Here is a 55,531-nt window from a genome sequence, read left to right on the forward strand (position 1 = left end):
GTTTCCGAACGTTATCCCCCACTACCAGGCAGATTCCTAGGCATTACTCACCCGTCCGCCGCTCTCAAGAGAAGCAAGCTTCTCTCTACCGCTCGACTTGCATGTGTTAGGCCTGCCGCCAGCGTTCAATCTGAGCCATGATCAAACTCTTCAGTTCAAACATCTTTGGGTTTTTAAGAAACCCTAAACTTGGCTCAGCAATCGTTGGTTACATCTTTGATTTCTCGCGGAGTAACTTGTGATGCTGATAATCTTGTTGACTATCAGTCTGACTCCACAAGCACCCACACGAATTGCTTGATTCAATTGTTAAAGAGCGGCTGGTTAAGATCTTTCGTCTCAACCGAGGCGTGCACTCTACAGCACATCTCTCAAGAAAAACACCCCTAAGGCTTATGATTTTACTAATAAAATCAACTACCTGAGCCAGATTCAGTATCGAACTGCTCGTTAGCGGGAGGCGAATAGTACAGTATTAAAATACGGGGTCAACCCCTGTATCGAAATTCTTTTTCCTTACCGAAGCCCCCCCCTCCGAGCGGCATCACTGAGATTGCCGAGCGTTCTGGGCAGCCAGCGTTGTGTCCAGCCGTGGTGGACCGAATACAGGCTGTCCACGCTTAAAGCGTACGGCGACGCGCTCGGGAAGTAGAGGCGTCCTAAGCCCTGCGCATAAGAATTGCCCCCAATAGCCCTACTCCAACGCGCAAAAACAACCACACAGCAGCAGATGACGTGTCGCACCAGGTCTTTTTTTTCCGCCAAAGAACAGGGATCATCGCCCTCCCCCCACCACCCCCAAAGACCCCGAGGAACCGAGAGCATGGAATTGACGCTAGAAGCGGTGGCGCTTTTTGCACTGAAGCTGGTGCACGAGACTGACGGCGGCAGCCCGGTTCTACGGGATGATCCGGTGATGGAGAGGTATGACCGCGAGGTGTTTGGGTTGTTGGTGCGGCAGGGGGACCTGATGGGGATTCAGTCGAAGCTCGATGAATGCCTGACGCTGGCGCTCGACGCCCTGGGCGGCGCCGGCACTGTAATGGGGCGCGAGCTGCATCGGCTTGCGGTGGACGCGCACCAAGCGTCGACACTGGATGAACTCAATGCCCCGCTCGGCGCCCTCAAGGACTATCTGAAAGCCATCCTATAAGGTACGACTTAGCGCCGCCCATCCACCGCCATCCGCACCGCCAACCCCATCAGTACCGACCCCATCAACCAACGCTGCACCACCTGCCATCCCGGCCGGGTAACGAAAAACACCGCGATGGAACCCGCCATCGTGGCAATCACTGCGTTAACGCTCACGCTGATCAAAATCTGCGTGAAGCCCAGCACCAGCGATTGCGCCAACACACTGCCGTGGCCATTCGGGTCGATGAACTGCGGCAACAACGACAAATACATCACCGCCACCTTGGGGTTCAGCAAATTGGTCACCAAGCCCATGGTGAACAGCTTGCGCGGGGTGTCCTTGGGCAGGTCCCGCACCTGGAACGGTGAACGCCCACCCGGCCGAATTGCCTGCCAAGCCATGTACGCCAGGTACAACGCCCCGCCGAAGCGCAGCGCGTCATAGGCAAACGGCACCGCCATCACCAAAGCGGTGATTCCCAACGCCGCGCAGAGCATATAAACCAGAAACCCCAACGCTACACCGCCCAGGGACACATACCCGGCAGTGCGGCCCTGGCAGATCGAGCGGGAAATGAGGTAAATCATGTTTGGGCCGGGCGTCAGCACCATGCCGAGGGAGATCAGCGCATAAGCCAGCCAGTTGGACAGTTCAGGCATGGTCGGGCTCCGTTTTTTGAAACATCTGGCCAAGGTTGTAAGGTTGGCCGCCATGGTAGGGCGTTCAAAATGCCCGCGTTAGATACAGATCCGCGAGCAAAACGGCATACACCCAGGAGGCAGGCCCATGATCGACTTCAGCAACAAAGGCTTTTTCAAACTCAAGCAGAACAACGAATACGCCGAACGCGTCGCCGACCTGCTGCTGGACGGTGAAGAAGTGGTGGATGCGTACAAGGCCATGCGTGATGGGGTGGTGTTTACCACCAAGCGGATTATTGCGGTGAATGTGCAGGGGATAACGGGTAGCAAGAAGGATTTCACATCGCTGCCGTACAAGAACATCGTGGCGTATTCAGTGGAGACGTCCGGGACGTTTGATCTGGATTCCGAGTTGGAAATCTACTTTTCGTCGTTGGGGAAGGTGAGGTTTGAATTCACCGGCAAGACCTCGATCGTCGAAATCTCCCGGCTCATTTCCCGGCATCTTCTGACCTGATCAACAGGCAAAAAAAGACCTTGGCGTCCCAGGGTCTTTTTACTGCCTACGCGGCTCAACAGGTGCAAAGCGAAACACACCAGAATCACCGACCGAAGCCTGGCTTGTGAATGGGGGTTGGTCATTCCGCCAGACTTCCACGACGCTGGCTTTCACTTCACTCACGAGAACGAAGAAGGAATCGTCTTCGAGTCAGGGCATTGGTACTTCGGCGAAGTCAGCGCGAACGATGAAGACCCTGGCGGAGAGCGCTGGAAATATCACGCTCTCAGGTCCTTCCCGGCGCAACAGTCACTTGGGCTGAAAGGTCTCAAGGTACGCCAGAATGTTGTCTATCTTCTCTTGATCGCTGATGCCCCAGAAGATCATCCGCGTGCCACTCACTACCTTCTTCGGTGCTTCGATGTAAGCGGCGAGCTTGTCCCGGGTCCAGACCACACCGGAGTTTTTCATCGCATCGGAATACTGATAGTCCGCGGTGGTCCCAGCAGGCCTGCCGATGATGCCATTGAGCTGCGGCCCGAACCCACCACGCGCACCTTCGCCGATGCTGTGGCAGCCGCCGCAGGTCTTAGTGAATAGCTTGCCGCCCGCCTCGGCGTCGCCGGCCGCGAAGGCAGGGCCCGCGGTGAATACCAGGGCGAGGGTGATCAAAGTACGGTACTTCACGGAGACTCCATTTCAAGCGTTGCTGCGACGAAAGCCGGAGCAATTATGCCGGTATAAACGACCTTTCCCCCAACCGTTCAACCAAGCGCACCAGGTAACCGTCCGGGTCTTGCACGATGAACTGCCGCTGCCCCGCCTCTACGTCGCCGGCACGATACCAGGCATCTTCAACCCCCTTGAACAGCGGCCAGCCAATAGAGGCCAAGCGTTGCAGGATGGGGGTAACGCCGGGTACGTCGATTTGCAGATTGATACCGCGCCCGAAGGGTTGGTCCAATGGTGCGGTCAGCCATTGCCCCGCGTCGGGATCGTATTGCTCCAGCATGATTTGCGCGCCCTCCAGATCGAGGTAAGCGAAACCGTCTTCGACGCGCTGGTAAGCGAGGGAAAAACCCAGCTGTTCAACCCAAAAATCCAGACTGTTGCCGAGGTTGGTCACTATGAGTTCTGGAACCAAGGGGTTACGGGCAAACATACAATTCCTTTTGCGGTAGCGTTAAGAGCGCATGCCCATCCAGATCATGGTTTTTTTGGTCCACGCAGAATACCGCGCGATGTCGTTGAGGTGGCGCAGTATCCTGCAACGACATTGTTATGACCACCCATCGCCTCGAACACATCCAATCGAACCTATCCAGACGAGTTCTACTCCACCTGTATGAACCCTGATGGTGGAGTAAGAATCATGGCTCAGCCATCGATTTTGGTGTTGGAAGACGACGAAATCATTCGGGCGTTGATGGTGGATGTGCTGGAAGAATTCGGCGCAGTGGTGACATCGTTTCCTTCTGCAGATGAAGGAATGATTTACCTGGAACAGGGCGATGAGCCCGTGGACTTGATTGTCAGCGATATTCAGATGCCAGGTCTGCTTAACGGCTATGACTTGAGCAAGGTGGTCGCGCATCGCTGGCCCACGGTGCCGGTGGTGTTGACGTCCGGCAATAGCAAGCTGGCCTCGCAATTGGGGGCGTCGGTGCGGTTCCTGCCCAAGCCGTGGAGTACCGGTCATTTGATTGAGTGTGTGCAGACGGCGCTGAATCAACAGGGTCTTTCCCTGCATTGATAGCGTCGCGATATCACTGAAGCCGAACTTCGCGCAATGCTCTGTGGTCATTAATGATGCAAGGAGCGACTTTTCTGATCCGTCGGTCAGCCTTCTCGCCTTGTGCGTATAGAATAAGGCTTTGAGATGTGTAGAATCGCCGCCCATTTCCACGCGTCATTCATGGCCGAGAGGCCCACAGTTCGAGCTTACTGAATGCATTCACAGGCCCATGACGTTGGTGCGCCCTCTTTGCTGGAAGCGTTGCGCACAGGCACGGCCCTGTTGCACGTGGCATTGGAAAAGCGCCTGCCGTTTTTCTCCGAGGGCCTGGATGCCGATTGGTATCAGCGCTTGCTCCAGGCGTATTACGGTTTTTATCGGCCGTTGGAATCAGCACTGTACGAAAGTGGCTTGATTCCTGATGGATACGACGCAGTCTTGCGCGTGAAAACACCGACGCTCGTCTGCGACCTCGCTGCCTTGGGTTTGGATGACCAGGCTGTCAGCACCCTGCCGCGCTGTCTCGAACTCCCAATCCTTGATACCCCCGCCGCTTGCCTTGGCGCCCTTTATGTCTTGGAAGGCGCGACGCTGGGCGGCCAAGTGCTGCGTCGGGAAATGACCCAGCGCCTGAACGTGAATGCCCACAACGGCGGTGCGTTCCTCAATATCTACGGCGTCGAAACCGGTCGGCGCTGGAAAGACTTTCTCGACTACCTCGGCGACCAGCCACTGGACGCGCCGGCCAGACAGAGCGCGGTGAACGCTGCCCGTTCAACATTCAGCTGCTTTGAGCAATGGCTCGACAGCCAGGAGGTACTGCTGTGAAACCCGAAGACTTTGAAGAGCTGCTTGCCAACTGTGCCGACGAGCCCATCCGCTTTCCCGGAGCGATCCAACCCCACGGTGTGCTGCTGACGTTGTCGGAGCCGGACCTGAACATCATCCAGGTCAGTGCCAACGTCGGCAGCCTGTTCGGCCATGCTCCCGAGGCGCTGCTGGGCCAGCCGCTGCACACGCTGGTAGGCGCCGAACACGCCAAGGCGGTTGCCGTCATGGCCGATCACAATACGTTCTTCGATGCGCCACCTTTGCACGTCACGTTTAACGGCGCGGAATTCGAAGGCCTGCTGCATCGCCATCAGAATGTGCTGGTGCTCGAATTCGAACCGCTGCTCAAAGATTTCCGTCCCCGGGCGCTGAAGGGGCGCACCAGTGACTTGGGCAAAATGCTGCAGCGTTTGCAGTCGGCGAAAACCCTGCAAGCGCTGTACGAAATCAGCGTGAACGAAATCCAAGCCATGACCGGTTACGACCGTGTGCTCATCTACCGCTTCGAAGACGAAGGTCACGGCCAGGTGATTGCCGAAGCGTCGGCACCGTCCATGGAGCTGTTCAACGGGCTGTTCTTCCCCGCATCCGACATCCCCGAGCAAGCGCGCGAGCTGTATCGCACCAATTGGCTACGCATCATCCCAAATGCGGCCTACGAGCCCGTGCCACTGCTGCCCAAGCTGCGCCCAGACACCGGCCAGCCACTGGATTTGAGCTTCGCTACCCTGCGCAGCGTGTCGCCGATTCATTGCCAGTACATGCAGAACATGGGTGTGTTGTCGTCCATGAGCATCTCGCTGATGAAGGGCGACACGCTGTGGGGCCTGATCAGTTGCGGCAACCGGGAACCGTTGCTGGTGCCCAACGACCTGCGTACGGCCTGCCAGACCATCGGCCAGGTGCTGTCGTTGCAGATCAGCGCCATGGAAGCCTTGGACCTGAGCCGCCAGCGTGAAGAGAAAGTCGAGGCCCTGGCTTTGCTGGATCAAGCGATGAAGCGCTCGGAAGAGAACGTGTTCGACGGCCTGGCACAGCAGGGTCAGCTGCTGATGGACCTGACGCTGTCCGGCGGCGTGGCGATCATCGAAGACAAGCAACTGCACCGTTACGGCAACTGCCCGGAGCCGGCGCAGATCCGTGCCTTGCACAAGTGGTTGCAAGAGGGCGGCGAGCCGGTGTTCTCCAGCCATAAACTGTCGTCGGTGTACCCGCCGGCGGCCGAGTTCCAGCAGGTGGCCAGTGGTGTGCTGGCAATGAGTCTGCCCAAGCCTGTGGATAACGGCGTGCTGTGGTTCCGCCCGGAAGTCAAAGAGAACATCAACTGGAGCGGCGACCCGAGAAAACCGCTGGATCTGGAAAACTCCGACTCAGGCTTGCGACTTCGCCCACGCACTTCGTTTGAAATCTGGAAGGTGGAAATGGCTGGCATCTCCACCAAGTGGAGCCATGGCGACCGCTTTGCTGCCAACGATCTGCGCCGCTCGGCCCTCGAAAACGACCTGGCCCGCCAGGTGCTGCGCGAACAACAAGCCGTGCGCGCCCGCGATGAGCTGGTGGCGGTGGTGTCCCACGACCTGCGCAACCCGATGACAGTGATCTCCATGCTGTGCGGCATGATGCAGCAAGCCTTCAGCTCCGATGGCCCCCACACTTCGCGGCGGATTTCCTCGGCCATCGACACCATGCAACAGGCCGCCGGACGCATGAATGTGCTGCTGGAGGACTTGCTCGACACCTCAAAAATCGAGGCTGGGCGTTACGTGGTGCGACCGGTGAGCCTGGATGTGAGCCAGATGTTCGATGAGGCCTACTCGTTGCTGGCCCCCCTGGCAATGGAGAAAGGCATCGACCTGTCGTTCAACGCCGAGCCGGGCCTGCAGATCAACGCCGACCCGGAGCGTCTGTTCCAGGTGTTGTCGAACTTGATTGGCAACGCCATCAAATTCACCCCGCGCCAAGGCAACATCGGTATCAGCGCCATGAGCAGTGGCGAAGAAATCGTGTTCTCGGTGCGCGATTCCGGCGAAGGTATTGCACCGGAACAACTGCCACACGTGTTCGATCGCTACTGGACCCAAACAGAAAACAACCCGACCGGCAGCGGGCTGGGGCTGTACATTACGCAAGGTATTGTCCAAGCCCATGGCGGCAAGATCGTTGCAGAGAGTGAAGTGGGTCGGGGCAGTGAATTCCGGTTCACGGTGCCGAAGGTGATTGACGATTCGCACACCTGAGTGCCCCTTGCTTGCCACGTTTTAAACAGGCAATCCCCCCCCGCCTCCAACCCTCGTGGTGGCGGGAAATCCCGTGGCGTTTGTGCGAAAACGCAAGCAAGGCGCTACATCTCCGGGGCTAGACAATTGCACGAACAGCCCCTCAGATGACGTCTGAAAGCGCCAGCCCCCTTGGTCATATCTTGCAGCAGCGCGTTTATAGCTGACCCGTTTCGTCCCCTATAAGGTTGGCCTCACTTCGCCCCAACAGGCGAAGTAAGCCACTACTCAATAGAAGGAAACATCCATGCTTAGCGCTATCAATCACACACTGGGCAGCGTTCAATTCCCCCCCCTGCAGCAGGATGATGCAGAGCCCCAGCGCAGGAAGCGCAGCACTGATGCAACAGACCTGAACGCCGCCGACCCTGATCGTACGACGAACAACGGTCGCCGCAGAAGCGGCAGTGGACTGGACAGCCTCGGCCAAGGCCGATTGCTCTAACCGCTGCATACGAAGGGCAGTGCACGGCCCTTCGTACTCTTCCTTAACAAAACCATGACATTCACTGGATTAACCTTGCCGGTTCAAACCAGCCTGGAAACCTCATCTGCATGCCGAACACCGACACACTGCCCGCCGTACTGGCTGGCCCACTGCTGCGACGCCTCGAACCACGGCGCCTGGTGTTGTGGTTGGTGGGGAGTCGCGCACTGGAATTGACGCTGACGTTGCCTGCACAAACACGGGTTATCTCGCCAGACCAATGCCAGGTCGTACGCGTGGGGCGCAATGCCTTTATCCACCTGATCGATGTGACGCTGGACGACGCGCTGCCCCTGGACGTGGCGATCAGCTACGACCTGTCGTTCGACAACACCGGCATCGCCGACTGGGCACCGCACCTGCTGTACGCCAACGCCTGCCTCCCAAGTTTCGTTTTGCACAGCCGCATCCATCAGTTGGTACACGGCTCATGCCGCAAACCCCATCACAGCGCCGACGAGGGTCTGCTGTGTGTCGACCGCCTGCTGGCCGATGCCCAAAGCCCGGCCGACCGCCCGGCGCTGCTGATGATGAGCGGCGACCAAGTCTACGCCGACGATGTAGCTGGGCCGATGCTACGGGCGATACATGCCTTGATTGCACGTCTGGGTTTGTTCGATGAATACCTGGAGGGCGCGGTGGTAGATGACAGCGCCAGCCTCTATGGACACAGCGCCAGCTATTACCATCGCGCCGACTTGCTGCCGGCGCTGGACAGCAACGAAACCCTGCGCGAACGCTTCTTCGGGGGCGTGAAAAAGCCGATCTTTACCAGCAGCACTGCCGACAATCACCTGGTGACCTTCGCCGAAGTCATCGCGATGTATTTGCTGGTGTGGTCGCCGACGCCCTGGACGCTGATCGCGCCTCAACCTCCGCAGCTCAATGCAGAACGACAGCAGCGTTACGCCCGTGAACAGGTCCAGATAGAACGATTCCGCGATGGCCTGCCAGGCGTCGCGCGGGTCTTCGCTCACCTGTCCACCCTGATGATCTTTGATGATCACGACATCACCGATGACTGGAACCTCAGCGCCCAATGGGAAGAGACTGCGTACGGCCACCCCTTTTCCAAGCGCATCATCGGCAACGCGCTGTTGGCCTACCTGCTGTGCCAAGGTTGGGGCAACCAACCGGATGTATTTGGCGAACTGATCAACCAGACCCAAGCGCTCACTGCTCAGCCGCACGCCAACCATCTGGACGCCACTGCACAGGATGAACTGCTCGAGGCACTGCTGAAATTTCAACGCTGGCACTACGTACTGCCCACCACCCCTGCCCTGGTGGTGCTCGATACTCGCACGCGCCGCTGGCGCAGCGAGTTCACCCTCAAGCAACCCTCCGGCTTGCTGGACTGGGAAGCCTTGAGCGAACTGCAACAGGAACTGCTGGACCACCCCTCGGCCATCATCGTCTCGCCCGCGCCAATCTTTGGCGTCAAGCTGATCGAGACCGTACAGAAAGTCTTCAGCTGGTGCGGCTACCCCTTGCTCGTCGATGCGGAAAACTGGATGGCCCATCGCGGCGCTGCCCAGGTGATCCTCAATATCTTCCGCCACTCGCGCACGCCGGGTAACTACGTGATCCTCTCCGGTGACGTGCACTACTCGTTTGTTTACGAAGTACTGATTCGTTATCGCAATGCTGGTCCCAGGATCTGGCAGATCACCAGCAGCGGTATCAAGAACGAATTCCCACCACGCTTACTGGAGTGGTTCGATCGCCTCAACCGTTGGCTCTACTCGCCGCGTTCGCCCCTCAATTGGTTCACGCGCCGACGCACCATGCAGGTGGTGCCGCATATTCCGGAGCATGCCGAAGCCGGCGAGCGGCTGTGGAATTCGGCGGGGATTGGCCAGGTGTTTTTCAATGAGCTGGGCCGGCCTGAGGCGATTTACCAGCACAACGCGGATGGGCGGGCGCAGACAAGGATGGTGGCGCCGAATAAATAGCCAATAGCCATCAATCGTAAGCCGCACATCTGCCCTATTCAAAGGCCTCCAGTCCCGTTGTACAGTAGCGCCAGCCACGGAGTATCGGCGTAAACATCGGCAGGCCTTATGCGCCTGCCCAGGCAAGGAATGCGCAGATGACCGATATCTCCGGCAATAATCCGTTAGAGCAAGATTTCTCTCACTTCAACGCCGACATGCTGCACACCGTTCTGGAACTGGTCAGCGACGGGATCTGGGATTGGAACGCCAACACCGGGTTCGTCTATCGCAACCCAGGCTGGTACGAAATGCTGGGCTATCACCGCCACGCACTGGAGAACAACGTGTTCACGTGGGAAAACGTGATACACCCAGACGACTACTCCCAGGTGATGAAGCTGTTTGACGACTACATCCACCGCCGCGCGCCCCACTACCAAGCCGAATACCGTTGCCGCAAAAAAGATGGCAGCTACCTGTGGATTGAAGACCGCGGCTACGTGATTGCGCGCAATGCTGACGGCTCGGTGGCGCGTATGGTGGGTGCCCACCGCGATATAGACCTGCGCAAAAGCTCAGTCGAACAGCTGGAACGGCGCAACCAATCCCTTGAAGCACTGGTGGCCGAACGCACCCGCGAGCTGTCACGGGTCAATCAACAGTTGCAACTGCAGTTGGATGAAAATCGCTTCCTGGCCGAACGGGACGCCCTGACCCTCGTCGCCAATCGCTACCGTCTGGAAAAAGTGTTGCTGCAAGAGTGCGACCGCGCCCAGCGCTTTCGCCTGCCACTGGCACTGATTGCGATGGATATCGACGACTTCAAGTCGATCAATGACCGATGCGGTCACGGTGTGGGCGATCAGACGCTGGTGCAGGTGGCTGAATGCCTGCAACGCTGTATCCGCCCTGATGACCTGTTAGCCCGATGGGGTGGCGATGAGTTTGTGCTGATCCTGCCCAAAACCTCGTTGGAGATCGCAAAAACAATGGCGGCGAATATCCGTCTGAAGTTGAAGAACAGCCCGCACAGGGACGACTTCAAGGTCACCCTGAGCCTGGGTGTGGCCGAGCGTCAAACGGATGAGCCCCCCGCCGCCCTGATGGTGCGCGCCGACCAGGCGTTGTATCGCGCCAAGGCAGCGGGGAAGGATGGGGTGTCCGAATAACACCCCGGCGTGTCAGCGAACCGGCGGCGCGTACTGGATACCGCCGTTGTTCCACAGCGCATTAAGCCCGCGCTTGATCTTCAGCACGCTGCCCTGGCCGATGTTACGCTCGAACACTTCGCCGTAGTTGCCCACCTGCTTGACGATCTGCACCACCCAATCCTTGCGCAGCTTCAGGTCCTTGCCGTATTCGCCGTCCGCCCCCAGTAATCGCGCGACATCCGGGTTCTTGGTGGTCTTGGCCTGCTCTTCGACGTTCTGCGAGGTGATGCCCATTTCCTCGGCATTGAGCATCGCGAACAAGGTCCATTTAACGATGCTGAACCATTCGTCATCACCCTTGCGCACCAACGGCCCCAGCGGTTCCTTGGAGATCACTTCCGGCAACACCACGAACTCGTCTGGCTGGGCCATCTTGATGCGCTGGGCGTACAGGCCCGACTGATCGGTGGTCAGCACGTCGCAACGCCCGGCTTCCAGCCCCTTGGCGCTTTCGTCGGCCGTGTCGAAGGTGATCGGCGTGTACTTCATGCCGTGGGTGCGGAAGTAGTCCGAGACGTTCAACTCAGTCGTGGTGCCGGCTTGGATGCACACGGTGGCGCCGTCCAGTTGCTTGGCAGCGGTGACGCCCAGCTTGTTGTTCACCAGGAAGCCGATACCGTCGTAATAAGTCACGCCGGTGAAGACCAAGCCCATGCCCGAATCACGGGAGCTGGTCCAGGTGGTGTTGCGCGAAATCAGGTCGATTTCACCGGACTGCAACGCAGTGAAACGTTCCTTGGCGGTCAACTGGGTGAACTTCACTTTCGACGCATCGCCGAAAACTGCCGCCGCCACCGCGTGGCACACGTCCACATCGATACCGGTCATCTTGCCCTTGCTGTCCGGTACGCCAAAGCCCGGCAGCCCGTCACTGACGCCGCATTGGATAAAGCCTTTTTTCTGGATGGCGTCCAGTGTCGTGCCTGCCTGGGCGGTGCTCGCCAGGCCCAGCACGGCGGTTGCCCCGATAGCGGCCAAGGTGGTTTTGAATGGGTTCATGCAAGGCTCTCCCTGTCATTCCTTATTATTCGGCGCCCCACAGCCCGCGCCGGTTTATAGTGCTGCCGGGCAGTATCAACGGCTTTGCGCTACTGCCACAAACGACCTTTAGGCAAAGGCTCCTTCCGATTTGGAATGAAGTGCATGATTTCTAAACGTTTGACCCCTTCGATGACAGCCCTGCAATGCTTCGAAGCTGCCGCTCGCCATTTGAGTTTCACTCGCGCTGCCGAAGAGCTGCACCTGACCCAAAGTGCGGTGAGCAAACAGGTGGCGCAGCTGGAAGAGATGCTTTGCCACAACTTGTTCGAACGGGTGCGCCAGCGTTTGTACCTGTCGCCGGCCGGGTCGTTGTACCTGGCCGAAGTGCATAAGATCCTCACCCAGGTGGACATCTCCAGCCGCTATATCCTCACCTACGGCGGCGAGACCGAAGTGCTGCGCATCGCCACCCAGCCAACCTTCGGCGACCGCTGGCTGGTGCCCAAGCTCAAGGACTTTGCAGCGCTACATCCAAACATCCACCTGGATGTGCGCAACGAGCTGGAGCCTTTCGACGTGTTGCAAGCCAAGGCCGATATCGCGTTTTTCTTCGGCCAGGGCTCGTGGCCGGGGGCGACCTGCATTGAGCTTTTCCGTGAGGCAGTGGTGCCGGTGTGCGCACCAGGTTTCGTCGCCGAAGGCAGCCATGCATCGTCGCGCCACACGTTGCTGCAATGCACCTCGCGCCCGGAAGCCTGGCATGAATGGTTCCTGGAACAGGGCCTGCACTCGCAGAACAGCTACCACGGCCCGCGCTTCGACACGTTCTACATGTGCATCCGCGCGGCACAATCGGGCTATGGCGTGGCGTTGGTGCCGCAGTATCTGGTGGCTGATGAACTCGCACAGGGCAGCCTGATGATTCCCTGGGACTATGCGATGCCCAGCAGCGGCGCGCACTTCATCGCCCACGCCGAACATGCCGGCGAGATTCCCAAGGTGAAAGCCTTCCTCAACTGGATGGTGGACTATGTCGGCGCACATCCCGACTTTCAGTCATGACCCGGCGACTTTATTTCGTTTGCGACAAGGGCGGGCGCCCGGCTTAGATAAAAACACGCCCGCCACTGCCGAGTCCCCGATTCATGAGCCACGAAACCATTAGCCAGTCGATTTCCATCGTTCACCCCATCAGCCTCAGCCACGGTAAAAACGCTGAGGTCTGGGACACCTCGGGCAAACGCTATATCGATTTTGTCGGCGGCATTGGTGTGCTCAACCTCGGCCACTGCCATCCCGGTGTGGTCGAGGCGATTCGCGACCAGGCGACCAGGCTGACCCACTATGCGTTTAATGCCGCACCTCACGCGCCCTACGTCGAGCTGATGGATCGTCTTACCGCATTTATCCCTGTGGACTACCCGATCAGCGGCATGCTCACCAACAGCGGCGCGGAAGCGGCGGAAAATGCGCTGAAGATCGTGCGCGGCGCCACCGGCCGCACGGCAGTGATCGCGTTTGACGGCGCCTTCCACGGCCGTACCCTGGCCACGCTCAACCTCAACGGTAAGGTGGCGCCCTATAAGCAGAAGGTCGGTGTACTACCGGGGCCTGTGTATCACCTGCCCTACCCTAGCGCCGATAATGGCGTGACTTGCGCCGAGGCGCTGAAAGCCATGGACCGCCTGTTCAGCGTGGAAATCGACGTCAGCGATGTGGCCTGTTTCATCATCGAGCCGGTGCAAGGCGAAGGCGGGTTTCTCGCGCTGGATATCGAATTCGCCCAGGCGCTGCGACGCTTTTGCAACGAGAACAACATTCTGCTGATTGCCGATGAAATCCAATCGGGCTTTGGCCGTACCGGCGAGCGTTTTGCTTTCTCGCGCCTGGGGATCGAGCCGGACTTGATCCTGCTGGGTAAAAGCATCGCTGGCGGTGTGCCGCTGGGCGCAGTCGTAGGGCGCAAGGCGCTGATGGACAACCTGCCCAAAGGTGGCCTGGGCGGCACCTATTCCGGCAACCCCATTGCGTGCGCAGCAGCATTGGCCACCCTCGACGCCATGACCGATGAACACCTGAGCGCCTGGGGCTCACAACAGGAAGAAGCCATCGTCAGCCGTTATCAAACCTGGCGCGCACACGGCCTGACACCTTACCTCGGCCGCCTGACCGGCGTGGGCTCCATGCGCGGCATCGAACTGGCCAACGCTGACGGCACACCCGCGCCGAAACAGCTCACCCAGTTGCTCGGCCTGGCGCGGGACGCCGGTTTGTTGCTGATGCCCAGCGGCAAGTCGCGGCATATCATCCGCCTGCTGGCACCGCTGACCATCGAGCCCGCGGTGCTGGAGGAAGGCCTGACTATGCTCGAAGCCTGCCTCAAGCAGTTGGATTAATAACGCGCATCGACCGGTTTCCACCGTGCCGGCGTTGAGATGGCAGTCGCTGCAGAACTGCATGTAACCCAGGCCACCACGACGGGTGAACAGGTCGGCGGGCGGCGCGGCGGGGGCTCTGGACACAGCCGGCATGGTCAGGTCTGCAGTTGTTTTTATGCGTCATCAAGCGAATCGCTGGGGCGGGCTAAGCCCCAGCGTTGTTGTAGCGAGTGTCCCCAAGGCGCCTGTTGATATGGATCAGCAGAACCTGAGGGCATTGTGCTGCCTTGACCTGACCTCCCTCCCCCCTGAAAATGCCCGACGCTTTTTTGTCCTCGTTTACTGAAGTAGTGAAATTTCAATGTCCGATTCTTACACCGAAAAATCCGCCCCCGAAGAATCCGTAGTCGCCTTGCCTTCCAAAGCCGAATACGAAAACGCCATCAATCTTTCACAGCATCTGCCAGCGGCCAAGATCATCAGCGAGATGGTGCTGGACGCTTTTCACACGTCCAAGGAAAGCGATCAGATCCGCGAACTGCGCGTGGCCATCCGTCAAGCCCACGATGCTTTTGACGACGACAAGGCCTACGACCTGATGGGCCAGCTCAAGCAACTCAAGGACGCCGAAGCCGCCGATAACGCTGCGCTGGAAAACTTGAGCAGCCAGTTTTCGATCAGCCGCATTCTGTCCTGCTTCAAGGACGACCCCGAGTTCCAGGAGTTGGTCTACGGCCTGGCATTGAAAGTGCTGAACCAGAGCCACCAGGCCATCAGCAACCCGAGCGCCGGCAAGAGCAAGGCATCACGGCCGAAGAAAGAAGCCGAAGTGTTTGTGATCAGCAAAGATGGCATCAGCGTCACGCTGCCGCTGCGCACGCCGCGTTCGAAGCTGAACGTGGACCGCGAGGCGTTCGAATTCCTGGGTTTCAGCTTTGTGGGTGAAGGCGATGAAGCGGAGCTGGAGGTGGAGAGCTTTGTGGATAACGCAGGCGCTGAACAGCCGCTGAGCCGCAAGAGCGTGATCACTGCATTGCAGCAGCAGACGGCGTTTGAGGGTTACAGCATCGCGCAGCAGTAACCCGAAGCAAGCTGCACCGCAGAATCAAATGTGGGAGCTGGCTTGCCTGTGATACAGCCCCTCGGTCAATCAGCGAAACCGAGGTGATGCGATCGCAGGCAAGCCAGCTCCTACATTTGTTTTGCAGGGGGTTAACCCGCGCGTTCGACCTGCGCTGCAAACACCTCGCGAAACCGAGCCATCTCCCGCTTATCGCCCACCGTCACCCGCACCCACTGCGGCCAGCTTTCAAACACCCGGCCGATCATCACGCCCTGCGTCGCCAGCTTCTCGATCACCTGCTCCGCCGGTTGTTTCACATCGATCATGAAACAGTTCGCCTGTGACGCCGTGCAAGTGAAACCACGCCCCTTCAACCACGCCACGGTCTCATCACGCAGTTGATTATTGAGGGCCTTGCGTTGCGGCAACAGCTTCACGTCTTCCAGGCTGGCAAGGCCGCCGAGCAAGCTGGTGCCCGCCGGCACGTTGTCGCCGCCAAACACGGCCAGCCGCTCCAGCAGCGCCGGGTGGCCGATCGCCAAACCCAGGCGGGCACCGGCCATGCCGTAGATTTTCGAGAACGTGCGCAGTACCAGCAGGTCGTCGTGGTCCTTCACCCAACTGACCACGCTGGGCACGTCGGCGAAGTCGATGTAAGCCTCGTCCACCACCAGCACGCTGCCTTTGGGCTTGTTCGCCAACGCGTGGCGGATGGCCTCGGTCGGAGTGATGGTGCCAGTAGGATTGTTGGGGTTGCACACGTAGAGCATGCCGGCCTGTGGATCGGCGGCAAGCATGGCCGGGATGTCGTGGGCGTGGTCGGCACCCAGGTTGACTTCCTTCACAGGTGCCTTGTTCGACTGCGCCGCTTGGCGCGGCACCTCGTAGGACGGCATGGCCATCACCAGGCCGCGGCTCTCAGTGGTGAACGCCAGCACCGCATAGCGCAAGGCCGCCATCGAACCCGCAAAGACCGCCACCTGCTCTTCGGCAATCCCCTGCTGCTGGGCGAACAGTCCTGCCAACGCATACATAGAGTCGTAAGGATAAAACCCAGCGGTAGCGATACCCCGCTGCATCGCCTCACGCGCAGCGCCTGAGGGGCCGTAAGGGCTTTCGTTGTAATTGAGCCGCACCTTGTCAGGCTTTTCCGGCGGCGGCGCTGCAACCGCCCAATCGAGGCGCCCCAGCAATGGCAGGGCTGCACCCAGGGCGAGAAGGGACCGACGACTGACGCTGACCATAGGGCTAATCCTGGTAGATGGGTGATGGATTCGCACAACTCGTACAGAGGGGTATGACGAGAAAACCCTGCGCAGATTTAAAACCACACCCAAGAAAAAGCCCCGCGCGTCTCTCGACGGCGGGGCTTTTTCACTGCGGGACCACTCAGTGAGCGTAGGTCAGCAACAGCTCTTTCGGCACTTGGAAATCCAGGGACATCATCACGCTGAGCGCGGTGATGGTGAAGATCGAGAACACGAACAGCTTGCGTGCCCAGACGGTGTCATCCACCGCCTTGTAGCCGGTCCAGGCCATGTACAACCAGTACATGCCCATGGCGGCGGCGACGGCAAGGTAGCTCATGCCGGCGTAGCCACTGAAGGTCAACATCAAGGTCGCCACAAGGAAGGCCAGGATGTACAGCAGGATGTGTTTCTTGGCGACCTGGATGCCGCGTTTTACCGGCAAGACCGGAATCGAAGCAGCCAGGTAGTCATTGAAGCGGAAAATCGCGATGGCGTACGAATGCGGCATCTGCCACAGGCTGAACATCACCAGTAGCGTCAGTGCGGCCATGTCGAAGCTATTGGTCACAGCCACATAACCAATCACCGGCGGCATCGCCCCCGACAGACTGCCCACCAGCGTGCCGTGAACCGACTTGCGCTTGAGGTACAGGCTGTAGAGGCCGACGTAGATGACAAAGCCGATCACGGCAAACAGCGCCGCCAGCGGATTGGCCACCTTGTACAACAACGCCACACCGGCAACACCGAGGACGGTCGCGTAGATCAGTGCCAGCTTCAGGGAGATGAGGCCCTGGACCAGCACGCGATTCTTGGTGCGCTCCATCTTGATATCGATGTCACGGTCGATGCAGTTGTTGAACACACATCCGGAAGCTACCACCAGGGAAGTGCCGATCATTGCAGCCAGGAAGATGGCCAGATCGACATGTCCCTTGGAGGCCAGGAAGAAACCGCCCGCCACAGAAAGCACGTTACCGAAAATGATCCCCGGTTTGGTGATTTGGATAAAGTGCTTAAGCGACATCGGGTCTTACCTCACTTCGCCATCATGAACGTATGGATGCTGAACATGATCCATATCGACAGGCCAACCAGCAGCAGGATTACCAACCCTGCAAACACGAACGCAATCACGTTGTCGCGCTGCTCTTTGGAACGGTCCAGGTGCAGGAAGTACACCAGGTGAACCAGAACCTGAATCACCGCGAACGCCAGTACGATCATCAAAGTGATCGACTTCGGCAGAGTCGGGTACATCACCAGACCGAACGGGATGAGCGTCAGGATTACCGACAGGATGAAGCCGATGGCGTACGACTTAACGCTGCCGTGGCTCGCATCATGGCTGTCATGGTCATGGGAGTGTGCATTAGCCATTACAGAGTCCCCATCAGGTAAACAACGGTGAAGACGCAGATCCAGACCACGTCCAGGAAGTGCCAGAACAGGCTCAGGCAGCTCAGGCGAGTCTTGTTGGTGTTGGTCAGGCCGTGTTTATTGACCTGATACATCATCACCGCCATCCACAGCAGGCCGGCCGTTACGTGCAGACCGTGGGTGCCTACCAGCGTGAAGAACGCGGACAGGAAGCCGGAACGGTGCGGGCCGTAGCCTTCGGAGATCAGCAGGTGGAACTCGTTGATCTCCATGCCGATGAAGCCCAGACCGAACAGGAAGGTCAGGGCCAACCAGCTCAGTACGCCTTTCTTGTTGCCCTTGTAGAAGGCCAACATGGCGAAGCCGTAGGTGATCGAACTGAACAACAGCAAGGCGGTTTCGCCGAGCACGTAAGGCAGTTCGAAGATGTCGTGGCCCGACGGGCCACCCGCTACGTTGTTTACCAGTACCGCGTACACCGCGAAGATCGACGCAAACAAAATGCAGTCGGTCATCAGGTAGAGCCAGAAACCGAAAACGGTCATCGGCCCCGAGTCGTGGTGATGGTCATCGTGCCCATGGTCATCGACATGGGCGTGTCCAGCATTGGTCACTAAGTTCGACATGGTTTAAGCCTGTTCCAACGAGGTTTCTACACGGTTGGCCGGAATCTTCTTCTCGGCTACCAGGCGAGCGTGCTGCTCGGCTTCGATGCGTTCGATCGTTTCGACCGGCACCATGTAGCCTTGATCATCACGGGCAGCGTGAATGATGAAGTAACCGATAGTGCCCACCAGGCTCGCGATTGCCAGCCACCAGATGTGCCAGATCATCGCGAAACCAAACACGGTCAACAGCGCACCCATCACCACGCCAGTGGCGGTGTTGCTTGGCATGTGGATAGGTTCGTAGTGCTTAGGACGCTGGTACGCAGTACCGTCTTCCTTGGCTTCGGTGAACGCATCAATGGTGTTCGCAGTCGGGATCACGGCGAAGTTGTAGAACGGCGGTGGCGACGAAGTCGACCATTCCAGGGTGTGGCCATTCCATGGGTCACCCGATTCGCAAGCGTTCTGCTTACGGTCACGGACACTCACGTACAGCTGGATCAGCTGGCAAGCGATACCCACAGCGATCATCACCGCACCGAACATGGCGACGTACAGGTACGGCACCCACTCAGGGTTGGTAGTAGCGTTCAGACGACGGGTCATGCCCATGAAGCCCAGAGCATAGAGCGGCATGAACGCGACGAAGAAGCCCGAGATCCAGAACCAGAATGCAGCCTTGCCCCAACCTTCGTGCAGCTTGAAGCCGAACGCTTTCGGGAAGTAGAAGCTGAAGCCAGCGATGTAACCGAATACCGCACCACCGATGATCACGTTGTGGAAGTGAGCGATCACGAACAGGCTGTTGTGCAGGACGAAGTCAGCACCCGGGATGGCCAGCAGTACACCGGTCATGCCGCCGATGGCGAAGGTCACCATGAAGCCCAGGGTCCACAGGACCTGGCTGGTCATGCGCAGACGACCGTGGTAGATGGTGAACAGCCAGTTGAATAGCTTCACCCCCGTCGGGATGGAAATCAGCATCGTCGCCAGGCCGAAGAAGGCGTTGACGCTGGCGCCCGAACCCATGGTGAAGAAGTGGTGCAGCCAAACCATGAAGCCCAGTACGGAGATTGCGCCCGATGCATAGACCATCGAGTGGTGACCGAACAGGCGCTTGCCGGTAAAGGTCGAGATCACTTCGGAGAAGATACCGAACGCTGGCAGGATCAGGATGTACACCTCAGGGTGACCCCATGCCCAGAACAGGTTCACGTACATCATTGGATTGCCACCAAGTTCGTTGGTGAAAATGTGGAAATCCAGGTAACGGTCAAGCGACAGCAGCGCCATGGTAGCGGCCAGGATCGGGAACGAAGCCACGATCAGGACGTTGGCCCAGGTGCAGGTCCAGGTGAAGATCGGCATGTCCATCAGTTTCATGCCAGGGGCGCGCATTTTCAGGACGGTGGCCAGGAAGTTGACCCCCGTCAATGTCGTCCCGAGTCCTGATAACTGTAGCGCCCAGATGTAGTAGTCCACACCCACGCCAGGGCTGTATTGCAGGCCCGACAATGGCGGATACGCAACCCAACCGGTCTTGGCGAACTCGCCGACGCCCAGGGACACGTTGATCAGCACCACGCCGGAAACCAGCAGCCAGAAGCTCAGGGAGTTCAGGAACGGGTAGGCAACGTCACGGGCACCAATCTGCAGCGGCAAGGCAAGGTTCATCAGGCCGGTGAAGAATGGCATCGCCATGAAGATGATCATGATCACACCGTGAGCGGTGAAGATCTGGTCATAGTGTTCAGGTGGCAGGTAGCCAGGCGAACCCTCGGTGGCCATGGCCAACTGGGTACGCATCATGATGGCGTCGGCAAAACCACGCAGCAACATGACCATGGCAACGATGACGTACATGACGCCGATTTTCTTGTGGTCGACCGACGTCAACCACTCGGTCCACAGGTAGGTCCACTTCTTGAAGTACGTGATACCTGCAAACAGTGCCAGACCACCCAGCGCGATCATGGCGATGGTCACCATTACGATCGGCTCGTGGAACGGGACCGCATCCCAACTTAATTTACCAAACATCGTTTACTCCTCTGCCCCAGCAGTTGAATGCGAGCCCGTGTCAGAACCTTCAACCGCGGCCACTTCTTTCTTCTCGTGCTTGACCGGCTTGCCTGGCTTCATACCTTCGTACTTGTCGACGATTTTCTGAAACAGGTTCGGCTCATACGCGGAGTACAGAGCGACTGGGTTGTTCTGGCTCGGTTTGGTCAGGGCATCGTATTCAGCTTGATCAAGCTGTTTAGGTGCGGCCTTGACTTCGGCTACCCAGGCGTTGAAACCTTCCTGGCTCGTCGAGATCGCTTTGAATTTCATGCCGGTGAAGCCAGCGCCGCTGTAGTTTGCGGAGATGCCTTCCATTTCAGCTTTTTCGTTGGCGATCAGGTGCAGTCGGGTCTGCATGCCTGCCATCGCGTAGATCTGACCGCCCAGGGCTGGGATGAAGAACGAGTTCATCACGGCGTCGGAGGTGATCCGGAAATTAAGCGGAGTGTTCTCCGGGAACTGGATCTCGTTGACCGTGGCGATACCCAGGTCCGGGTAGATGAACAGCCACTTCCAGTCCAGCGCGACCACTTCGATATTGATCGGCTTGACGTCGGACTCCAGCGGACGGTACGGGTCCAGCTCATGGGTCGACTTATAGGTGATGTAACCCAGGGCGATGATGATGAGGATCGGTACCAGCCACACCGCGATTTCGATCTTGGTGGAGTGCGACCACTTCGGCGCGTAGGTCGCGTTGGTGTTCGACGCGCGGTATTTCCAGGCGAAGGCGAAGGTCATGATGATCACAGGCACCACGACCAACAGCATCAGCAGGGTGGCGGTGATGATCAGGTTTCGTTGATCCAGACCGATCTGTCCTTTTGGGTCCATCAAGGTCCACTTGCAGCCTCCCAGCATTAACATCATGCCAAGCAGCGGCAAAAAGCCTAGTAATCGGGGGTACCTGTTTTTACTCATCTCACGACCTCTAAAGCAGCTTGCGCAATGCAGTTGGGTTTTGATCGCCAACACTTCACCCTGCCAAGGGTTGGCATTTCTCTTCGATTGAATAAGAGCCTGCCCGGTACGCCATAAGGGGGCGTTTCACGGACCTGCGGTGAGTTCTTATTCGATTTCGTGGTTAAAGGCCTTGTTACAGACCAATTCCATTTGGTGCGGATAGTTGAAAGGCTGCCGGAACCTTGGGGTCGCACAGAGCCATCCATCTGCCCCTCGACCGCTCCTGTGCTCAAATATTGAACAGCGCAGGACATTCAGTGCGGGCGATTGTAGTTAGCTAGCGATGTATAAACCATGTCTTATAAAGAAATAATTTTTATCGATTACAGCAATAATCCTTCACCAATATTGCAAAGGTTCGCGATCTTATCGCGTTAGATTCTCAACAAAAACCACAAAAATTGCCGTGTTATAGGCCCATCCGCCGCAGCCCTTACGGGCTGTAAGGGCAAGCCAAACCGATGCAAGCCCCCATAAAACAAGGCATTCGGACATCACGCAATTGCTGGCGCGGCGTGAGGTTCGCGGCCCTGTCGCCACCACGAACTGACAGCACATCTTGGCGGTTTTATGCAAATTTTGGCGGCGGTTCGGCGGGTCAGAAACGTCCTGCGGACGCTTCCGTGTGACAACATGTCGCACACTGCGCGCACCCAAAATTGTCCGGTGTCACGTTCTGTTCACAAATCCCTACAAGCAAAAACGCCCCGGTCTTCCCTCAAGAAGGACCGGGGCGTTTCAGGGCGGGCTCAGGCTTTGCGCTGGCGATTCCGGTAAATGCCCAACGGCACCAGGATCACGGTCAGCACGAACGCGAGCAGCGCCCACTGCGCCAGGGACAGACCCAGCACCGGCGGATACGGGGTGCTGCAGAAGCCATCGACCTGGAAGCCCAGGGGGAACACCTTGGCGAGCGGCAGGTCGTCGACGATCGGTTGCAGCACATCAATGCCGCAGCTGACCTGCGGGAAGAACTGGGTGTACACGTGGTGACCGGCTGCGGCCACACCGCCGAGGGCGCTGAGTATCACCAGCCCTTCGAAAAACGTGAGAGCCCCTTTGGTGCGCATGGCCGCGCCAATGAACGCAAAAATCGCGATCAGCAATAAGGCGTAGCGCTGCAGGATGCACAGCGGGCATGGCGCCTCGCCCAACACCACCTGCATATAAAGCGCACCGCCAATCAGCGCCAGGCAGATGATGCCCAGCAACACCAGAAAGCGCCGCTCCCTGCCTAAACGCAATTCGTCACTCATATCCGCTTCCCTTTGTTTGGTTGTGCCAATGGCCGCAAGTTTACACACAGGGAGTGGTTTAAACAGAGAGGGGTTAACGGGGGATTAATCTGGAGAAATGTTGTGGCAGTACGGACGCCATCGCGGGCAAGCCCAGCGCCCACAGGGGGGTCGCATTTCCCCGTGGGAGCCGGGCTTGCCCGCGATGATGCCGACTCGGTTTAACGCCGAACCTTATTCCAGTGCCGCAGCCGGGCCGAAGAACTCGTAGCGGCTTTGTTTCTCGGGTACACCCAGGGCCTGGAGGTGGCGTTTGATCGCGGCCATGAAGCCTTTGGGGCCCAGGAAATAAGCGTCAATGTCACGCTGCTCTGGCAACCAGGCGGCCAGTTGGTCCTGGCTTAGCAGGCCGACCTTGTCCGCCGCGGGGCTTACACCGTCATCTTCGGCGTAGCAGTAGTAGCGCTTGAGCTGCGGGTGTTTGGCCGCCAGGGCATCCACCCAGTCACGGAACGCATGCACCCCGCCGTTACGTGCGCAGTGGATAAAGTGCACCGGACGCTCGGAGGCCAGGGCCGCTTCGAGCATCGGCAAGGTCGGCGTGATGCCCACCCCACCGCTGATCAACACCAGCGGTTTGTCGCTGGCCGCCAAGGTGAACTCACCCGAAGGCGGGAACAGGTCAATGGTCGCCCCCACCTGCATCTGGTCATGCAGGTAGTTGGACACCCGCCCGCCGGCTTCGCGCTTGACGCTGATGCGGTACACGCCGGCGTCGGTCAGGGCCGACAGGGAATAGTTGCGGCGCACTTCCTCACCATCGAGCACCAGTTTCATGCCGATGTATTGGCCTGGCGCGGCAGCGAGGATCGGGCCGTTGTCAGCCGGGGCAAAGTAGAAGGAGATGATCTCGTCACTCTCCTCCACACGCTTGACCAACAGGAACGGCCGCGCCCCTCGCCAGCCACCGGGCGCCTGGGCTTTCTCTTCATAGATCGCCGCCTCGGCGCCGATCAGGATATCCGCCAGCTGGCCATAGGCCGCGCCCCAGGCACTCATGACCTCGGGGGTCGCAATCTCGCTGCCCAATACTTCGGAAATCGCGCGCAGCAGACAGGCACCGACGATCGGGTAATGCTCCGGCAGGATCTGCAAGGCCACGTGCTTGTTGATGATCTTGGCCACCAGGTCGCCCAGTTGGTCGAGCTGGTCGATGTGCCGCGCGTACATCAACACGCCGTTGGCCAGGGCACGGGGCTGGTCGCCGCTGGCCTGGTGGGCCTGGTTGAACAGCGGGCGAACTTGCGGGTACTCAGACAGCATCATGCGGTAGAAATGGGTGATCAGCGCTTCGCCGCCGCTTTCCAGCAGGGGCACGGTGGATTTGACGATGGCACGGTCTTGGGCACTAAGCATGAGAGCCTCCTGGGCTTTTTTACTGATTGCCATTACCTACTCAGTATTCGTGCCAACTAATAAATCTATTATTTTCAATGAGTTAATTATAATGTAGTCAGTATGACCTCCTACACCTTATAGTCATAAGGACTACAAGGAGTCATTATGACTGCGCAATCGCTGCTCACCACCCTGCTGCCCCTGGTCGCCGACCTGTCCCGTGAACTGCCCGAAGGCGAGCGTTATCGCCGTCTATTACAGGCCATGCGCGCCCTGCTCCCCTGTGACGCCGCCGCGCTGTTGCGCCTGGACGGCGAATGGCTGGTGCCGCTGGCGGTGGACGGTTTAAGCGCCGACACCCTGGGCAGACGCTTCAAGGTCAGCGAACACCCGCGTTTTGCCGTGTTACTGAGCAGCCCAGGACCCACGCGGTTCGACAGTGACAGCGAATTGCCCGACCCCTACGACGGCTTGGTCGATGGATTGCACGGACACCTGGAAGTCCACGATTGCATGGGTTGCCCACTGTTCGTCGACGATCAGCCCTGGGGTCTGCTGACATTGGACGCCCTCGACACCGAGCGCTTTGAACGCGTGGAACTGGATGCCCTGCAAGCCTTCGCCAGCCTCGCCGCCGCCACCGTCAACGTCGCCGAACGTATCGAGCGCCTGACCCTGCGCGCCGAAATTTACCGCGAGGCGAGCGGCCAGCAGCACAAGGAAATGATCGGCCAAAGCAAACCCCACAAGCGCCTGGTGGAGGAGATCAAGCTGGTGGGTGGCAGTGACCTCACCGTGCTGATCACCGGCGAAACCGGGGTGGGCAAAGAACTGGTGGCTCAGGCCATCCACGCGGCCTCGACGCGCGCCGATAAACCGCTGATCAGCCTGAACTGCGCCGCCCTGCCGGAAACCCTGGTGGAGAGCGAGCTGTTCGGCCATGTGCGCGGCGCCTTTACCGGCGCGTTGAACGAACGCCGCGGCAAGTTCGAACTGGCCAATGGCGGCACGCTGTTCCTCGATGAGGTGGGCGAGCTGTCACTCACCGTGCAAGCCAAGCTGCTGCGAGTGCTGCAAAGCGGCCAATTGCAACGCCTGGGCTCGGACAAGGAGCACCAGGTGGATGTGCGCCTGATCGCCGCCACCAACCGCGACCTCGCCGATGAAGTGCGCAATGGCCGCTACCGCGCCGACTTCTATCACCGCCTCAGCGTGTACCCGCTGCAAGTACCGGCGCTGCGTGAACGCGGGCGCGATGTGTTGCTGCTGGCCGGTTTCTTCCTCGAACAGAACCGCTCACGCATGGGCCTGGGCAGCCTGCGCCTGACCAGCGACGCCCAGGCGGCACTGCTGGCCTATAACTGGCCGGGCAACGTGAGGGAACTGGAGCATTTGATCGGACGTAGCGCGCTGAAAGCCCTGGGCAACTGTCGCGAGCGTCCGAAGATTCTCAGCTTGAATGCCCAGGACCTGGACCTGCCCGATGTCAGCGCACCGTTGATCGAAGAGCAAACCGGCAGCGCACCCGTCGTGACCGGCGACCTGCGCCAGGCCACCGAGCAGTATCAGCGCCTGGTGATCAGCGCCTGCCTGGAACGCCACCAGCACAACTGGGCCAGCGCCGCCCGCGAACTCGGCCTGGACCGCGCCAACCTCGGCCGCATGGCCAAACGCCTAGGCCTCAAATAACCCAAACAACCCTGGTCAAATGCAGGAGACAACACTATTCGAATGTGGGCACTGGCTTGCCTGCTCCCACATTAAATTTGTTTTGCCTGGAGGACCGGATTCACAGCCTGAACCACCCTCACCCGCCGAAACACCAACACATTCCCCACCATCACCAACACCAACCCCGCCAATGCCGGCGCCGTCCACTGATACCCCTCGGCATACGCCGACACATTCAGCGCCACCACCGGGAACAGCACGGTGCAATAAGCGGCGCGCTCCGGTCCCATGCGCCCGACCAGGGTCAGGTACGCGGTAAAGCCGATGACCGAACCTGGGATCACCAGGTACCACAGCGCGCCGATGTAGCGTGCACTCCAGTCCATTTCGAAGGGAATCCCGCGTACCACACAATAGGTCGCAAGCATCGCCGCGCCATACGCCATACCCCAGGCATTGGTGGTCAGCGGCCTGAGCCCGGCCTTCTGTTGCAGGCTCGACAACAGGTTGCCCGCCGAGAAACACAGGGTCCCGAGCAACGCCAACCCCAAACCGAGCAAGGTCTGCGGGCTGGCGGCATGCCCCACCAGTTCCGGCCAGAACAGCAGGCCCAAGCCCATCAAGCCGAGCCCGCCGCCCATCAACACATTACGCGCCACCCGCTGGCCGAAAAACACCCGGGCATTCAGCGCGTTCCACAGCGTGGCCGTGGAAAACACCACCGCCACTAACCCACTGGGAATCCACTGGCTGGCCGTCAGAAAACATATGAAGTTGACGCAGAACAGGCACAGCCCCTGGGCCAGGCAGATCAAGTGCCCACGCCGGTTCATCACCTGCAACTTACGGCTGAGCAACAACAGCGCAAACAACACCAGCGCCGCCAAGCCAAAGCGATAAACGATGGACACGGGGATTGCCACCACGCCCAGTTGCCACTTGAGGGCAATCCAGGTGGTGCCCCAGATCAACACGGTGAGTAAATACAGGGAAAGGTTCATAGCGGGCTCCATCGATTGAGCCACAGTGTGGCCTGCGACCCATCGCGCGCTCTTGCACAATCTTGCGCTTTTGTCGGGCGGTGGGCGCACAGCGTCCGTCGCGCGGAGTAGGATGCAAGGCGTCGGAGAGTACGAACCATGCCTGATCTGGAATCCCTGCAAGTCTTTCAAGCCCTTAACCGCTCGCCCAATGCACGCCTTGAAGCCTGCGCTGAGCTCGGTGACGGCTTGTCTGCGGCCTTGTGGAGCAACCATCACGATGCCCAGGATTACCAGGCGCCCAGTCATCACACCTTGTCGTGCTACATCGGCGGCGGCACCGGCACGTTTCGGCGCGACCAGCCAGGCACCAAGGGCGGGCCGGACAAGTTGTGCATCCTGCCCGCCGAGCATCAGTCAGCCTGGGTGATCAACGGCGAAATCCGCCTGGCCCATGTGTACTTCAGCCCGGAGCAATTCGCCCTGGGCTGCGTCACCTTGCTCGACCGCGAACCGCGCACCCTGCAACTGCGCGAAAGCACCTTTCTGGAAGATGCCAGCCAGGCCCGGCGCTTTCACCAGTTGATCGCACTGAACTGGCACGAGCCCGCCGAGCGCCTGCTGACCAGCAGCCTGGCCCATGAAATGCTCAGCCACACCCTGCTCAGCCAGGTCGGCGCCCGCGAAGGGCTGAGGTTGAAAGGCGGGCTGGCGGCACATCAGCGACGGCGGTTGGCGGAGTACATTGACCAGCATCTGGAAGACCCGATCAGCCTGGGTCAATTGGCCGGGATGTGCGCGCTGTCGGAATACCATTTCGCACGGATGTTCCGCCAAAGCTTCGGCCTGCCGCCCCATCAATACCTGTTGGCGCGCCGCCTCACCCGCGCCCAGGCACTGCTGCGCAGTGGCGCCCTGCCCTTGGGTGAAATCGCCTTGATGTGCGGGTTCTCCAGCGCCAGCCACTTTACCCATCGCTTTCGCCAGGCCATGGGTGCCACCCCCGGCGAATACCGCCAGGCGTTCTGCGCCTAGGCCATCAACCCCAGGGTCTTGGCCTTGGCCACTGCTTGCGTGCGTCGCTCCACACCGAGCTTGCTGTGGATACGCCGCGCGTGGGTCTTGACCGTATGCAGGGAGATAAACAGGCGGTCGGCGATTTCCAGGTTGGAGTTGCCCAGCGCGATCAACTGCAGCACCTCCAGCTCGCGCTGACTGAGTGGACTCTCTACCGCACCCGAGACAGGCGCTTGCGGCTCCATGCCCAGTTCACTCAACAACCCCGGCGATCGCAACCGCAGTTCGCGAATCGCCTGTTGCACCTGGCAACGCGCGGCCAACTCCAGCCCGGTTTGCAGCGAGCGGCGCGCCAGCGCACAGTCGCCGACTTGCCAGGCCACTTCGCCCAGCACCAGGCGCAGTTCGGTTTCCAGGCAGAGCATGCCGCGCTGATGGGCGGTTTCCAGCAAGGCCGTGAGCCGTGCCACGGGTTGATCGGCCGCCCCCAGTTTCACTTCAGCCAGCACCAGCAGATACTCCAGGCGCGGCACCAATTCCAGGGTGGCGGGCGGGGCCTGTTTGGCCTGGGGCCCACGAAAGTGGCGAAGCACGCGGCGCACCGCTTCCACCGTCAGTTCGGCACGGCCCTGCTGCAACCAGAAATGCCCACTGACCAGCAGCAACACCGCGCGATACACCGTGTCCGGCACCTGACGTTGTTGCATCAACCGTTCGGCGTCGCGCAGCTGCACAAAGGCCTGGGCGTAGTCACCGCGGTTGGCGGCCAGCAATGCCAGGCCGAGAAACCCATAGAGCACGCGCTTGTCCTGGCTGTGCAGGCACATCTTCAAGCCCGCCTCGAAACACTCGGCGGCCAGGCTGTCCTGCCCCTGGCGCAACGCCAGATGCCCCCGCCTCAAGGCGATGCGCCCGACCAAGGGCCCGGCCTTGAGGCGCTGCTTGAGCAACATCGCCTGCACATTTTCCAACAGGCTCTGGGCCCGGTAGGGGGCACCACGCTGTTCCAGCAGTTGCGCGTGGTCCAGCTCCAACAAGGCTTCGAGCAGCAACGAGCCATGGGCGCGGGCCAGGCACAAGGCTTCGCGGCTCAGGCCTTGGGCCACGTCCAGCTCACCGCGCAGCAAGGCTTGCTGGGTCAGGCCCGAGAGGCACATCAGTCGCGACGTCCAGGCGCTGTCGGGCAAGGCGTGTAGCGCTTCGAGGAAATGCTCCCGCGAGCGCTCGGCATCACCGCCCAGATGCAGCAACCAGCCCCACTGCGCCTGCCAGCGGGCCAGCAGATAACGCTGTTTCGCCGCCGTCGGCTGCGGCGCGAACCGCGCCAGTTGGTGGATGCATTGCGCGGCTTGCTCGAAGCGCCCGGCGAACAGCAACGCCGCCGTCAGCAACCCGACCAACTGCGCCGAGCCGAGCATCAGTTCATCGCCATGCTGTTCATGCAGGCGCAACAGCAGCATCGCGTTCTGCTGGCGGAACAGGTCCTCGAAACTGAAGTGCTGCAACAGGCTCACCGCCACTTCATATTCTTCGGCGAGCAGTGCGTGTTCAAACGCAGCCTGCCAGTCCTGTTCGGCGGTGAACCATTGGCAGGCGCGACGGTGCCATGAACGTTTGGCCGGCCAAGGCTCATCACGCAGCAAATCGGCGAGTGGTGGAAAGACCTGCAGCCACTCGGTGTCTTCCCAGGGCTGGATAAACGCGCCGAGGGCCTGCAGATCGTGCAGATATTGATTACCGTCGCCAAAGCCGAACAGGTGCTCGCACAATCCCGCATTGAAGCGCGGCAGATGGGCCAGTACGCGCCAGGCTTCGGCCAGTTCGGGTGGCAAGGTACTGAACAGTTCGTGTTGCAAGTAATCGAGCAAGGTCTTTTCCGGGTGGCCGTCACCCAGCAAGGCAATGCGTGCACCGGCACACCAGCCGGCGCTGAACTGCAGCACCTGGTCGACGGACTGCCCTGGCGCATGAGTGAGCAGCTGCTGGATCTCGACCGGGCTGAACGCCAGGTCTGCGCCGCACTCCAGCAATTCATCGTCAAGCAGCAGCCGTGGCCAGTTGCACAGCGGGCGCCGCCGCGTGCCCAGCCACCAAGTCAGCGCCGGGCTGCTGGCGGTGAACAGGCGATCGAGCAAGGCGTCGGTGTCCGGCGCGGGCAAACGGCAGAAGTCATCAAGGAACACCCACGCCGGGGCCTGCCAACGCGCAAGGTCCGACAGCAGTGTCGCTTCATCGATGAACGGCAGGTCGAGGTTCTGCGCCAGGCGCTGGCAAAGATCGAGGGGGCTCAGGGCAATACCGTTGAGCGGCAACCAGTGCACCGGGCAATCCTTGGGTGCCTGTAGCGCGCATTCGGCGAACAACGCACTTTTGCCACTGCCAGCGGGCGCGCACAACAACTTGACCCTCACCTGCGCCGCCAGCAAAGGCTCGGCCAAGCGTGGGCGCAACAGATGGTGGGCGGACAGCCGAGGCATGAATCCAGGACGGTCCAGGCAGCGGGTCATGGCGGTCATTGCTGCATCCTGCTTTTTATTGTTATGCAACCTGGCGCCTACCCTAGTCCTGTGGTCGGCGGTTGTTGAAGAAGTATTCAGCAGGGTGATTGGCGGGCATAAAATTCAAGGCATACACCCCCACTGTGCGAACACGCTCGCACAGTGGGGGGCATTTCACATCGGGATCAGCGCACGCCTTCAGCCCTCAATGCCGCTGGCGTGTAGTCCGCCGCCTTGGCATTGAAACCGAACACAAAACTGCTCTTCTCCTCGTTCTTCATGCCCAGCGCGATATAGCGCCCGGCGATAATGTCGTACAGCGTTTCCACGGTATACGCCGGGGTCTGGTGGTTGTAGTAGAACTGCGCATGCCCCTCGGCGACACGCCACAGTTGGCCACGGCCGTCGTAGTGATCCACCAGCGCCACCTGCCAGCTGTCTTCATCGATGTACATGTGGCGCTTGGCGTAGATATGCCGCTCACTCGGCTTGACCGTGCCCACCACTTCCCACACGCGGTGCAGCTCATAGCGAGTCAGGTCCTGATTGATGTGGCCGGCCTTGATGATGTCGTCGTACTTGAGTGTCGGCTGGTCGAGCTTGTAGCTGTTGTAGGGAATGTACATCTCCTTCTTGCCGACCAGCTTCCAGTCGTAGCGGTCCGGGGCACCGGAAAACATGTCGAAGTTGTCCGAGGTGCGCAGACCGTCGGAGGCCGTGCCCGGACCGTCATACGCCACTTGCGGTGCGCGGCGTACGCGACGCTGGCCGGCGTTGTAGATCCACGCCAGGCGCGGCTCCTTTACCTGGTCGAGGGTTTCATGCACCAGCAGCACGTTGCCCGCCAGGCGCGCCGGGGCCGTCACCGACTGCTTGAAGAAGGTCAGCACGTTGGCCGCCTTGGCCGGGTCCATGTCCGGGATCAACTGCGGCACCGCCACTTCCTCTTCGAAGCGGATCGGCGTGTAGCTGCCGTTGGTCTGCGGCGTGGCCTGGGTAATGATGCGCCGCAAGTTGCCGCCGTGGTAACGGGTGATGTGGTTCCACAGCACTTCCACGCCATTCTTGGGAATCGGGAAGGCGTAGTAGCGATTGCCGGTGAAGTTTTCCAGGCCGTTGCCATCGTTGATCGGCTTGACGTTCAGCGCACTGCGCTTGATCGACTCGTAAATCTCCGGCGGCAGGTTGACCGTGCGGTGACTTGGGTACACCGGGATCTTATAGGTCTCGGGATAGCGCTTGAACATCGCCACCTGGCCGTCGGAGAGTTTGTCCTTGTACTTGTCGACGGTGGCTGCGGTGATCACAAACAGCGGTTTTTCACTGGCGAACGGGTCGGCCAGGAAGCCCTTGCTGTCCACCGCACCGGCATTTTTCGGAATGCCGCCGGTCCACGCCGGAATCGAGCCGTCGGCGTTGCCGGCTTTTTCGGCGCCCACCGGGGTCAGGGTGGTGCCCAGCTTGGCCGCCTCTTCCGGCGACACCGCTGCCATCACGTTGGCGCCCAACAGACTCAGGGCCAACACTGCAATTGTCTTACGCATGGATGTTTGTCCTTGTTTAAGCCAGATCAGAAGTTCACGCCGAAGCTGAGGGCGAGGAAGTCGCGGTCGGTCAGGGTGTTGTAGTCGCCGCCAAAGAAGTCGGTGTAGCTGAGGCTGGCGGTGTAGGTGTTGCGGTAGTCCGCGTCGACACCCGCGCTGATGGCCTTGGCGCCCTTGTTGAACAGGCCATTGGGGCCATAGCCGGCGACGTCATGGGACCAGGACAGGTTGGGCTTGAGGTTGATCCCGGCAATCACGTTGTTGTAGTCGAGGATCGCCCGCGCGCGATAGCCCCAGGAAGTGGAGGTGACAAAACCGTCGGTGTCACCCTGGAAACCGTAGGCGCCGTACACCGAGTCCCGGCCGTAACGCAGTTTGCTTTTATCTTCCAGTCCTGCGACGTGCACGATGGCCGCTTCACCGACCACCGTAAGGCGCTCGGCGCCCAGGACCTGGTCGAAGAACTGGGTCATGGAGCTTTGGATCTGGGTGATCTCTTTACGGCGATAGCCTTTGTTGTCGTCGCCGAAGTTGCTGCGGATAGGTGAGGCCAACTGGCCGGCGACGGGGTTGATCAGGGCCAGGGTCAGATCGGTAGTATTGAGTTGCACCGGGGCATTGGGCCGGTAGCTGATCTCACCGGTCCACGCGGTGCCGGTGGGCAAGGTGGTGGAGAAGCTGGCGCCGAACAAGCGGATGTCTTCCGGGTAATCCAAGTAGTACTGGCCACGGCCGAGCATGAGGCTCTGGACCAAGCCCGCGCCAGAGCCGGGCACGATGCCGTTGGCGGTGCCGGAAATAGCACCCAGGGTGGCCAGGCTGGTGTTGTTGGTGATGGTCCCCACCGTTGGCGTGCGGCTGTGGTAGTTCATGAAGTACAGGCCGTACTCGGTGTCATCCCCCAGCCAGCGCAGGGCGGCGCCGAACTGGCCGGAATCCCGCGCATCACGGTCGCCGGCGCGACGTACGATGACCCCTTCACTGGTCGCGCCAAATCCTTGGCCGAACGCCGCCGCCACAGGTTGCAATGGCCTGATTGCCGGGTTCCCGACGGTGTAGTTGTTGGTGCAGCCGTCCGCTGCCACGTCGCCACCAAAGAAGGTGCCGCAGTTATCCAGCACCGTCTGGTCCCACTCCAACTGGTAGAAACCTTCGACCGTCAGCTGATTGGTCAGGCTCTGGGACGCGAACAGCATGTTGACCGGAATCAGCCCTTCCTTGATCTCGGCACCCGGACGGCGGAACGCCGACACATCAATCGGGTTGATGCTGTTGATGGAGTTACCGATGAAGGTACTTTCGCCCCAGCTCACCACCTGCTTGCCCGCTCGCACGGTGCCCGGCAGATCACCCAGCGAATAGTTGTGATAGACGAAGGCATCCAGAATCTGCGCACCGCTGGACTTGGCGCCTTCCTTGCGGTTGTGGTCGCTGATCGGTTTGAACTCGCGGTCTTCATCCTTCAGTTCAAAGTCGTACCAGTACTTGCCGCGCACGAACACACCCGTGTCGCCGTACTTCAACTCAAGGTCATGCAGGCCCTTGAAGATCTTGGAGAAGGTTTCGCCCTTCTTGAAGTTCAAGCGCCCGTCATCACCGGTAGACGCCTGGCCGGTACCGCCGTTGACGGTGCCCACCAGCTTTTTATCGGCGTCGCGCATGCCCCAGCTCGCACCCACCGACAGCGAAGAATCGAATTGCCCTTCGATCTCGCCAATGTTGAATGAAATAGCCTGTGCCTGAGCACAGCAACCCAACGCAACCGCAGCGGCCAGCGCCTGTGGCCTGAAGATGGCGCGCATTGTTGTTCTTGTCATGCGTCTTCCCCGGTGAGTGACAGAAGGCCCCACCCTACTGCCGCCCATCAGGAGCGATAAGCGCACCAAGGAGGGATTCGTGTTGTCACTCAAAAGGATGACTGAGCGCTCTGGCCGGGGCTCCGGGCGCAGGCATGCATTGGATGGATGGCGGGTTATCAGGGGAATGTATGGAGAACGTCGAAACTGTTGCTGATTCAGCAACAGTCCTTGTCACGAATCGGCATTACTCATTTTGTTACAAGCGGCTATTCTTATCGGGCTTTCAGGGCAAACGGCCCGCTTCCTCAACCGGAAGGAAAGCCAGATTTACATAGATTGATGACTGTTTTCAGTCTATTACCGGTGTTCACTGACGTTGATTTGTCGCTCCTTGATCCAACGTCTTACTTCGGCCGCTGCCTATGCAGCGGCCTTTTTTATGCCTGGAATAAAACGGGGCGCCATCAGCGCCCCGTAGGATTCAAGCTTTTTCAAGCAACGATCACAGGCTGTATCTCTGCAAATTGGCCATCATCTCCTTCAGCGCTTCGATATTGTCCTTGGGGTGCGCTGCCCCCTCGAAGTCGCAGATCTGTTGCCAATGCGCCGCCACATCATCGGGCGAGAAGCCCGCCTCCGGATCAAAGCCCACGCCCAGGCTGCGCTCCCAGCGGGTCTTGCCAATCCAGCCGCCGCCGACTTCAAACAACCCCGAGGTTTCCTGGCAGGCTTCGCTGCCCAGGTACACCACCAATGGGCTGACCAGCTCCGGCTTGAGGCGCTCGAACACCTGCGGCGGGATCAGGCCTTCGGTCATGCGCGTGCCGCCGGTGGGAGCAATGGCGTTGACCAGGATGTTGTTCTTGCGGCCTTCCAGCGCCAGGGTGCGCGTCAGCCCATACAGACCCAGCTTGGCCATGCCGTAGTTGGACTGGCCGAAGTTGCCATAGATGCCCGAGGTGGACGCGGTGAAGATCACCCGGCCGTAACCCTGCTCACGCAGATGGGGCCAGGCGGCACGGGTGACTTTGTAGGCGCCTTCGACGTGCACCCGGTAAACCAGGTCCCAGTCGCTGTCGTCCATTTTGTGGAAGGTCTTGTCGCGCAGAATGCCAGCGTTGTTGACCACCACATCGATACGGCCAAAGGCGTCGAGGGCATTCTGCACAATCCTGTCACCGTCGGTGACAGAGTCATGATTGGCTTCGGCGATGCCGCCGGCTTCGCGAATCTCAGCCACCACGCGGTCGGCGGCCGAGGCACTGGCGCCTTCGCCCTGGGTGGAACCGCCCAGGTCGTTGACCAGCACTTTTGCGCCATGTTTGGCGAACAGCAGCGCATGGGCACGGCCCAACCCGCCGCCGGCACCGGTGACGATCACGACCTTATCCTGAAACTGCACTGACTCACTCATACCGAACTCCAATGGCGACAATGGGAATGGGTCGAGTGTCAGGCACGGGGGCCATGGTCACAATAACCACGGCTGAGCCTGAATGGTGCTCGATAAGGCAGAGGGATGATCATGTGGGAACGGGCATGCCGACGATGCAAGCGCCTCGGCCTTTGAGTTGAATCGCCGCGACGCTATCGCAGGTACGCCAGCTCCCTCACCGGGCCAGCAATGCGTTCGCGAAACGCCAGGTAATGCTTGAGCACCTGCACCGGCGCCTCGATCTGCGGGTAGTGCCCGATATTGGCCAACAGCACCGTGTCGGCGTGGGGCACCAACTCGCAGTAACGCGCCACCATATGAGCGCCCGAGATCGGGTCCATCTCGCCATCGATCACTCGCAGCGGCACTTCCTCGCGTTGCATCGCCGCCACCCAACGCTCACGCATACGCCCGCGCTGAGGGATATACGCAATGAGTTTGTGCAGGATGCGTGTGCCGTCATGGCAGTCGATCAGGCTCCAGAAATCATCCAGGGCGCTTTCGCTGGGGCGGGTGTTGGGGCCGAAGATCTGGCTGAAACTGTTCGCCAAGGCATTGCGCCCGAAGGCGCGGCCGATCATCCAGCCCAACGGGCTGAGCAAGAGTTTTTGCACCAGTGCCGGGCGATGGGTTTCGGGAAACAGCCCACCGTTGAGAAACACGCAACTGGCCATGTGAAAGCGCCCTTCGTAATGCCGGGCCAGCAGTTCCTGAGCGACGCTGTCACCGTAGTCGTGTGCCAGCACATGCACCGGCTGCTCTACGCGCAAATGTGCCAGCAGTGCCTGCTGCAAATCTGCCTGTTCCAGCAGGCAATAACCGTGATCCAGTGGCTTGGCCGAGTCGCCGAAACCGAGCATGTCGCAGGCAATCACCAGATTGCGCTGGGCCAGGGGCTGCCACAGGTAGTGCCAGTCCCAGCTGGCGGTGGGAAAGCCATGGATCAGCAGCAACGGTTCGCCCTGCCCCGCCACCCAGTAACGAAGGGTGCGGCCGTGGAAGTCGAACGTCTGGCTGCGTTTGCGCCAGGCGCTGAGCGGGATCTCGGTGAGTGGCATCAGGTTTTATACCCGGGATCGAGGCTGTCCAGTTTGCGCAGCAACGCCGGCCAGGCCAGCGCGCCCCCCATGCCTTGTGCGCTCTTTGTGACCGCCGCCACCATTGCCTTGGCGCCGGCGAGAATCTGCGGCCCGATGTTGATCAGTTCAACGCCACCGCTTTGCGCCAACACCTGGATGTCGCAGGCGCGCTGGAAGGTGAACATCATCAAGAAGGTGTCGGCGATGGTGCTGCCGCAGGTCAGCAAGCCGTGGTTGTGCAGCATCAGGAAATTGTTTTCGCCCAGGTCGGCCTGCAAGCGGGCCTTCTCTTCGTGGTTCAGCGCCACGCCTTCGTAGGCGTGATAGGCCAGACTCGACAGCACGAATATCGACTGCTGGCTGATCGGCAACACACCTTGTTTCTGCGCCGCCACTGCGACCCCTGCGGCGGTGTGGGTGTGCAGCACACAGGTTACATCGTGGCGCACTTCATGGATGGCGCTGTGGATGGTATAGCCCGCCGGGTTGATCTCGTAGGGGCTGTCCATCAGCTTGTTGCCGGCCTGATCGACCTTGACCAGGCTCGATGCGGTGATCTCATGGAACATCAGCCCATAAGGGTTGATCAGGAAGTCATCGGTGCCCGGCACTTTGGCCGAGATATGGGTGAAGATCAGGTCGTCCCAACCGTGCATCGCCACCAGGCGATAACAGGCTGCCAGGTCGACGCGGGTTTGCCACTCGGCGGCGCTGACCTGATCTTTGACATTCTGTGGCGATAGAGCGGGGGCTAGGCTCACGGCAACGACCTCCTTGGCGCATTTTCTTATTGTTTTTTGAGTGATGGGCCAGTCTAGTCAGACCTTGAGGCTGCCGGAGTTGCCTTGGCAGCCAGCTTGATGACCGTGCGAGTCAGGGTTGAGGATAGTTCAATCTCGTACTCGCAACGTCAGAGAAGTGCCGCCAATAAAGGCGCGGCGAACAGGTTGAGGAGGCCCGTCAGCACCATCACCAAGCCTGCGACGGAGCCCTCTTCGCCGCCCACCTCATGGGCACGGCTCACGCCCGCGCCGTGGGCGCCCACGCCGAATAACGCACCGCGCGCCAAGGGTGTGCGCAGCGGCAACCACTTCAGCAGCACACCGCCGAGCATGGCGCCGAACACGCCGGTGAACATCACAAACACAGCCGTCAGTTCCGGCACGCCGCCAAGGTCGGAGGACACCGGCATGGCGAACGGTGTCGTGATGGAGCGTGGCACTAGGGAAAGGGCTACCGAGGGATCCAACGCCAGGGCCTTGGCCAAACCGAACGAGGTGGCAATGGACGCTGCGCTGCCCGCGATCATGCCCAGCAACAAGGCCGACCAGTAACGCGCCAGCAACTTGCGCTGTTGCCAGATCGGCACCGCGAACGCCACTGTCACCGGGCCAAGCACAAGCATCAGCCAATGGGTGTCGGCAGAGTATTCGGCGTAGGCGGTGTTCATCGGCACGGCCACGGCCAGCAATAGCACCGGTACCAGGATCAGTGGTGACAATAGGTAACGCCCGGTGCGGCGGTAGATCCAGCGACTGAAGATATAAGCACTCAAGGTCAAGGCGAGCCAGAACACCGGCATCAGTTCAAACTTCATGGCGTAGCTTCCAACGGCACACCAGTTCGACGGTGAACGCGGTCACCAGCATGACTGCCAGGGTGCTGAGGCCAATCACCAGCAGGATGCGCCAGCCGTCATTGCGCAACAGGCCGCCATAGTCCAGCAGGCTCATCAGCGCGGGAATGAAGAACAGCAGCATCTCAGCCATCAACACACCGGCCCCCAATTGCAGGGCAGCCGGCTTGATCAGTCCGCTGGCGAAGGTTGCCAGCAGCAGTCCCAAACCCACCACGCCACCGGGGATCGGCAGCGTCAGCCATACGGCCAGCTGGCAACCGAGCAGGTAAATGGCCAGCAGCGCGATCAGTTCAATCAACAAACGGGTGAAACGTTTCATGGGCTTTGGGTCCTCGCAGGCCTTCATTTTAGAGAGACCTGCCCCATCCCCACAGCGAATTGTTAGACTGTCAGCTATTCCACTTTGGAATTGAAGGGATGGAATTCAAACAACTGCGCAGCTTTGTCGAAGTGATCCACCGGGGCGGCTTCACTCAGGCCGGGAAAACCCTGCACATCAGTCAATCCGCCGTCAGTAAACAAGTCGCGCAACTGGAACAAAGCCTGGGCACGCCACTGTTGGAACGTACCGGTTCGCACATCCGCCTGACCGCCGCCGGGGAGGTGGTGCTGCAACGGGCTGAAGCCATGCTGCGTTTGCAGACGGAATTGCTCAGTGAGCTGGATGATATGCAGCAACTGACCCGTGGCGAGTTGCGCCTGGGTTTGCCGCTACTGGCGGGCGATACCTTGTTCGCCGGGCTGTTTGCCGAGTACCGCAGGCGCTACCCGAACGTCACCATCCAGTTGCTGGAAGGTGGCAGTCGCACGATCGAACAGGCGATTCTCAATGGTGAACTGGATGTCGGCGGCTGTCTGAACTCAAGTGATCCGGCCTTCGCCCGACAAGCCTTCTGCGATGAACCGCTCGACGCCCTGCTGCCGATGGATCATCCCCTGGCGCAGAATGCCCAAGTGCGCCTGGAGGAACTGGCGGACACCCCGTTTCTGATGTACCAGCGCAGCTTTGTGCTCAATGATCGGTTGATCCAGGCCTGCCAGCAGGTGGGCTTCACCCCGAGGGAAATCGGCCGCAGCGGCCAGGCTGACTTCCTCGCCGCCCTGGTCGCAGCCGGCCAGGGCGTGGTGCTGCTGCCCAGCGTGGTCGCCCGTGGACTGTTGCGACCGGGCGTGGTGCGCCTCACCTTGAAGGCGCCCGACTACCTGCGCTGGGACATTGCGTTTACCTGGCGTGAGGGCGCGTATCTGTCAAAAGCCGCCCAGGCCTGGCTGGCGTTGTTGCGCGAGTTTCCGGTCAGCCGCGCAGTGCAGTGACCAGCTCGGCCAGCCACGGTTCGGCATCGGCTTCCGGGGTGACGCTTTCGCTGGCGTCCAGGCGCAGCATCGGCAGCACTTCGCGCACGCCCAGTTCGCTAAACAGCTCGCGCATTTGCTCGCCGCCGCCGCAGAAGGTATCGCCATAGCTGGCGTCGCCCAGGCCGATCACCGCACCCGGCAGGCCGCGCCAGGCGGCGGGCAGTTGGTCGCGAATGCCGGAGTACAGAGGTTGCAGATTGTCGGGTAACTCGCCCATGCCCGTGGTGGAGGTCACCGCCAGAAATGCGTCCGGCGCAAACGCCTGTACATCCGCCAGGCTGGCGCGAGCGTTATGCCAGGCCTCGAAACCGGCGGCATTGAGGATATCGGCAGCGTGGCGGGCGACTTCTTCAGCAGTGCCGTAGACCGAGCCGGAAAGGATGGCGACTTTCATCAATCTGATCCTGTGGTTGAGCGAAAGCGTGGGATATTAGCAGCTCGACCGCCCCCTACAAAAAAACGTCACGCCCGCTGGAAAGATTGCCACGCTGTCTTAAACTTGCGACTCCTCAAATGGATGGATCCACCTGAATGATTAATGCCCAATTGATGCAAATGGTCATTGATGCCTCGAATGACGGCATCGTTATTGCCGAACGGGAAGGCAAGGACCTGCCGCTGATCTATGTCAATCCGGCCTTCGAGCGCCTCACCGGCTACACCCGCGACGAGATCCTCTACCAGGATTGCCGTTTCCTGCAGTCCGGTGACCGCGACCAGCCCGCTCTGATCGCCATTCGCGAGGCCCTCAGCGCCGGCGAAAGCTGCCGCGAAACCTTGCGCAACTACCGCAAGGACGGCACGCACTTCTGGAATGAGCTGTCGCTGTCCACCACTTACAACCCGGCGGACAAACAAACGTATTTCGTCGGCGTGCAAAAAGACGTGACGGTTCAGGTCAAAGCCCAGCAGCGCGTGGCTCAACTGGAGGCGCAAGTCGCAGAACTCAAGGCTGAACTGGCGGCACTCAAAGCGACGAGTGGATCTAACAAAAATTAGAAAAAACGCTCATTAAGAGGATAATGGCGTTTTAGCACCTCCCGCCCCCCGTTGAGCAAGCCCCATGCGACGCGATGCACTCCTGACGCAGGACGAGTTGGATTTCATCCAGACCCTGCAGCACAATCCGCAATTGAACCTGCGTGATGCATCGTCGAGCTTGACGGTCAACGGCGGTGCGCAGATTCGCGACCTCCTCACTCGCCTGGCGGCCCACGACCACGTCACCATCCAGGCGCAGTTCGACAACCAGCAGCTCACCTTCCCACTGCACTTGGTGGAAGATGAATTTCATGCCGTTCACCTGCGCCTGGGCGTGCCGAGTATTTTCGAGGACGGGCCAATGATCCGGCCGTGGCGCCTCGCACTCGAGACCCCGGTGGCGTTGGAAAATGTCAGGGGCAACCCGGGCGCGCTGTGGGTACATGAGGTGTCATTCAAGGGTGTGCTGGTAGAAATTCGCGGCCGGATCAAGCCGCCGAAAACCTTTTCCCTATGGTTCAGCCCTTCGGGTTACGAACGCATCGCGGTGCGCGGAACGTTCGAACGGGAAACCGCACGCGGCCTGTTCGCTTATCGGCTCAGCCAAGACGTCGCCGATGAAACCGAGCGCCTGCGCCAGTTCATCCTGCACCAGCACCGCCTCGCTCATCCTGAAGTGCACGCTTGATATCAGGTATCCAGGCTACCGCTCAGGAATTGCTGCAAGCGCCGCTGCATCAGCGGGCCATCATTGCCCAGGCAGCCGATTGACGAGCCAGCGAGGCGCTCCTGCACCAAGTCCGCGGCGTCACCGGCCAGCAGCAATGGACAATCGATGGTCAGCGCCAGCCGCTTGAGCCGCGACGGCAGTTCATTGCTGGGGGCGCGATTGGAAAACAGCACCAAGGCTTGCGGATGGGTCTTCTCACAGACCAGTGTCAGTTCGTCGAATGGCTGGCCCACCCCCAGGATCTTTACAGCGAGCTTTTCACCCGTCAGCAGCAGGCCTGCCACCAACACCTCCAGCTCGCGGCATTCCCCGGCAATGGCTGCCAGCAGAACCCGAGGCAGCGGCGCGGCGGCTAACACCTGCAGACGTTGCGCGGTGCGTGAACGCAAGAAATTATCGAAGAACAGCCACTCGCTGGCCTGGCCGAAGCGCCCTTGATGACGCAACAATTCCTGCCAGAGCGGCATGAGAATGTCTTGAAAGACCACGGCGAGGGGGTAGGCGGAAAAAATCTGGCCGTACAGCCGATCCAGTTGGCAGTCATCGAACGCGCTGATTGCGTTGCGCAATTGCCCGTGCCACTGAGCCCACTCCACGCCATCTTCAGAAACCGTACCGGGTTCGCGGAGCGGCTCGCCGCGCGCGAGGATCCTGCCCACTTTGCTCACCGCGACGCCGCGCTCGATCCAGTCGAGAATGCGGTGCACCGTGTCGATATCGGTGCGCGAGTACAAACGATGCCCACTTTCGGTGCGGATCGGCTGGATGAGGCCGTACCGTCTCTCCCAGGCCCGCAGGGTGACCGGGTTGACGCCCGTCAGACGAGCCACTTCGCGAATCGGCAAAAGATCATCGGAAACAGCGATGCGGTCAGTGGTTGTTTCGCGCTGCGGAGCAATAGTTTCGGGCATCAGAGGTCAAGAACATCCATGTCGATATGGGCCCCATTTAACGCTTTTTCGGTTGAACGATTCAAGCTGCGCAGCGAACCGACAGAAGTGTCTGGCGTATTTCACTAAAACAGGAATAATCCTTGCCTGCTTTTTCAAGGCGCAGCCGCATCACCCCGCGACTGCACCTGGTGCCGTACCTACCCGGTCACGTGCCCCCTTATTTGGAGATACACAATGTCTACCTCTCCCGTCACCTTGATGGTTGCGCGCCGCGTGGCCAAAGGGCGCTACGAAGAACTGATGGCCTGGCTGCGCGAAGGCGAGCAATTGGCCACGGACTTTCCCGGCTACCTGGGCTCGGGTGTCCTTGCACCGCCGCCCAACGATGATGAATTCCAGATCATTTTCCGCTTCGCCGATGAACAGACTCTGCATGCCTGGGAGTTTTCGGCTTCCCGCAGCGCCTGGTTGAGCCGTGGCAGCGAGCTGTTTGCAGACCCGTCCGAGCACCGCGTACGTGGTATCGATGGCTGGTTTGGCGCAGTCGGCGCCCGCCCTCCACGCTGGAAGCAGGCAGTGGCGATCTGGCTGGCGTTTTTCCCGGTGTCGTTGCTGTTCAACTTTGTCCTGGGGCCCTTGCTCAACGGACTCGACCTGGCGCCGCGCGTACTGGTCAGCACCATGGCCCTGACGCCGCTGATGGTGTACTGGTTCATCCCGCTGTCGACGCATCTGTTAGCCAATTGGCTGCATCCCTCCCCGCCACGCAAGGTCGCTGAAGCCGCCGCGTGAGTACAGGGGCGCCCGGTCGCTGGTATAGTTTCAATCTGCCAGCGACTCGAGCCTCCCATGACTGCAACGAACGCCCCGATCCTGATCACCGGCGCCGGCCAGCGTGTCGGCCTGCATTGCGCCCAGCGCCTGCTGGATGAAGGCCACCCGGTGATTTTCAGCTACCGCAGCGAGAGACCCGGCGTGCAAGCCCTGCGCGCACGTGGTGCGGTGGGGGTGTTTGCCGATTTCTCCAGTGAGGCCGGTATCCTGGCGTTTATCGCTGAATTGAACACCCATACCCAGAGCCTGCGCGCGATCATTCACAACGCCTCGGCCTGGATCGCCGAAACGCCCGACGACGAAAGCCGCGCCTTTACCGACATGTTCAGCGTGCACATGCTTGCGCCGTACCTGATCAACCTGCATTGTTCACCCTTGTTGCAACGCTCTTCCCCCGCCGACATTGTGCACATCAGCGATGACGTGGTGCGCAAGGGCAGCCGCCAGCACATCGCGTATTGCGCCACCAAAGCCGGGCTCGACAGCCTCACGTTGTCGTTTGCCGCGCAGTTCGCGCCGCTGATCAAGGTCAACGGCATCGCGCCGGCGATGGTGATGTTCAACGACGGCGACGACGCAGACTATCGCGCCAAGGTGCTGGCCAAGTCGGCACTGGGCATCGAGCCCGGGCCCGAGGTGATTTACCAGAGCATGCGTTACCTGCTGGACAACCCTTATGTCACCGGTACCACCCTGACCGTCAACGGCGGGCGGCATATCAAGTAAGCCGTTTGTGAGGATGTTGTATGACCCTGCCCCACCACTACCGCGAAATCCTCAAAGGCCTGGGCGAAGACCCGGAGCGCGAAGGCTTGCTCGATACGCCCAAGCGCGCTGCCAAGGCCATGCAGTACCTGTGTCACGGCTACGAGCAGAGCCTTGAAGACATCGTCAACGGCGCGCTGTTCACCTCTGACAATGACGAGATGGTGATCCTCAAGGACATCGAGTTGTACTCGCTGTGCGAACACCACCTGCTGCCCTTCATCGGCAAGGCCCACGTGGCCTACATCCCCACCGGCAAGGTGTTGGGCCTGTCGAAGCTGGCGCGCATCGTCGACATGTACGCTCGGCGCCTGCAGATCCAGGAAAACCTCACGCGGCAAATCGCCGACGCAATCCAGGACGTGACCCAGGCCGCCGGCGTGGCCGTGGTGATCGAAGCCCAGCACATGTGCATGATGATGCGCGGTGTGGAAAAACAGAATTCAACCATGAACACCTCGGTGATGCTCGGCGCGTTCCGCGAGTCGAACACCACGCGCATGGAGTTCCTGCAACTGATCGGACGGAGCAAGTAGCAATGCCACAACTTCAACCAGGCATGGCGCGCATCCGGGTCAAGGACCTGTGCCTGCGCACTTACATCGGCATCAACGAGGACGAGATCCTCAACAAGCAGGATGTGCTGATCAACCTGACCATCCTGTATGCCGCCCAGGAAGCCGTGCGCGACAATGACATTGACCACGCCTTGAATTACCGCACCATCACCAAGGCGATCATTGCCCACGTCGAGGGCAACCGCTTTGCCTTGCTGGAGCGCCTGACCCAGGAGCTGCTGGACCTGGTGATGAGCAATGAGTCGGTGCTGTACGCCGAAGTCGAAGTGGACAAGCCCCATGCGCTGCGCTTTGCCGAGTCGGTGTCGATTACCCTGGCGGCCAGCCGCTAACCCCTGAATTGTCAGTGAGCCCTATGAACGACCAACAACGCCTCGAACTCGAAGCCGCTGCCTTCCGCAGGCTGGTGGCGCACCTGGACAGCCGCAAGGATGTGCAGAATATCGACCTGATGAACCTCTCGGGCTTCTGCCGTAACTGCTTGTCCAAGTGGTACAAGGCCGAGGCCGACGAGCGCCAGATCGAGCTGAGCCTCGATGACGCCCGTGAAGTGGTGTACGGCATGCCGTACGCCGAGTGGAAAGCCCAATACCAGAAAGAAGCCAGCGCCGACCAACAGGCGGCGTTCGCCAAAGGAAAAACCCATGACTGATTTGAACACCCTGCGCGCCAGCCTCGACAGCGGCGAACATGTTTTTGCCGATACGCTGGCCTTTGTCGCCGCAGGTTATGACTACCAGCCACAAGCCTTTACCAATGGCGACGTGGAAAACGCCGCTGGGCAGAACGAAGGCTCGTGCAAGACCTTGGGTTTGGCCCTGTTGGAAGGCCTGAGCGACCAGGAAGCGCTGCTGGCGTTTGGCGAGCATTACCGTTCGGTGCTGGCGACGCCTGAGGGCAGCGACCATGGCAATATCCGGGCGCTGATCAAGCATGGGCTGGCTGGGGTGAAGTTTGCCGCGCAGCCACTGACCCGCCGCTGATTCAATTTGATAACCCGGTTAATGTGGGAGCCGGGCTTGCCCGCGATGGCCGTGGTGGCTGACACGACGCTATCGCAGGCAAGCCAGCTCCCACAGTGATTGGGTTGACACATCGAAACTGTGGTGCGACTTGAATTGCGCGCATAAAAAAACCGGCCTCTCAGCCGGTTTTTTCGTTTCAACGGTTTAGAACGAAGCGTCCTTCAAACCGTCGAGGTAACGCTCGGCATCCAGTGCCGCCATGCAACCGGCGCCGGCCGAGGTGATGGCCTGGCGGTAGACGTGGTCGGCCACGTCACCGGCAGCGAAGATACCTTCGATGTTGGTGGCAGTGGCATTGCCTTCGCGGCCGCCCTGAACGACCAGGTAACCGTCTTTGGCTTCCAGCACGCCCTCGAACAGCGAAGTGTTCGGAGTGTGGCCGATGGCGATAAACACGCCGTCGACTTTCAACTCGTCGAAGCTGCCGTCGTTGTTCTTCAGGCGGGCACCGGTCACGCCCATGTTGTCGCCCAGGACTTCGTCCAGGGTGGCGTTGAGCTTGAGGATGATCTTGCCTTCAGCCACACGGGCGTGCAGCTTGTCGATCAGGATCTTCTCGGCGCGGAAGGTCTCGCGGCGGTGAACCAGGGTCACGGTGCTGGCGATGTTGGCCAGGTACAGTGCTTCTTCCACGGCAGTGTTGCCACCACCGACCACGGCGACTGGCTTGTTGCGGTAGAAGAAACCGTCGCAGGTCGCGCAGGCGGAAACGCCCTTGCCCATGAACGCTTCTTCCGACGGCAGTCCCAGGTAACGGGCGCTGGCGCCAGTAGCGATGATCAACGCGTCACAGGTGTACACGCCGCTGTCGCCGGTCAGGCTGTAAGGCTTCTTGGAGAAATCGACCTGGTTGATGTGATCAAACACGATCTCGGTTTCGAAGCGCTCGGCGTGTTCTTTCATACGCTCCATGAGCACCGGGCCGGTGAGGCCGTGGACGTCGCCCGGCCAGTTGTCGACTTCGGTGGTGGTGGTCAGCTGACCACCCGCCTGCATGCCGGTGATCAGCAGTGGCTTGAGGTTGGCCCGGGCAGCGTAAACGGCAGCGCTGTAACCGGCAGGGCCGGAACCGAGAATAATCACTCGCGAATGACGGGTATCAGACATGACTCACTCCTATCGACCACCTGGACTACAAGGCGGCTGGAATAAAAAAGGGACCACGAAGCACTTGGGGAAGGCTTGAACTCGCAGGCCCTGAAAAATAATGGGTGCAGCGTATCGAGGGGGGCAAGATTAAGGAAATACGGAATAACAATCCAGCTCATAGGTGGTCTCTATGCTGTCGGCTAGATTGATCGATGCCTTTGTTACTGCTGATGTCGCCGCTTTCGCCCAAGATGCAAAGCCGGTAAGGTCGGCGCGTTCGTCCCCTTGTTCGGAGTTCTCCATGCCCGCCCCCGCTCTTTCCGGCCCGCAATACCTGCGCGAAGGCCTCAAACTGGTGTTGAGTCCCAGCTTGCGCCTGTTTGTGCTGCTGCCGCTGGCGATCAACCTGGTGTTGTTCGTCGGCTTGATCTATTTCGCCGGCCATCAGTTCAGTTTGTGGGTCGACCATCTGATGCCGACGCTGCCGAGCTGGCTGGGTTTTCTGAATTACCTGCTCTGGCCCCTGTTCGTCGTGCTGGTGGTGCTGATGGTGTTTTTCACCTTCACCATGCTCGCCAACATCATCGCAGCGCCCTTCAACGGCTTTCTCTCGGAGAAAGTAGAAGTGGTGGTGCGCGGCACCGATGACTTCCCGGCCTTCAGCTGGGGCGAGTTGATCGCCATGGTCCCGCGCACCCTGGCTCGCGAGATGCGCAAGCTGGGCTATTTCCTGCCCCGGGCCATCGGCCTGTTTATCCTGTCGTTCATTCCGGTGGTCAACCTGATCGCCGCCCCCCTGTGGTTGCTGTTCGGCGTGTGGATGATGGCGATCCAATACATCGACTACCCGGCGGACAACCACAAACTGGGCTGGAACGAAATGCTCGCCTGGTTGCGGCAGAAACGCTGGCAGAGCATGAGCTTCGGCGGGATCGTCTACCTGGTGCTGCTGGTGCCGGTGGTCAACCTGTTGATGATGCCGGCCGCGGTGGCGGGAGCCACGTTGTTCTGGGTACGTGAACAAGGGGCCGAGGCGATGGCACAGCAGCAGAAAGTGACCCAGTCATAAATCCATCATCTCGATGACACAATGACGACATGGCCCACGGCGAGACTGTGGGTCATGACGACAGCTTCGCTTCACATCACCCTTATTACCGAAACCTTCCCGCCAGAGATCAACGGGGTGGCCAATACCCTTGGTCGCCTGTGCGAGGGTTTGCGTGCCCGTGGCCATCAAGTCGAACTGGTGCGCCCGCGCCAAGGCGTCGACCAGAGCCGCCCCAGCGACGATGCGTTGCTGCTGTGCCGTGGCTGGCCGCTGCCGGGTTATCCAGGCCTGCAATGGGGGCAGTCGTCGATGCACAAGTTGCTGCGGCGCTGGACCCGTCAGCGCCCGGACGTGCTGTACATCGCCACGGAGGGGCCACTGGGCCTGTCCGCCCTGCGCGCCGCACGCCGCCTGGGGATCAGCGTGGTCAGCGGTTTTCACACCAACTTCCAGCAGTACTCCAACCAATACGGCTTGAGCCTGCTGAGCCGGATGGTCACCCACTACCTGCGCTGGTTTCATAACCGCTCGACCCTGACCCTGGTGCCCAGCGCCAGCCAGCGCCTGGAGCTGGAACGCCGGCATTTCGAGCGCCTGGGCATGTTGTCACGCGGCGTGGACAGCCAGCTGTTCCATCCCGCCAAACGCGATAACGCGCTGCGGAAAAGCTGGGCATTAAACAGCGAGCAAACCGCCGTGCTCTATGTGGGCCGGCTGGCCCAGGAAAAAAACCTGGGGCTGCTCAAGCGCTGCTTCGAGACGTTGCAGGACACCTATCCACTGCGCCAGATGAAACTGATCATCGTCGGTGATGGCCCGCAACGCGCGACGATGGAGAAGGAGCTGCCAGAGGCGATCTTCTGCGGGACCTTGCGCGGTGAGGAACTGGCGCGGCATTACGCGTCAGGCGATGTGTTTCTGTTCCCCAGTCTGACCGAAACCTTCGGCAACGTTGTGCTGGAAGCAATGGCGTCGGGGCTGGGTGTGGTGGCCTACGACCAAGCCGCCGCGACCCAGCATATTCGCCATGGCTACAACGGTGTATTGGCGATGCCGGGGGACGAGAACGCGTTTTGCGAGGCGGCCAACTGGCTGCTGGAGGACGCTGAAAGTCTGCGCCGCATGCGCCTGAATGCGCGTCAACATGCGAGCCGCCAGGGTTGGCCGGCGATTATCGAGCAGTTTGAGCGACAACTGCGCGGGGTCTGCAAGGACGGGCACCCGGTGCCCGCCCTGTCGCCGCTTACACCAGGGTCGTCAACGCCTCACGACTGAACGGCAGAATGTCGCCCTCACGGCCTTCACGCACCTTCACCGCCCAATCCGGATCGACCAACAGCGCACGGCCCACAGCGACCAGGTCGAACTCATCGTTGTTCAAGCGCTCCAGCAGTTTCTCCAGGCTGGCCGGTTGCGCGACCTTGTCGGTGTTGACCATGAACTGCAGGAACTCGCCGTCCAGGCCGACGCTGCCCACGGTGATGGTCGGCTTGCCGGTGAGCAGACGTGTCCAGCCGGCCAGGTTAAGGTCGGAACCTTCGAACTCCGGCTCCCAGAAACGACGCGTGGAGCAGTGGAAAATATCCACGCCCGCGTCGGCCAGTGGCTTGAGGAATTCGCCCAGGGCTTCTGGGGTTTGCACCAGGCGCGCGGTGTAGTCCTGCTGCTTCCATTGGGAGAAACGGAAGATGATCGGAAATTGCGGGCCGACCGCGGCGCGGGTGGCCTGGATCAGCTCAATGGCAAAACGCGAACGGTTGGCCAGGCTGCCGCCGTATTCGTCAGTCCGCTGGTTGCTGCCTTCCCAGAAGAACTGATCGACCAAATAGCCATGGGCGCCGTGGATTTCAACGCCGTCCATGCCGATGCTCTGGGCATCCTTGGCGGCTTGGGCGAAGGCATTGATCACCTCCTTGATGTCTTGATGGGTCATGCCGTGCACGACCACATTGCCATCCTTGAGTTTTTCCATCGGGCCATAGGCCGGCACGCTGGCATCCGGCTCGGTGCCGATCCGACGCACGCTGCCCACATGCCACAGCTGCGGGACGATCTTGCCGCCTTCGGCGTGTACCGCGTCGACGACGTTCTTCCAGCCAGCCAGAGCAGCTTCACCGTAGAAGTGCGGCACGTTGGGGTAACCATTCGAGGCTTGATGGCCGACCACGGTGCCTTCGGTGATGATCAGGCCCACGCCGGCAGCGGCGCGTCGGCGGTAGTACTCGATCACGCTGGAACTGGGTACGCCACCAGGCGAGAACGAACGGGTCATCGGCGCCATGACGACACGGGTCGACAGTTGCAATGCACCGAGCTGGAAGGGTTTGAACAAGGCTTGGACGGGCATGGGGCACTCCACGGAAGACGGGGTTTATGATGTGGATAATATTGACCGTGGGCGAACCTGAACAGCACTATTGATCTGAGTGATTAAAGGGTAAAAGCGCCTTGATCACGGTAGGCGCGAGCTTGCTCGCGAAAATCGCCAACGATAACCCGGGACATTCTGGGTGAACGTAGCGCGCTCAGGCTTTTCGCGAGCAAGCTCGGTGCTACAAGGGGAAGTATTCAGGTCAGGGCTTTTTCGATGGCCTGGACGATCGTCGGATCATCCGGCGCGGTGCGCGGGGAGAATCGTGCAAGCACTCGCCCATCCTTGCCCAGCAAGAACTTCTCGAAGTTCCAGGTGATATCCCCAGGAAACTCGGCCCCCTCGCCTGCCAGCAAGCGGTACAGCTGATGACGATCAGGCCCATTGACTTCAAGCTTGCTGCCCAACGGGAAGGTCACCCCGTAATTCAGGCTGCAGAATTCCTGGATTTCTTCCTCGGTGCCCGGTTCCTGGCCTGCAAATTGATTGCACGGCAGGCCAAGCACGATAAAGCCTTGGTCCTTGTATTGCTGGTAGAGGTTTTCCAGCGCGGCGTATTGCGGGGTCAAGCCACATTTGGAGGCCACGTTGACCACCAGTACCACCCGCCCCTTGAAGGGCGCCAGCGGCAGCTCTTGTCCGTCCAAAGCTTTGAGTTTCAGGTCGTGGAAAGCACTCATGACGAACTCCAGATATCCCATGTTCTTCGCATTGCGGCACGTCGAGATTACAACCCGCAAGCCTGCAATCATAGACGCCCGTTGCAAAACTCGCCTGCAGGTTACTGAGCGGTCGGCCAGGGCAAAATCGGAATCGCTGTCACGGCGTTCTGCGGGCTGCCTTCGATCAGGCGGTCGCTGTATACCAGGTAAACCAGGGTGTTGCGCTTCTTGTCGAGGAAGCGCACCACCTGCATGGTCTTGAACACCAGGGAGGTGCGCTCCTTGAACACTTCGTCGCCATCCTTGAGCTCGCCCTTGAAGCGGATCGGGCCAACCTGACGGCAGGCGATCGAGGCTTCAGCGCGGTCTTCGGCCAGGCCCAGGCCGCCTTTGACGCCGCCGGTCTTGGCGCGAGACAGGTAGCACGTCACGCCGTCGACCTTGGGGTCATCAAAGGCTTCAACGACGATCCGGTCGTTGGGGCCGACAAACTTGAACACCGTAGACACCTGGCCGACTTCTTCGGCGCAGGCCAACAACGGCATGGCCAGCAGCAGGCCGAGCAATCCTTTCATGACACGCATTGTGTATTCCTTTGTTTAGACCAGGATCAGGTTATCGCGGTGAACCAGTTCTGGTTCGGCCATGTAACCCAAGAGTCCGACAATCGCATCAGAGGATTGTCCAATGATTTTCTGTGCTTCGAGGGCGCTGTAATTGGCCAGGCCGCGGGCAATCTCACGACCATCCGGCGCCACGCATACCACCATCTCGCCACGGCGGAAACTGCCCTGCACCAACTTGACGCCGACCGGCAGCAGGCTTTTGTTGCCTTGGGACAGTGCAGACACTGCGCCATCGTCCAGCACCAGGGTGCCACGGGTTTGCAGATGACCGGCCAGCCACTGTTTGCGCGCCGCCAACATGCCGCGCTCTGGCGACAACAGCGTACCGATGCGCTCACCGGCCTTCAGGCGGTCCAGCACGCGCTCGATGCGCCCGCCGACGATGATGGTGTGCGCACCGGAACGTGCCGCCAGGCGCGCCGCGCGCAGCTTGGTCTGCATGCCGCCACGGCCCAGAGCGCCGCCAACGCTGCCGGCCACGGCGTCCAGTGCCGGGTCATCGGCGCGGGCTTCGTAGATCAACTGCGCGTCGGGGTTGTTGCGTGGGTCGGCGTCGAACATGCCGTCGCGGTCGGTAAGGATCACCAGCAGATCGGCTTCCACCAGGTTGGCCACCAGGGCGGCCAGGGTGTCGTTGTCGCCGAAACGGATTTCGTCGGTGACCACGGTGTCGTTCTCGTTGATCACCGGAATGACCTTGAGCTCCACCAGGGCGCGCAAGGTGCTGCGGGCGTTGAGGTAGCGCTTGCGGTCGGACAGGTCGTCGTGGGTCAGCAGGATCTGCGCCGTGTGGCGGCCGTGATCGGCGAAGCTGGATTCCCAGGCTTGCACCAGGCCCATCTGGCCGATGGCGGCGGCGGCTTGCAGTTCGTGCATCGCGCTGGGTCGCGCGGTCCAACCGAGGCGGCTCATCCCGGCGGCAACCGCTCCGGACGACACCAGCACCAACTCCACACCGGCCTCATGCAAGGCCACCATCTGCTCGACCCAGACGCTCATGGCTGCACGATCCAGCCCCTTGCCATCCGCCGTCAGCAACGCACTGCCGATCTTTACGACCCAGCGCTGCGCACCTGTCACTTTGCTCCGCATCATCTTCAACCTTAGATTGAGGGCTGCGCGACCCAGCGCGGCCCATAACGTTAAACCCGGATACTAAAACGCCGCTCCAGGGAGCGGCGTTCAAGTTTATCGCAACGGATCAATCACGCACGTAAATGATTTCCGGACCGTCTTCATCATCCACATCTTCCTCGTCCCAATCATCGTCGCCGATGTCATGGACCGACTTCACGCCGCTGCGGCGCAAGGCACGCTGGTCGTCCAGGGCTTGCAACTGGGCACGGGCTTCGTCTTCGATGCGCTGGTCGAGTTCGGCCAGTTCGGCCTTGAACACCGGGTCGGCCGCCAGGCGGTCGGCGCGGTCTTCGAGGTAACGCATGATGTCGCGGGTCAGGCGCTCGGTGCCTTCTTTGGCGATAGCCGAGATCACGTAGACCGGACCTTCCCACTCCAGGCGGTCAACGATTTCCTTGACGCGCTCTTCGTGCTCTTCTTCAAGAATCTGGTCGCACTTGTTCAGCACCAGCCAGCGATCACGCTCAGCCAGGGACGGGCTGAACTTGGTCAGCTCGCTGACAATCACTTCGGCGGCGTCCGGCGCGCTGGTGTCATCCAACGGGGCCATGTCGACGAGGTGCAGCAGCAGACGGGTACGCGACAAGTGCTTGAGGAAGCGAATCCCCAAACCTGCGCCATCGGAAGCGCCTTCGATCAGGCCGGGAATGTCGGCGATCACAAAGCTTTTCCAGCGGTCGACGCTGACCACACCCAGGTTTGGCACCAGGGTAGTGAACGGGTAGTCGGCGACTTTCGGCTTGGCGGCCGAGACCGAACGGATGAAGGTACTTTTACCAGCGTTCGGCAGACCCAACAGGCCCACGTCAGCGAGTACTTTCATTTCCAGCTTGAGGTCACGCTGCTCGCCCGGCTTGCCTGGCGTGGTCTGGCGTGGCGCACGGTTGGTACTGGACTTGAATCGGGTGTTACCCAGACCGTGCCAGCCGCCCTGCACTACCATCAGTTTCTGGCCGGCCTTGGTCAGGTCGCCGATCACTTCCTGGGTGGCAGAGTCGATGATCGTGGTGCCGACCGGTACGCGCAGTACCAGGTCTTCGCCTTTCTTACCGGTGCAGTCGGTGCTGCCGCCGTTGGAGCCACGCTCGGCATCGAAGTGCCGGGTGTAACGGTAGTCGACCAGGGTGTTGAGGTTTTCGTCGGCCATCATGTAGATGGAACCGCCGTCACCGCCGTCACCGCCGTTGGGGCCACCGTTTTCGATGAATTTTTCGCGACGGAAACTCATGCAACCGTTACCGCCGTCGCCTGCTTTTACTCGGATGGAAACTTCATCAACGAACTTCATAACAAAACGCCTCTCGTCGCATGGACGAGCTTAAGAAACCAAGACATAAGACTCTTGCAAAAATGAGCGCAGCGACCTCAATCAGCGACCGCAAACCAGCGCCTGAGCCCATTACAAACAGCTTTGCAAGAGACTCACTCCACAAACGAAAAAGCCCCGTCGCAAGACAGGGCTTTTCCAGCGATCTCGCAATTAAGCTGCGACAACGCTCACGTAACGGCGGTTGAACGCGCCTTTTACTTCAAACTTGATCACGCCTTCGATTTTCGCGAAGAGGGTGTGATCTTTACCCATGCCTACACCGTAACCGGCGTGGAATTGGGTGCCGCGCTGACGCACGATGATGTTGCCCGGAATGATTTTCTGGCCGCCATACATCTTAACGCCAAGGCGTTTGGCTTCTGAGTCGCGACCGTTACGGGTACTACCACCAGCTTTTTTGTGTGCCATGAGTCAATTCTCCTAGTGAGGAATTAGGCTGAAATTAAGCCTGAATACCGGTGATTTTGATCTCGGTGTACCACTGGCGGTGGCCCATACGCTTCATGTGGTGCTTACGACGACGGAACTTGATGATGCGGACTTTATCGTGACGACCTTGGGAGATCACTTCAGCCACAACGGTAGCGCCAGCAACAACTGGAGCGCCGATGTTCACGTCATCGCCATTGGCGACCAACAGAACGCGATCAAAAGTAACGGATTCGCCGGTAGCGACTTCCAGTTTTTCGATCTTCAGGTATTCACCTGGGGCGACTTTGTATTGCTTGCCACCAGTAACAATTACTGCGTACGACATGGTATTTCTCCGATAATCCTGCTCACCCAGCGCTTTATAAGAAGAGGTATTGGCTGGCATGGCTGCATGGGATGGACGTCCCAAATGCAATTGCGTAAGGCAGGTGCTGCCCAGGAAGTTCAGGGTGCGCGATTGTACGCAAGGTAAATGGGTGTTGCAAGGGGCCGTCTATCGCGCCTTGACACTGGGGGGCCTGGGTCCTAGCATGCCGCGCAACCCTTCTGGAGCGACTGTCGCTGATGCAACCCCAAGCTTTCTACCGCGCGGTCGCGGACGATTTTAGCGCCGTCGACGGCATCATCAAGAAGCAGCTGACTTCTAAAGTGCCGCTGGTCTCCAAAATTGGCGACTATATTACGTCGGCGGGCGGTAAGCGCCTGCGTCCTTTATTAGTGCTGCTGTGCGGCAAGGCCCTGGGTCGCGAAGGCGATGACCTGCGCCTGCTGGCCGCCACTATCGAATTCCTGCATACCGCCACCCTGCTGCATGACGACGTGGTCGACATGTCCGGCATGCGCCGTGGCCGCGAGACCGCCAATGCGATGTGGGGCAACGCTCCAAGCGTGCTGGTGGGTGACTTCCTGTACTCGCGCTCGTTCGAAATGATGGTTGAACTCGGCTCGATGCCGGTGATGAAGATTCTTTCGCAGGCCACACGCATCATCGCCGAAGGCGAAGTGTTGCAACTGTCGAAGGTCCGCGACGCCAGTACCACCGAAGAAACCTACATGGAAGTGATTCGCGGCAAAACCGCGATGCTCTTCGAAGCCTCCACCCACAGCGCCGCTGCGTTGTGCGGCGCAACGGCCGAGCAGGCCGAAGCCCTGCGTACCTTTGGCGACCACCTGGGCGTGGCGTTCCAACTGGTGGACGACCTGCTCGACTACAAGGGCGACGCCGAAACCCTGGGCAAGAACGTCGGTGACGACCTGGCTGAAGGCAAGCCAACCCTGCCATTGATCTACACCATGCGCGAAGGCACGCCGGAACAGGCCGCCCTGGTGCGCAAGGCGATCCAGAAAGGCGGGATCGAAGACCTGGAGGCCATCCGCGCCGCCGTGGAAGCCTCGGGTTCCCTGGAGTACACCGCTCAACTGGCGCGTGACTACGTGGCCCGTGCCATTCAGTGCCTGGAAGCCCTTCCCGCCAGCGAATACCGGGACGCCCTGGTCGAGCTGAGTGAGTTTGCGGTCGCGCGTACGCACTGACACAAATCTGTGGCGAGCAGGTTTGTGTGGGAGCGGGCTTGCTCGCGAAGGTTGAGTGTCAGTCAGCACATGTAGCAGCTGACCCGCCGCCTTCGCGAGCAAGCCCGCTCCCACATTTAGATCGCGTATAGCCTGCCACACCACAAAACCCTATATAATGTGCGACTTTTAGCCATCCTGACTCCTAAGGAGCTTTAGTGAGCACGTTGCCACCCTGCCCGAAATGCAATTCCGAATACACCTACGAAGACGGCGCCCAGCTGATCTGCCCGGAATGCGCCCATGAGTGGTCCGCCAATAGCGAGGCCGAAGCGGCCAGCGACGAAACCGTGAAGAAAGACTCCGTCGGCAATGTACTGCAGGACGGCGACACCATCACCGTGATCAAAGACCTCAAGGTC

At 60.1% G+C, this 55,531-nt stretch carries 57 protein-coding genes, 1 rRNA gene and 2 pseudogenes (1 of these 60 cut by a window edge); 26 read left to right on the forward strand and 34 right to left on the reverse strand.

Annotated features, from left to right (window positions below):
* A 16S ribosomal RNA gene (locus BMZ57_RS27400) occupies positions 1-157 on the reverse strand; the annotation flags it as partial.
* Between the two features lie 666 nt (positions 158-823).
* Here BMZ57_RS27400 and BMZ57_RS27410 point away from each other — a divergent pair.
* Positions 824-1,153: a hypothetical protein gene (locus BMZ57_RS27410; RefSeq protein ID WP_047543876.1), complete on the forward strand. Its 330-nt coding sequence runs from the start codon at positions 824-826 to the stop codon at positions 1,151-1,153.
* A gap of 8 nt (positions 1,154-1,161) precedes the next feature.
* On the opposite strand, the gene BMZ57_RS27415 is transcribed toward BMZ57_RS27410, so the two are convergent.
* Entirely contained in the window at positions 1,162-1,797 is a 636-nt protein-coding gene (locus BMZ57_RS27415; RefSeq protein ID WP_069673208.1) for a LysE family translocator, read from the reverse strand.
* Positions 1,798-1,924: 127 nt separating this feature from the next.
* Between BMZ57_RS27415 and BMZ57_RS27420 the strand changes: the two genes are divergently transcribed.
* Together BMZ57_RS27420 and BMZ57_RS30345 are read left to right on the forward strand one after the other, a co-directional pair.
* Entirely contained in the window at positions 1,925-2,296 is a 372-nt protein-coding gene (locus BMZ57_RS27420) for a PH domain-containing protein (protein WP_010206413.1), read from the forward strand.
* A gap of 42 nt (positions 2,297-2,338) precedes the next feature.
* Positions 2,339-2,500 (forward strand): annotated as a pseudogene (locus BMZ57_RS30345) (DUF3916 domain-containing protein); the annotation flags it as partial.
* An 87-nt stretch (positions 2,501-2,587) separates the two neighbouring features.
* Here the strand turns inward: BMZ57_RS30345 and BMZ57_RS27425 are convergent.
* Both BMZ57_RS27425 and BMZ57_RS27430 read right to left on the reverse strand, forming a co-directional pair.
* Positions 2,588-2,965: a c-type cytochrome gene (locus BMZ57_RS27425; protein ID WP_010206414.1), complete on the reverse strand. Its 378-nt coding sequence runs from the start codon at positions 2,963-2,965 to the stop codon at positions 2,588-2,590.
* Positions 2,966-3,008: 43 nt separating this feature from the next.
* Positions 3,009-3,440, reverse strand: a complete 432-nt coding sequence (locus BMZ57_RS27430; RefSeq protein ID WP_021492136.1) for a bleomycin resistance protein — start codon at positions 3,438-3,440, stop codon at positions 3,009-3,011.
* Between the two features lie 210 nt (positions 3,441-3,650).
* Between BMZ57_RS27430 and BMZ57_RS27435 the strand changes: the two genes are divergently transcribed.
* The 5 genes from BMZ57_RS27435 to BMZ57_RS27460 all read left to right on the forward strand — a co-directional run bounded on the left by BMZ57_RS27435 (position 3,651) and on the right by BMZ57_RS27460 (position 10,713).
* Positions 3,651-4,031 (forward strand): response regulator, encoded by a 381-nt coding sequence (locus tag BMZ57_RS27435; RefSeq protein WP_010206417.1) that lies wholly within the window; start codon positions 3,651-3,653, stop codon positions 4,029-4,031.
* Positions 4,032-4,226: 195 nt separating this feature from the next.
* On the forward strand, positions 4,227-4,841 hold the full coding sequence (locus tag BMZ57_RS27440) for a biliverdin-producing heme oxygenase (protein WP_010206418.1): 615 nt from the start codon (positions 4,227-4,229) through the stop codon (positions 4,839-4,841).
* Entirely contained in the window at positions 4,838-7,081 is a 2,244-nt protein-coding gene (locus BMZ57_RS27445) for an ATP-binding protein (RefSeq protein ID WP_010206421.1), read from the forward strand. The genes BMZ57_RS27440 and BMZ57_RS27445 overlap by 4 nt, the downstream gene beginning before the upstream one ends.
* A 594-nt stretch (positions 7,082-7,675) precedes the next feature.
* The gene (locus tag BMZ57_RS27455; protein ID WP_010206424.1) at positions 7,676-9,562 is read left to right on the forward strand and encodes an alkaline phosphatase D family protein; all 1,887 of its coding nucleotides are present in this window, start codon (positions 7,676-7,678) and stop codon (positions 9,560-9,562) included.
* Positions 9,563-9,699: 137 nt separating this feature from the next.
* Entirely contained in the window at positions 9,700-10,713 is a 1,014-nt protein-coding gene (locus BMZ57_RS27460) for a sensor domain-containing diguanylate cyclase (protein ID WP_031290864.1), read from the forward strand.
* A gap of 12 nt (positions 10,714-10,725) precedes the next feature.
* On the opposite strand, the gene BMZ57_RS27465 is transcribed toward BMZ57_RS27460, so the two are convergent.
* A complete protein-coding gene (locus BMZ57_RS27465; RefSeq protein WP_021492138.1) occupies positions 10,726-11,754 on the reverse strand; it encodes an amino acid ABC transporter substrate-binding protein in 1,029 nt (342 codons plus the stop codon).
* A 144-nt stretch (positions 11,755-11,898) separates the two neighbouring features.
* Between BMZ57_RS27465 and BMZ57_RS27470 the strand changes: the two genes are divergently transcribed.
* Positions 11,899-12,798 carry a LysR substrate-binding domain-containing protein gene (locus tag BMZ57_RS27470; protein ID WP_010206430.1) on the forward strand — a complete coding sequence of 300 codons (900 nt, stop codon included), beginning with the start codon at positions 11,899-11,901 and terminating at the stop codon, positions 12,796-12,798.
* An 83-nt stretch (positions 12,799-12,881) separates the two neighbouring features.
* On the forward strand, positions 12,882-14,132 hold the full coding sequence (locus BMZ57_RS27475) for a 2-aminoadipate transaminase (protein ID WP_069673207.1): 1,251 nt from the start codon (positions 12,882-12,884) through the stop codon (positions 14,130-14,132).
* Positions 14,133-14,159: 27 nt separating this feature from the next.
* Here the strand turns inward: BMZ57_RS27475 and BMZ57_RS29915 are convergent.
* A pseudogene (locus tag BMZ57_RS29915) lies at positions 14,160-14,276 on the reverse strand (hypothetical protein); the annotation flags it as partial.
* Between the two features lie 199 nt (positions 14,277-14,475).
* Between BMZ57_RS29915 and BMZ57_RS27480 the strand changes: the two are divergent.
* Positions 14,476-15,195, forward strand: coding sequence for a hypothetical protein (locus BMZ57_RS27480; RefSeq protein WP_010206432.1), 720 nt, complete (start codon positions 14,476-14,478; stop codon positions 15,193-15,195).
* Positions 15,196-15,326: 131 nt separating this feature from the next.
* Here BMZ57_RS27480 and ptaA read toward each other — a convergent pair whose 3' ends face one another.
* The 8 genes from ptaA to hmpA all read right to left on the reverse strand — a co-directional run bounded on the left by ptaA (position 15,327) and on the right by hmpA (position 24,093).
* The gene (ptaA, locus tag BMZ57_RS27485) at positions 15,327-16,421 is read right to left on the reverse strand and encodes a pyoverdine biosynthesis transaminase PtaA (RefSeq protein WP_045791644.1); all 1,095 of its coding nucleotides are present in this window, start codon (positions 16,419-16,421) and stop codon (positions 15,327-15,329) included.
* Positions 16,422-16,566: 145 nt separating this feature from the next.
* The gene (gene cyoE / locus BMZ57_RS27490; RefSeq protein ID WP_003194050.1) at positions 16,567-17,454 is read right to left on the reverse strand and encodes a heme o synthase; all 888 of its coding nucleotides are present in this window, start codon (positions 17,452-17,454) and stop codon (positions 16,567-16,569) included.
* 11 nt (positions 17,455-17,465) lie between these two features.
* Positions 17,466-17,807 (reverse strand): cytochrome o ubiquinol oxidase subunit IV, encoded by a 342-nt coding sequence (cyoD, locus tag BMZ57_RS27495; RefSeq protein WP_010206434.1) that lies wholly within the window; start codon positions 17,805-17,807, stop codon positions 17,466-17,468.
* Entirely contained in the window at positions 17,807-18,433 is a 627-nt protein-coding gene (locus tag BMZ57_RS27500; protein ID WP_010206435.1) for a cytochrome o ubiquinol oxidase subunit III, read from the reverse strand. The genes cyoD and BMZ57_RS27500 overlap by 1 nt, the downstream gene beginning before the upstream one ends.
* Before the next feature lie 3 nt (positions 18,434-18,436).
* Positions 18,437-20,455, reverse strand: coding sequence for a cytochrome o ubiquinol oxidase subunit I (gene cyoB / locus BMZ57_RS27505; protein WP_010206436.1), 2,019 nt, complete (start codon positions 20,453-20,455; stop codon positions 18,437-18,439).
* A gap of 3 nt (positions 20,456-20,458) precedes the next feature.
* Positions 20,459-21,400 carry a ubiquinol oxidase subunit II gene (cyoA, locus tag BMZ57_RS27510; RefSeq protein WP_010206437.1) on the reverse strand — a complete coding sequence of 314 codons (942 nt, stop codon included), beginning with the start codon at positions 21,398-21,400 and terminating at the stop codon, positions 20,459-20,461.
* 791 nt (positions 21,401-22,191) lie between these two features.
* On the reverse strand, positions 22,192-22,698 hold the full coding sequence (locus BMZ57_RS27520; protein WP_069673206.1) for a disulfide bond formation protein B: 507 nt from the start codon (positions 22,696-22,698) through the stop codon (positions 22,192-22,194).
* A 213-nt stretch (positions 22,699-22,911) separates the two neighbouring features.
* Positions 22,912-24,093: an NO-inducible flavohemoprotein gene (gene hmpA / locus BMZ57_RS27525; RefSeq protein ID WP_069673205.1), complete on the reverse strand. Its 1,182-nt coding sequence runs from the start codon at positions 24,091-24,093 to the stop codon at positions 22,912-22,914.
* A gap of 147 nt (positions 24,094-24,240) precedes the next feature.
* Here hmpA and norR point away from each other — a divergent pair, with 147 nt between their 5' ends.
* Positions 24,241-25,764 (forward strand): nitric oxide reductase transcriptional regulator NorR, encoded by a 1,524-nt coding sequence (norR, locus tag BMZ57_RS27530; protein WP_069673204.1) that lies wholly within the window; start codon positions 24,241-24,243, stop codon positions 25,762-25,764.
* Positions 25,765-25,835: 71 nt separating this feature from the next.
* On the opposite strand, the gene BMZ57_RS27535 is transcribed toward norR, so the two are convergent.
* Complete coding sequence (locus BMZ57_RS27535) at positions 25,836-26,747, reverse strand: DMT family transporter (RefSeq protein ID WP_010206442.1); 912 nt, start codon at positions 26,745-26,747, stop codon at positions 25,836-25,838.
* 138 nt (positions 26,748-26,885) lie between these two features.
* On the opposite strand from BMZ57_RS27535, the gene BMZ57_RS27540 reads away from it, so the two are divergent.
* Complete coding sequence (locus BMZ57_RS27540; RefSeq protein ID WP_045791642.1) at positions 26,886-27,761, forward strand: helix-turn-helix domain-containing protein; 876 nt, start codon at positions 26,886-26,888, stop codon at positions 27,759-27,761.
* On the opposite strand, the gene BMZ57_RS27545 is transcribed toward BMZ57_RS27540, so the two are convergent.
* From BMZ57_RS27545 to BMZ57_RS27580, 8 genes are all read right to left on the reverse strand, one after another.
* On the reverse strand, positions 27,758-30,259 hold the full coding sequence (locus BMZ57_RS27545) for a LuxR C-terminal-related transcriptional regulator (protein ID WP_069673203.1): 2,502 nt from the start codon (positions 30,257-30,259) through the stop codon (positions 27,758-27,760). The genes BMZ57_RS27540 and BMZ57_RS27545 overlap by 4 nt on opposite strands.
* Before the next feature lie 167 nt (positions 30,260-30,426).
* Complete coding sequence (locus tag BMZ57_RS27550) at positions 30,427-31,785, reverse strand: DUF1329 domain-containing protein (RefSeq protein WP_069673202.1); 1,359 nt, start codon at positions 31,783-31,785, stop codon at positions 30,427-30,429.
* A 26-nt stretch (positions 31,786-31,811) separates the two neighbouring features.
* On the reverse strand, positions 31,812-33,602 hold the full coding sequence (locus BMZ57_RS27555) for a DUF1302 domain-containing protein (protein WP_074900745.1): 1,791 nt from the start codon (positions 33,600-33,602) through the stop codon (positions 31,812-31,814).
* A gap of 484 nt (positions 33,603-34,086) precedes the next feature.
* Positions 34,087-34,998 (reverse strand): SDR family oxidoreductase, encoded by a 912-nt coding sequence (locus BMZ57_RS27560; RefSeq protein WP_010206449.1) that lies wholly within the window; start codon positions 34,996-34,998, stop codon positions 34,087-34,089.
* A gap of 173 nt (positions 34,999-35,171) precedes the next feature.
* Positions 35,172-36,077 carry an alpha/beta fold hydrolase gene (locus tag BMZ57_RS27565; protein WP_021492148.1) on the reverse strand — a complete coding sequence of 302 codons (906 nt, stop codon included), beginning with the start codon at positions 36,075-36,077 and terminating at the stop codon, positions 35,172-35,174.
* Positions 36,077-36,859: a class II aldolase/adducin family protein gene (locus BMZ57_RS27570; RefSeq protein WP_069673201.1), complete on the reverse strand. Its 783-nt coding sequence runs from the start codon at positions 36,857-36,859 to the stop codon at positions 36,077-36,079. The genes BMZ57_RS27565 and BMZ57_RS27570 overlap by 1 nt, the downstream gene beginning before the upstream one ends.
* 149 nt (positions 36,860-37,008) lie before the next feature.
* A complete protein-coding gene (locus BMZ57_RS27575; protein WP_010206453.1) occupies positions 37,009-37,695 on the reverse strand; it encodes an LrgB family protein in 687 nt (228 codons plus the stop codon).
* A complete protein-coding gene (locus BMZ57_RS27580) occupies positions 37,685-38,056 on the reverse strand; it encodes a CidA/LrgA family protein (RefSeq protein ID WP_010206454.1) in 372 nt (123 codons plus the stop codon). Before BMZ57_RS27580 ends, BMZ57_RS27575 begins: the two co-directional genes overlap by 11 nt.
* A gap of 98 nt (positions 38,057-38,154) precedes the next feature.
* Here BMZ57_RS27580 and BMZ57_RS27585 point away from each other — a divergent pair, with 98 nt between their 5' ends.
* Entirely contained in the window at positions 38,155-39,051 is an 897-nt protein-coding gene (locus BMZ57_RS27585) for a LysR family transcriptional regulator (protein WP_010206455.1), read from the forward strand.
* Here the strand turns inward: BMZ57_RS27585 and BMZ57_RS27590 are convergent.
* On the reverse strand, positions 39,032-39,487 hold the full coding sequence (locus BMZ57_RS27590; RefSeq protein ID WP_010206456.1) for a flavodoxin: 456 nt from the start codon (positions 39,485-39,487) through the stop codon (positions 39,032-39,034). The two genes, BMZ57_RS27585 and BMZ57_RS27590, sit on opposite strands and share 20 nt — an antisense overlap.
* Before the next feature lie 137 nt (positions 39,488-39,624).
* Here BMZ57_RS27590 and BMZ57_RS27595 point away from each other — a divergent pair, with 137 nt between their 5' ends.
* Positions 39,625-40,092, forward strand: coding sequence for a PAS domain-containing protein (locus BMZ57_RS27595; protein WP_010206458.1), 468 nt, complete (start codon positions 39,625-39,627; stop codon positions 40,090-40,092).
* 64 nt (positions 40,093-40,156) lie between these two features.
* Positions 40,157-40,762, forward strand: a complete 606-nt coding sequence (locus tag BMZ57_RS27600; RefSeq protein ID WP_010206462.1) for a hypothetical protein — start codon at positions 40,157-40,159, stop codon at positions 40,760-40,762.
* A gap of 2 nt (positions 40,763-40,764) precedes the next feature.
* Here the strand turns inward: BMZ57_RS27600 and BMZ57_RS27605 are convergent, their stop codons facing one another.
* Entirely contained in the window at positions 40,765-41,715 is a 951-nt protein-coding gene (locus BMZ57_RS27605; protein WP_069673200.1) for a MerR family transcriptional regulator, read from the reverse strand.
* Between the two features lie 216 nt (positions 41,716-41,931).
* Between BMZ57_RS27605 and BMZ57_RS27610 the strand changes: the two genes are divergently transcribed.
* Genes BMZ57_RS27610 through BMZ57_RS27635 form a run of 6 tightly spaced genes read left to right on the forward strand, consistent with a single transcriptional unit; the run spans position 41,932 to position 44,857 of the window.
* On the forward strand, positions 41,932-42,489 hold the full coding sequence (locus BMZ57_RS27610) for an antibiotic biosynthesis monooxygenase (RefSeq protein WP_010206465.1): 558 nt from the start codon (positions 41,932-41,934) through the stop codon (positions 42,487-42,489).
* 57 nt (positions 42,490-42,546) lie between these two features.
* Positions 42,547-43,257, forward strand: coding sequence for a dihydromonapterin reductase (folM, locus tag BMZ57_RS27615; protein ID WP_069673199.1), 711 nt, complete (start codon positions 42,547-42,549; stop codon positions 43,255-43,257).
* 20 nt (positions 43,258-43,277) lie between these two features.
* Positions 43,278-43,832, forward strand: a complete 555-nt coding sequence (gene folE / locus BMZ57_RS27620) for a GTP cyclohydrolase I FolE (protein ID WP_010206467.1) — start codon at positions 43,278-43,280, stop codon at positions 43,830-43,832.
* 2 nt (positions 43,833-43,834) lie between these two features.
* Complete coding sequence (gene folX, locus BMZ57_RS27625; RefSeq protein ID WP_003176029.1) at positions 43,835-44,206, forward strand: dihydroneopterin triphosphate 2'-epimerase; 372 nt, start codon at positions 43,835-43,837, stop codon at positions 44,204-44,206.
* A gap of 23 nt (positions 44,207-44,229) precedes the next feature.
* Entirely contained in the window at positions 44,230-44,526 is a 297-nt protein-coding gene (locus BMZ57_RS27630) for a DUF1244 domain-containing protein (protein ID WP_010206472.1), read from the forward strand.
* Positions 44,519-44,857, forward strand: coding sequence for a HopJ type III effector protein (locus BMZ57_RS27635; protein WP_010206473.1), 339 nt, complete (start codon positions 44,519-44,521; stop codon positions 44,855-44,857). The genes BMZ57_RS27630 and BMZ57_RS27635 overlap by 8 nt, the downstream gene beginning before the upstream one ends.
* Positions 44,858-45,043: 186 nt before the next feature.
* On the opposite strand, the gene trxB is transcribed toward BMZ57_RS27635, so the two are convergent.
* Both trxB and BMZ57_RS29630 read right to left on the reverse strand, forming a co-directional pair.
* Positions 45,044-46,006, reverse strand: a complete 963-nt coding sequence (trxB, locus tag BMZ57_RS27640) for a thioredoxin-disulfide reductase (protein WP_010206474.1) — start codon at positions 46,004-46,006, stop codon at positions 45,044-45,046.
* Positions 46,007-46,135: 129 nt separating this feature from the next.
* Positions 46,136-46,291 carry a hypothetical protein gene (locus tag BMZ57_RS29630; RefSeq protein WP_175439674.1) on the reverse strand — a complete coding sequence of 52 codons (156 nt, stop codon included), beginning with the start codon at positions 46,289-46,291 and terminating at the stop codon, positions 46,136-46,138.
* On the opposite strand from BMZ57_RS29630, the gene cysZ reads away from it, so the two are divergent.
* Both cysZ and BMZ57_RS27655 read left to right on the forward strand, forming a co-directional pair.
* A complete protein-coding gene (cysZ, locus tag BMZ57_RS27650; protein WP_010206475.1) occupies positions 46,290-47,057 on the forward strand; it encodes a sulfate transporter CysZ in 768 nt (255 codons plus the stop codon). The genes BMZ57_RS29630 and cysZ overlap by 2 nt on opposite strands.
* Positions 47,058-47,111: 54 nt before the next feature.
* A complete protein-coding gene (locus BMZ57_RS27655; RefSeq protein ID WP_010206476.1) occupies positions 47,112-48,314 on the forward strand; it encodes a glycosyltransferase family 4 protein in 1,203 nt (400 codons plus the stop codon).
* On the opposite strand, the gene BMZ57_RS27660 is transcribed toward BMZ57_RS27655, so the two are convergent.
* The 7 genes from BMZ57_RS27660 to rplU all read right to left on the reverse strand — a co-directional run bounded on the left by BMZ57_RS27660 (position 48,283) and on the right by rplU (position 53,922).
* A complete protein-coding gene (locus BMZ57_RS27660; RefSeq protein ID WP_021492154.1) occupies positions 48,283-49,386 on the reverse strand; it encodes an NADH:flavin oxidoreductase in 1,104 nt (367 codons plus the stop codon). The genes BMZ57_RS27655 and BMZ57_RS27660 overlap by 32 nt on opposite strands.
* A gap of 221 nt (positions 49,387-49,607) precedes the next feature.
* The gene (locus BMZ57_RS27665; protein WP_010206483.1) at positions 49,608-50,090 is read right to left on the reverse strand and encodes a glutathione peroxidase; all 483 of its coding nucleotides are present in this window, start codon (positions 50,088-50,090) and stop codon (positions 49,608-49,610) included.
* A 101-nt stretch (positions 50,091-50,191) separates the two neighbouring features.
* Positions 50,192-50,656 carry a CreA family protein gene (locus BMZ57_RS27670; protein ID WP_010206487.1) on the reverse strand — a complete coding sequence of 155 codons (465 nt, stop codon included), beginning with the start codon at positions 50,654-50,656 and terminating at the stop codon, positions 50,192-50,194.
* A 15-nt stretch (positions 50,657-50,671) separates the two neighbouring features.
* Positions 50,672-51,790, reverse strand: coding sequence for a glutamate 5-kinase (gene proB, locus BMZ57_RS27675; RefSeq protein ID WP_031290869.1), 1,119 nt, complete (start codon positions 51,788-51,790; stop codon positions 50,672-50,674).
* Between the two features lie 109 nt (positions 51,791-51,899).
* Complete coding sequence (cgtA, locus tag BMZ57_RS27680; protein ID WP_010206489.1) at positions 51,900-53,123, reverse strand: Obg family GTPase CgtA; 1,224 nt, start codon at positions 53,121-53,123, stop codon at positions 51,900-51,902.
* Between the two features lie 192 nt (positions 53,124-53,315).
* Entirely contained in the window at positions 53,316-53,573 is a 258-nt protein-coding gene (gene rpmA / locus BMZ57_RS27685) for a 50S ribosomal protein L27 (protein ID WP_003176049.1), read from the reverse strand.
* 34 nt (positions 53,574-53,607) lie between these two features.
* On the reverse strand, positions 53,608-53,922 hold the full coding sequence (gene rplU / locus BMZ57_RS27690) for a 50S ribosomal protein L21 (protein WP_007950961.1): 315 nt from the start codon (positions 53,920-53,922) through the stop codon (positions 53,608-53,610).
* A gap of 239 nt (positions 53,923-54,161) precedes the next feature.
* Between rplU and BMZ57_RS27695 the strand changes: the two genes are divergently transcribed.
* Together BMZ57_RS27695 and BMZ57_RS27700 are read left to right on the forward strand one after the other, a co-directional pair.
* The gene (locus tag BMZ57_RS27695) at positions 54,162-55,130 is read left to right on the forward strand and encodes a polyprenyl synthetase family protein (protein WP_010206495.1); all 969 of its coding nucleotides are present in this window, start codon (positions 54,162-54,164) and stop codon (positions 55,128-55,130) included.
* Between the two features lie 197 nt (positions 55,131-55,327).
* Positions 55,328-55,531: the 5' portion of a zinc ribbon domain-containing protein YjdM gene (locus BMZ57_RS27700; RefSeq protein WP_010206496.1), read on the forward strand. It continues 138 nt past the right edge of the window; 204 of the gene's 342 nt are visible here — the first part of the coding sequence; the start codon lies at positions 55,328-55,330; its stop codon lies off the right edge, out of view.

The sequence above is a fragment of the Pseudomonas simiae genome (genome assembly GCF_900111895.1).
In the GTDB taxonomy this organism is placed as follows: Bacteria; Pseudomonadota; Gammaproteobacteria; order Pseudomonadales; family Pseudomonadaceae; genus Aquipseudomonas; species Aquipseudomonas simiae.

Coding starts and splice junctions, on each gene's coding strand:
- BMZ57_RS27610 (WP_010206465.1), top strand. CDS start 41,932: ATGTCTACCTCTCCCGTCACCTTGATGGTTGCGCGCCGCGTGGCCAAA.
- norR (WP_069673204.1), top strand. CDS start 24,241: ATGACTGCGCAATCGCTGCTCACCACCCTGCTGCCCCTGGTCGCCGAC.
- BMZ57_RS27475 (WP_069673207.1), top strand. CDS start 12,882: ATGAGCCACGAAACCATTAGCCAGTCGATTTCCATCGTTCACCCCATC.
- BMZ57_RS27435 (WP_010206417.1), top strand. CDS start 3,651: ATGGCTCAGCCATCGATTTTGGTGTTGGAAGACGACGAAATCATTCGG.
- BMZ57_RS27630 (WP_010206472.1), top strand. CDS start 44,230: ATGAACGACCAACAACGCCTCGAACTCGAAGCCGCTGCCTTCCGCAGG.
- BMZ57_RS27580 (WP_010206454.1), bottom strand. CDS start 38,056: ATGAAACGTTTCACCCGTTTGTTGATTGAACTGATCGCGCTGCTGGCC.
- BMZ57_RS27555 (WP_074900745.1), bottom strand. CDS start 33,602: ATGACAAGAACAACAATGCGCGCCATCTTCAGGCCACAGGCGCTGGCC.
- BMZ57_RS27590 (WP_010206456.1), bottom strand. CDS start 39,487: ATGAAAGTCGCCATCCTTTCCGGCTCGGTCTACGGCACTGCTGAAGAA.
- BMZ57_RS27660 (WP_021492154.1), bottom strand. CDS start 49,386: ATGCCCGTCCAAGCCTTGTTCAAACCCTTCCAGCTCGGTGCATTGCAA.
- BMZ57_RS27480 (WP_010206432.1), top strand. CDS start 14,476: ATGTCCGATTCTTACACCGAAAAATCCGCCCCCGAAGAATCCGTAGTC.
- cyoA (WP_010206437.1), bottom strand. CDS start 21,400: ATGAGTAAAAACAGGTACCCCCGATTACTAGGCTTTTTGCCGCTGCTT.
- cyoD (WP_010206434.1), bottom strand. CDS start 17,807: ATGGCTAATGCACACTCCCATGACCATGACAGCCATGATGCGAGCCAC.
- BMZ57_RS27440 (WP_010206418.1), top strand. CDS start 4,227: ATGCATTCACAGGCCCATGACGTTGGTGCGCCCTCTTTGCTGGAAGCG.
- folE (WP_010206467.1), top strand. CDS start 43,278: ATGACCCTGCCCCACCACTACCGCGAAATCCTCAAAGGCCTGGGCGAA.
- BMZ57_RS27560 (WP_010206449.1), bottom strand. CDS start 34,998: ATGAGTGAGTCAGTGCAGTTTCAGGATAAGGTCGTGATCGTCACCGGT.
- BMZ57_RS27420 (WP_010206413.1), top strand. CDS start 1,925: ATGATCGACTTCAGCAACAAAGGCTTTTTCAAACTCAAGCAGAACAAC.
- BMZ57_RS27575 (WP_010206453.1), bottom strand. CDS start 37,695: ATGAAGTTTGAACTGATGCCGGTGTTCTGGCTCGCCTTGACCTTGAGT.
- hmpA (WP_069673205.1), bottom strand. CDS start 24,093: ATGCTTAGTGCCCAAGACCGTGCCATCGTCAAATCCACCGTGCCCCTG.
- BMZ57_RS27415 (WP_069673208.1), bottom strand. CDS start 1,797: ATGCCTGAACTGTCCAACTGGCTGGCTTATGCGCTGATCTCCCTCGGC.
- BMZ57_RS27520 (WP_069673206.1), bottom strand. CDS start 22,698: ATGAGTGACGAATTGCGTTTAGGCAGGGAGCGGCGCTTTCTGGTGTTG.
- rplU (WP_007950961.1), bottom strand. CDS start 53,922: ATGTCGTACGCAGTAATTGTTACTGGTGGCAAGCAATACAAAGTCGCC.
- cyoB (WP_010206436.1), bottom strand. CDS start 20,455: ATGTTTGGTAAATTAAGTTGGGATGCGGTCCCGTTCCACGAGCCGATC.
- cgtA (WP_010206489.1), bottom strand. CDS start 53,123: ATGAAGTTCGTTGATGAAGTTTCCATCCGAGTAAAAGCAGGCGACGGC.
- BMZ57_RS27595 (WP_010206458.1), top strand. CDS start 39,625: ATGATTAATGCCCAATTGATGCAAATGGTCATTGATGCCTCGAATGAC.
- BMZ57_RS27585 (WP_010206455.1), top strand. CDS start 38,155: ATGGAATTCAAACAACTGCGCAGCTTTGTCGAAGTGATCCACCGGGGC.
- BMZ57_RS27410 (WP_047543876.1), top strand. CDS start 824: ATGGAATTGACGCTAGAAGCGGTGGCGCTTTTTGCACTGAAGCTGGTG.
- proB (WP_031290869.1), bottom strand. CDS start 51,790: ATGCGGAGCAAAGTGACAGGTGCGCAGCGCTGGGTCGTAAAGATCGGC.
- rpmA (WP_003176049.1), bottom strand. CDS start 53,573: ATGGCACACAAAAAAGCTGGTGGTAGTACCCGTAACGGTCGCGACTCA.
- BMZ57_RS27605 (WP_069673200.1), bottom strand. CDS start 41,715: ATGCCCGAAACTATTGCTCCGCAGCGCGAAACAACCACTGACCGCATC.
- BMZ57_RS27565 (WP_021492148.1), bottom strand. CDS start 36,077: ATGCCACTCACCGAGATCCCGCTCAGCGCCTGGCGCAAACGCAGCCAG.
- BMZ57_RS27665 (WP_010206483.1), bottom strand. CDS start 50,090: ATGAGTGCTTTCCACGACCTGAAACTCAAAGCTTTGGACGGACAAGAG.
- BMZ57_RS27465 (WP_021492138.1), bottom strand. CDS start 11,754: ATGAACCCATTCAAAACCACCTTGGCCGCTATCGGGGCAACCGCCGTG.
- BMZ57_RS27455 (WP_010206424.1), top strand. CDS start 7,676: ATGCCGAACACCGACACACTGCCCGCCGTACTGGCTGGCCCACTGCTG.
- ptaA (WP_045791644.1), bottom strand. CDS start 16,421: ATGGTCAGCGTCAGTCGTCGGTCCCTTCTCGCCCTGGGTGCAGCCCTG.
- folX (WP_003176029.1), top strand. CDS start 43,835: ATGCCACAACTTCAACCAGGCATGGCGCGCATCCGGGTCAAGGACCTG.
- BMZ57_RS27470 (WP_010206430.1), top strand. CDS start 11,899: ATGATTTCTAAACGTTTGACCCCTTCGATGACAGCCCTGCAATGCTTC.
- BMZ57_RS27430 (WP_021492136.1), bottom strand. CDS start 3,440: ATGTTTGCCCGTAACCCCTTGGTTCCAGAACTCATAGTGACCAACCTC.
- cysZ (WP_010206475.1), top strand. CDS start 46,290: ATGCCCGCCCCCGCTCTTTCCGGCCCGCAATACCTGCGCGAAGGCCTC.
- BMZ57_RS27545 (WP_069673203.1), bottom strand. CDS start 30,259: ATGACCGCCATGACCCGCTGCCTGGACCGTCCTGGATTCATGCCTCGG.
- BMZ57_RS27500 (WP_010206435.1), bottom strand. CDS start 18,433: ATGTCGAACTTAGTGACCAATGCTGGACACGCCCATGTCGATGACCAT.
- BMZ57_RS27655 (WP_010206476.1), top strand. CDS start 47,112: ATGACGACAGCTTCGCTTCACATCACCCTTATTACCGAAACCTTCCCG.
- BMZ57_RS27600 (WP_010206462.1), top strand. CDS start 40,157: ATGCGACGCGATGCACTCCTGACGCAGGACGAGTTGGATTTCATCCAG.
- folM (WP_069673199.1), top strand. CDS start 42,547: ATGACTGCAACGAACGCCCCGATCCTGATCACCGGCGCCGGCCAGCGT.
- BMZ57_RS27550 (WP_069673202.1), bottom strand. CDS start 31,785: ATGCGTAAGACAATTGCAGTGTTGGCCCTGAGTCTGTTGGGCGCCAAC.
- BMZ57_RS27540 (WP_045791642.1), top strand. CDS start 26,886: ATGCCTGATCTGGAATCCCTGCAAGTCTTTCAAGCCCTTAACCGCTCG.
- BMZ57_RS27535 (WP_010206442.1), bottom strand. CDS start 26,747: ATGAACCTTTCCCTGTATTTACTCACCGTGTTGATCTGGGGCACCACC.
- BMZ57_RS27460 (WP_031290864.1), top strand. CDS start 9,700: ATGACCGATATCTCCGGCAATAATCCGTTAGAGCAAGATTTCTCTCAC.
- BMZ57_RS29630 (WP_175439674.1), bottom strand. CDS start 46,291: ATGGAGAACTCCGAACAAGGGGACGAACGCGCCGACCTTACCGGCTTT.
- BMZ57_RS27670 (WP_010206487.1), bottom strand. CDS start 50,656: ATGCGTGTCATGAAAGGATTGCTCGGCCTGCTGCTGGCCATGCCGTTG.
- trxB (WP_010206474.1), bottom strand. CDS start 46,006: ATGTCTGATACCCGTCATTCGCGAGTGATTATTCTCGGTTCCGGCCCT.
- cyoE (WP_003194050.1), bottom strand. CDS start 17,454: ATGTCGCTTAAGCACTTTATCCAAATCACCAAACCGGGGATCATTTTC.
- BMZ57_RS27695 (WP_010206495.1), top strand. CDS start 54,162: ATGCAACCCCAAGCTTTCTACCGCGCGGTCGCGGACGATTTTAGCGCC.
- BMZ57_RS27635 (WP_010206473.1), top strand. CDS start 44,519: ATGACTGATTTGAACACCCTGCGCGCCAGCCTCGACAGCGGCGAACAT.